Source organism: Streptomyces sp. Q2 (genome assembly GCF_056820935.1).
This window is the reverse complement of the sequence record NZ_JBXEJE010000019.1, coordinates 91,841-149,511: the sequence shown is the minus strand read 5'-3', so window position 1 is coordinate 149,511 and position 57,671 is coordinate 91,841. Positions and strand designations below refer to the sequence as shown.

Annotated in this window: 45 protein-coding genes and 2 pseudogenes; 17 read left to right on the top strand and 30 right to left on the bottom strand. The window is 72.1% G+C overall.

Features of this window, described 5'->3' with window-relative positions; translation table 11 throughout:
• Nucleotides 1-117 precede the first annotated feature (117 nt).
• From ACWBNA_RS22150 to ACWBNA_RS22130, 5 genes and pseudogenes are all read left to right on the top strand, one after another.
• Complete coding sequence (locus ACWBNA_RS22150) at nt 118-1,605, top strand: flavin monoamine oxidase family protein (protein WP_482706177.1); 1,488 nt, start codon at nt 118-120, stop codon at nt 1,603-1,605.
• Nucleotides 1,606-1,777: 172 nt separating this feature from the next.
• Nucleotides 1,778-3,295 (top strand): annotated as a pseudogene (locus ACWBNA_RS22145) (CoA-binding protein); the annotation flags it as partial.
• Between the two features lie 21 nt (nt 3,296-3,316).
• A pseudogene (locus ACWBNA_RS22140) lies at nt 3,317-4,132 on the top strand (acetate--CoA ligase family protein); the annotation flags it as partial.
• Nucleotides 4,133-4,199: 67 nt separating this feature from the next.
• Nucleotides 4,200-5,021, top strand: a complete 822-nt coding sequence (locus ACWBNA_RS22135; RefSeq protein ID WP_482706176.1) for an enoyl-CoA hydratase/isomerase family protein — start codon at nt 4,200-4,202, stop codon at nt 5,019-5,021.
• Nucleotides 5,022-5,085: 64 nt separating this feature from the next.
• Nucleotides 5,086-5,703: a flavin reductase family protein gene (locus tag ACWBNA_RS22130; RefSeq protein WP_482706175.1), complete on the top strand. Its 618-nt coding sequence runs from the start codon at nt 5,086-5,088 to the stop codon at nt 5,701-5,703.
• 220 nt (nt 5,704-5,923) lie between these two features.
• Here ACWBNA_RS22130 and ACWBNA_RS22125 read toward each other — a convergent pair whose 3' ends face one another.
• Nucleotides 5,924-7,228 (bottom strand): MFS transporter, encoded by a 1,305-nt coding sequence (locus tag ACWBNA_RS22125; RefSeq protein WP_482706174.1) that lies wholly within the window; start codon nt 7,226-7,228, stop codon nt 5,924-5,926.
• 71 nt (nt 7,229-7,299) lie between these two features.
• Between ACWBNA_RS22125 and ACWBNA_RS22120 the strand changes: the two genes are divergently transcribed.
• Nucleotides 7,300-8,352: a GlxA family transcriptional regulator gene (locus tag ACWBNA_RS22120; protein WP_482706173.1), complete on the top strand. Its 1,053-nt coding sequence runs from the start codon at nt 7,300-7,302 to the stop codon at nt 8,350-8,352.
• A 51-nt stretch (nt 8,353-8,403) separates the two neighbouring features.
• On the opposite strand, the gene ACWBNA_RS22115 is transcribed toward ACWBNA_RS22120, so the two are convergent.
• From ACWBNA_RS22115 to ACWBNA_RS22105, 3 genes are all read right to left on the bottom strand, one after another.
• Entirely contained in the window at nt 8,404-9,453 is a 1,050-nt protein-coding gene (locus ACWBNA_RS22115; RefSeq protein WP_482706172.1) for a Zn-dependent alcohol dehydrogenase, read from the bottom strand.
• A gap of 14 nt (nt 9,454-9,467) precedes the next feature.
• The gene (locus ACWBNA_RS22110; RefSeq protein WP_482706171.1) at nt 9,468-10,613 is read right to left on the bottom strand and encodes an acyl-CoA dehydrogenase family protein; all 1,146 of its coding nucleotides are present in this window, start codon (nt 10,611-10,613) and stop codon (nt 9,468-9,470) included.
• 106 nt (nt 10,614-10,719) lie between these two features.
• The gene (locus ACWBNA_RS22105; protein ID WP_482706170.1) at nt 10,720-11,634 is read right to left on the bottom strand and encodes an SDR family NAD(P)-dependent oxidoreductase; all 915 of its coding nucleotides are present in this window, start codon (nt 11,632-11,634) and stop codon (nt 10,720-10,722) included.
• An 82-nt stretch (nt 11,635-11,716) separates the two neighbouring features.
• Between ACWBNA_RS22105 and ACWBNA_RS22100 the strand changes: the two genes are divergently transcribed.
• On the top strand, nt 11,717-12,652 hold the full coding sequence (locus tag ACWBNA_RS22100; protein ID WP_482706169.1) for a cyclase family protein: 936 nt from the start codon (nt 11,717-11,719) through the stop codon (nt 12,650-12,652).
• A 410-nt stretch (nt 12,653-13,062) separates the two neighbouring features.
• Here the strand turns inward: ACWBNA_RS22100 and ACWBNA_RS22095 are convergent, their stop codons facing one another.
• The 3 genes from ACWBNA_RS22095 to ACWBNA_RS22085 all read right to left on the bottom strand — a co-directional run bounded on the left by ACWBNA_RS22095 (nt 13,063) and on the right by ACWBNA_RS22085 (nt 16,110).
• Nucleotides 13,063-13,524 (bottom strand): ATP-binding protein, encoded by a 462-nt coding sequence (locus ACWBNA_RS22095; RefSeq protein WP_482706227.1) that lies wholly within the window; start codon nt 13,522-13,524, stop codon nt 13,063-13,065.
• 518 nt (nt 13,525-14,042) lie between these two features.
• Complete coding sequence (locus ACWBNA_RS22090) at nt 14,043-14,954, bottom strand: acyl-CoA dehydrogenase family protein (protein WP_482706168.1); 912 nt, start codon at nt 14,952-14,954, stop codon at nt 14,043-14,045.
• A gap of 1 nt (nt 14,955) precedes the next feature.
• Nucleotides 14,956-16,110: an acyl-CoA dehydrogenase gene (locus ACWBNA_RS22085; protein ID WP_482706167.1), complete on the bottom strand. Its 1,155-nt coding sequence runs from the start codon at nt 16,108-16,110 to the stop codon at nt 14,956-14,958.
• Between the two features lie 143 nt (nt 16,111-16,253).
• Between ACWBNA_RS22085 and ACWBNA_RS22080 the strand changes: the two genes are divergently transcribed.
• Complete coding sequence (locus ACWBNA_RS22080; protein ID WP_482706166.1) at nt 16,254-17,774, top strand: class I adenylate-forming enzyme family protein; 1,521 nt, start codon at nt 16,254-16,256, stop codon at nt 17,772-17,774.
• Between the two features lie 14 nt (nt 17,775-17,788).
• Here ACWBNA_RS22080 and ACWBNA_RS22075 read toward each other — a convergent pair whose 3' ends face one another.
• Nucleotides 17,789-18,301 carry an EF-hand domain-containing protein gene (locus tag ACWBNA_RS22075; RefSeq protein ID WP_482706165.1) on the bottom strand — a complete coding sequence of 171 codons (513 nt, stop codon included), beginning with the start codon at nt 18,299-18,301 and terminating at the stop codon, nt 17,789-17,791.
• A gap of 162 nt (nt 18,302-18,463) precedes the next feature.
• Nucleotides 18,464-18,844: an STAS domain-containing protein gene (locus ACWBNA_RS22070; protein WP_482706164.1), complete on the bottom strand. Its 381-nt coding sequence runs from the start codon at nt 18,842-18,844 to the stop codon at nt 18,464-18,466.
• Between the two features lie 355 nt (nt 18,845-19,199).
• On the opposite strand from ACWBNA_RS22070, the gene ACWBNA_RS22065 reads away from it, so the two are divergent.
• The gene (locus ACWBNA_RS22065; RefSeq protein ID WP_482706163.1) at nt 19,200-19,781 is read left to right on the top strand and encodes a sigma-70 family RNA polymerase sigma factor; all 582 of its coding nucleotides are present in this window, start codon (nt 19,200-19,202) and stop codon (nt 19,779-19,781) included.
• A complete protein-coding gene (locus ACWBNA_RS22060) occupies nt 19,778-21,223 on the top strand; it encodes a zf-HC2 domain-containing protein (protein ID WP_482706162.1) in 1,446 nt (481 codons plus the stop codon). Before ACWBNA_RS22065 ends, ACWBNA_RS22060 begins: the two co-directional genes overlap by 4 nt.
• Before the next feature lie 94 nt (nt 21,224-21,317).
• On the opposite strand, the gene purU is transcribed toward ACWBNA_RS22060, so the two are convergent.
• Both purU and ACWBNA_RS22050 read right to left on the bottom strand, forming a co-directional pair.
• Nucleotides 21,318-22,199: a formyltetrahydrofolate deformylase gene (purU, locus tag ACWBNA_RS22055; RefSeq protein WP_482706161.1), complete on the bottom strand. Its 882-nt coding sequence runs from the start codon at nt 22,197-22,199 to the stop codon at nt 21,318-21,320.
• Nucleotides 22,200-22,245: 46 nt separating this feature from the next.
• Nucleotides 22,246-22,746, bottom strand: coding sequence for an SCO4402 family protein (locus ACWBNA_RS22050; protein ID WP_482706160.1), 501 nt, complete (start codon nt 22,744-22,746; stop codon nt 22,246-22,248).
• Between the two features lie 117 nt (nt 22,747-22,863).
• Here ACWBNA_RS22050 and ACWBNA_RS22045 point away from each other — a divergent pair, with 117 nt between their 5' ends.
• Nucleotides 22,864-24,171: an ABC transporter substrate-binding protein gene (locus tag ACWBNA_RS22045; protein ID WP_482706159.1), complete on the top strand. Its 1,308-nt coding sequence runs from the start codon at nt 22,864-22,866 to the stop codon at nt 24,169-24,171.
• 95 nt (nt 24,172-24,266) lie between these two features.
• Here the strand turns inward: ACWBNA_RS22045 and ACWBNA_RS22040 are convergent, their stop codons facing one another.
• Nucleotides 24,267-25,907 carry a hypothetical protein gene (locus ACWBNA_RS22040; RefSeq protein WP_482706226.1) on the bottom strand — a complete coding sequence of 547 codons (1,641 nt, stop codon included), beginning with the start codon at nt 25,905-25,907 and terminating at the stop codon, nt 24,267-24,269.
• Between the two features lie 749 nt (nt 25,908-26,656).
• A complete protein-coding gene (locus tag ACWBNA_RS22035) occupies nt 26,657-28,042 on the bottom strand; it encodes an NsdA family TPR-like regulatory protein (protein ID WP_482706158.1) in 1,386 nt (461 codons plus the stop codon).
• 284 nt (nt 28,043-28,326) lie between these two features.
• On the opposite strand from ACWBNA_RS22035, the gene ACWBNA_RS22030 reads away from it, so the two are divergent.
• The 3 genes from ACWBNA_RS22030 (at nt 28,327) to ACWBNA_RS22020 (ending at nt 31,488) form a co-directional block, all read left to right on the top strand.
• Nucleotides 28,327-28,989 carry a bifunctional DNA primase/polymerase gene (locus ACWBNA_RS22030; RefSeq protein WP_482706157.1) on the top strand — a complete coding sequence of 221 codons (663 nt, stop codon included), beginning with the start codon at nt 28,327-28,329 and terminating at the stop codon, nt 28,987-28,989.
• Between the two features lie 109 nt (nt 28,990-29,098).
• Entirely contained in the window at nt 29,099-29,893 is a 795-nt protein-coding gene (locus ACWBNA_RS22025) for an ABC transporter ATP-binding protein (protein ID WP_482706156.1), read from the top strand.
• On the top strand, nt 29,890-31,488 hold the full coding sequence (locus tag ACWBNA_RS22020) for a transporter (RefSeq protein WP_482706155.1): 1,599 nt from the start codon (nt 29,890-29,892) through the stop codon (nt 31,486-31,488). The genes ACWBNA_RS22025 and ACWBNA_RS22020 overlap by 4 nt, the downstream gene beginning before the upstream one ends.
• A gap of 201 nt (nt 31,489-31,689) precedes the next feature.
• Here the strand turns inward: ACWBNA_RS22020 and ACWBNA_RS22015 are convergent, their stop codons facing one another.
• Together ACWBNA_RS22015 and ACWBNA_RS22010 are read right to left on the bottom strand one after the other, a co-directional pair.
• Entirely contained in the window at nt 31,690-32,658 is a 969-nt protein-coding gene (locus ACWBNA_RS22015) for an alpha/beta fold hydrolase (protein WP_482706225.1), read from the bottom strand.
• Between the two features lie 615 nt (nt 32,659-33,273).
• Nucleotides 33,274-33,966: an iron-dependent transcriptional repressor DtxR gene (locus tag ACWBNA_RS22010; RefSeq protein ID WP_067020955.1), complete on the bottom strand. Its 693-nt coding sequence runs from the start codon at nt 33,964-33,966 to the stop codon at nt 33,274-33,276.
• Between the two features lie 252 nt (nt 33,967-34,218).
• On the opposite strand from ACWBNA_RS22010, the gene ACWBNA_RS22005 reads away from it, so the two are divergent.
• On the top strand, nt 34,219-34,974 hold the full coding sequence (locus ACWBNA_RS22005) for an SIS domain-containing protein (protein ID WP_482706154.1): 756 nt from the start codon (nt 34,219-34,221) through the stop codon (nt 34,972-34,974).
• Between the two features lie 23 nt (nt 34,975-34,997).
• On the opposite strand, the gene ACWBNA_RS22000 is transcribed toward ACWBNA_RS22005, so the two are convergent.
• From ACWBNA_RS22000 to ACWBNA_RS21990, 3 genes are all read right to left on the bottom strand, one after another.
• Nucleotides 34,998-36,410 carry a PAS domain-containing protein gene (locus ACWBNA_RS22000; RefSeq protein WP_482706153.1) on the bottom strand — a complete coding sequence of 471 codons (1,413 nt, stop codon included), beginning with the start codon at nt 36,408-36,410 and terminating at the stop codon, nt 34,998-35,000.
• Nucleotides 36,411-36,568: 158 nt separating this feature from the next.
• Entirely contained in the window at nt 36,569-37,030 is a 462-nt protein-coding gene (locus ACWBNA_RS21995; protein ID WP_482706152.1) for a GNAT family N-acetyltransferase, read from the bottom strand.
• Nucleotides 37,031-37,512: 482 nt separating this feature from the next.
• Nucleotides 37,513-38,613: a citrate synthase 2 gene (locus ACWBNA_RS21990; RefSeq protein ID WP_482706151.1), complete on the bottom strand. Its 1,101-nt coding sequence runs from the start codon at nt 38,611-38,613 to the stop codon at nt 37,513-37,515.
• A 378-nt stretch (nt 38,614-38,991) separates the two neighbouring features.
• Here ACWBNA_RS21990 and pdxH point away from each other — a divergent pair, with 378 nt between their 5' ends.
• Nucleotides 38,992-39,621: a pyridoxamine 5'-phosphate oxidase gene (pdxH, locus tag ACWBNA_RS21985; protein ID WP_482706224.1), complete on the top strand. Its 630-nt coding sequence runs from the start codon at nt 38,992-38,994 to the stop codon at nt 39,619-39,621.
• A 505-nt stretch (nt 39,622-40,126) separates the two neighbouring features.
• Here pdxH and ACWBNA_RS21980 read toward each other — a convergent pair.
• The 12 genes from ACWBNA_RS21980 to ACWBNA_RS21925 all read right to left on the bottom strand — a co-directional run bounded on the left by ACWBNA_RS21980 (nt 40,127) and on the right by ACWBNA_RS21925 (nt 56,384).
• Nucleotides 40,127-40,747 (bottom strand): TetR/AcrR family transcriptional regulator, encoded by a 621-nt coding sequence (locus ACWBNA_RS21980; protein ID WP_482706150.1) that lies wholly within the window; start codon nt 40,745-40,747, stop codon nt 40,127-40,129.
• Nucleotides 40,735-41,478 (bottom strand): enoyl-CoA hydratase family protein, encoded by a 744-nt coding sequence (locus tag ACWBNA_RS21975; protein ID WP_482706149.1) that lies wholly within the window; start codon nt 41,476-41,478, stop codon nt 40,735-40,737. Before ACWBNA_RS21975 ends, ACWBNA_RS21980 begins: the two co-directional genes overlap by 13 nt.
• On the bottom strand, nt 41,475-43,043 hold the full coding sequence (locus ACWBNA_RS21970) for a 4-coumarate--CoA ligase family protein (RefSeq protein WP_482706148.1): 1,569 nt from the start codon (nt 43,041-43,043) through the stop codon (nt 41,475-41,477). Before ACWBNA_RS21970 ends, ACWBNA_RS21975 begins: the two co-directional genes overlap by 4 nt.
• 27 nt (nt 43,044-43,070) lie before the next feature.
• On the bottom strand, nt 43,071-44,210 hold the full coding sequence (locus tag ACWBNA_RS21965; protein ID WP_482706147.1) for an acyl-CoA dehydrogenase family protein: 1,140 nt from the start codon (nt 44,208-44,210) through the stop codon (nt 43,071-43,073).
• Between the two features lie 106 nt (nt 44,211-44,316).
• The gene (locus ACWBNA_RS21960; RefSeq protein WP_482706146.1) at nt 44,317-46,158 is read right to left on the bottom strand and encodes an acetyl/propionyl/methylcrotonyl-CoA carboxylase subunit alpha; all 1,842 of its coding nucleotides are present in this window, start codon (nt 46,156-46,158) and stop codon (nt 44,317-44,319) included.
• A 5-nt stretch (nt 46,159-46,163) separates the two neighbouring features.
• Entirely contained in the window at nt 46,164-47,762 is a 1,599-nt protein-coding gene (locus ACWBNA_RS21955) for an acyl-CoA carboxylase subunit beta (RefSeq protein WP_482706145.1), read from the bottom strand.
• A complete protein-coding gene (locus tag ACWBNA_RS21950; protein ID WP_482706144.1) occupies nt 47,759-49,432 on the bottom strand; it encodes an acyclic terpene utilization AtuA family protein in 1,674 nt (557 codons plus the stop codon). The genes ACWBNA_RS21955 and ACWBNA_RS21950 overlap by 4 nt, the downstream gene beginning before the upstream one ends.
• A complete protein-coding gene (locus tag ACWBNA_RS21945; protein ID WP_482706143.1) occupies nt 49,429-50,223 on the bottom strand; it encodes a TIGR03084 family metal-binding protein in 795 nt (264 codons plus the stop codon). Before ACWBNA_RS21945 ends, ACWBNA_RS21950 begins: the two co-directional genes overlap by 4 nt.
• A gap of 197 nt (nt 50,224-50,420) precedes the next feature.
• Nucleotides 50,421-51,368, bottom strand: a complete 948-nt coding sequence (locus tag ACWBNA_RS21940) for an EamA family transporter (RefSeq protein WP_482706142.1) — start codon at nt 51,366-51,368, stop codon at nt 50,421-50,423.
• 151 nt (nt 51,369-51,519) lie between these two features.
• Nucleotides 51,520-52,641, bottom strand: coding sequence for a lipid II:glycine glycyltransferase FemX (locus ACWBNA_RS21935; RefSeq protein ID WP_482706141.1), 1,122 nt, complete (start codon nt 52,639-52,641; stop codon nt 51,520-51,522).
• 81 nt (nt 52,642-52,722) lie between these two features.
• Nucleotides 52,723-53,391 (bottom strand): HAD family hydrolase, encoded by a 669-nt coding sequence (locus ACWBNA_RS21930; protein WP_482706140.1) that lies wholly within the window; start codon nt 53,389-53,391, stop codon nt 52,723-52,725.
• A gap of 32 nt (nt 53,392-53,423) precedes the next feature.
• Entirely contained in the window at nt 53,424-56,384 is a 2,961-nt protein-coding gene (locus ACWBNA_RS21925; protein ID WP_482706139.1) for an FAD-binding and (Fe-S)-binding domain-containing protein, read from the bottom strand.
• 90 nt (nt 56,385-56,474) lie between these two features.
• Here ACWBNA_RS21925 and serC point away from each other — a divergent pair, with 90 nt between their 5' ends.
• Nucleotides 56,475-57,593: a phosphoserine transaminase gene (gene serC, locus ACWBNA_RS21920; RefSeq protein ID WP_482706138.1), complete on the top strand. Its 1,119-nt coding sequence runs from the start codon at nt 56,475-56,477 to the stop codon at nt 57,591-57,593.
• The last annotated feature ends 78 nt before the right edge of the window (nt 57,594-57,671 follow it).

Sequence of the window (57,671 nt, the reverse complement as noted above, 5' to 3'; positions counted from 1 at the left end):
GCCGCGCGTACGCGCGGGAAGGGCCCTTTCACGCCACGCACGCCACGCACGTGCCCAGAATGTGAGCCCTGCTCACTTTCCGGCTCCACCCACCTCTCGCTACGACGGAGGATGCCCGTGGCACGTGAAAGACAGCTCTCCCGACGCACCCTGCTCGGCGGCGCCGCCGCGACCGCCGGCGCCGTCACCCTCACCACCACCGCCGCCGGCACGGCGTCGGCCGCCACCCGTGACGTGGACGTCGCCGTCGTCGGCGGCGGCCTGGCCGGGCTCACCGCGGCCCGTGACCTGGTCGCGGCCGGACGGACGGTGACCGTCCTGGAGGCCCGTGACCGCGTCGGCGGCCGGGTGGTGAACCTGCCGTTGGGCAACGGCCGAGTCACCGAGGGCGGCGGCGAGTTCATCGGCCCCACCCAGGACCGCATCAAGGCGCTCGCCGACTCCCTGGGCGTGGCGACCTTCCCCACCTACAACACCGGCAAGAACCTCCTCTACAAGGACGGCAAGAAGACGGCCTACGCCACCGACGGACTGCTCGGCGCCGTCCCGCCCATCGACGTGGCCGGCCTGGCCAACGCGGCGATCGTGCAGGCCTCGCTGGACGACATGGCCAAACAGATCCCGGTCGACGCGCCCTGGACCGCCGCGAAGGCCGAGGAGTGGGACCGGCAGACCTTCGAGACCTGGCTCCGCGCCAACGCCGTCGTCCCGTCCGCCAAGTTCCTCCTCGACGTGGCCTGCACCTCGATCTTCTCGGCCGAACCCCGTGAGCTCTCACTTCTGTTCGTCGTCTCCTACATCGCCGCCGCCGGCAACGCGTCGAACCCCGGCACTCTGGAACGCCTCACCGAGACCGCGAACGGCGCCCAGGAACTGCGCTTCATCGGCGGCTCCCAGCTGGTGCCGGTCAGACTCGCCGCCACGCTGGGCGACCGAGTGGTGCTGCGGGCCCCGGTCCGCTCCGTCGTACGGTCCGGCAGCCGATACGTGGTGACCGCGGACGGTACGACGGTCACCGCCGACCGCGTCGTCGTCGCGGTGCCCCCGCCCCTCGCCTCCCGGATCTCCTACGAGCCCCTCCTCCCCGCCGGCCGCGACCAGCTCACCCAGCGCCTTCCGATGGCCTCGGTCGGCAAGGCGATCGCCGTCTACGACACCCCCTTCTGGCGCGCTGACGGCCTCAACGGCCAGGTCGTCAGCGACACCGGAGTGATCAGCTCCACCTTCGACAACTCCCCGCCCGACGCCTCCTACGGCGCGCTGATGGGGTTCATCGAGGCCGACGAGATGCGGGCGCTGGACGCGGCGAGCGAGGCCGAGGTGAGGGCGGCCGTGCTGAAGGACTACGTGACGTACTTCGGCGAGAAAGCCGCCTCCCCTTCCTCCTTCGTCCTGCAACGCTGGAACAACGAGGCCTTCACCCGCGGCGGCCCCGTCTCCATCGCCGCACCCGGCGTCCTGACCCGGTACGGCCCGGCTCTGCGCGAGCCCGTCGGCGGCATCCACTGGGCCGGGACGGAGACCGCCACCTACTGGATGGGCTTCATGGACGGAGCCGTACGGTCGGGCGAGCGGGTGGCGAGGGAGGTACTGGCGGCGTTGTAGGAGTCCGTCGGGACCGACCGTCGTCCCAGAGCCCCCGGGGGGCCTTCTCCAGGTACTCTCCGCCGGTCCGCCCGGCATCCTTTGCGTGCACGACCATTCCTGACGTTCCGTCAATTCTGTAATCTGACACAGCGTCAGTTGTTTGTGCTGTCACACAGGAGCGGGCGGACCGATGCTTGGATCAACCCACGGCACTCTCACCACCGACTCCCGCGGCGCCCGGGTCATCGCCTGTGGCGAGCAACCCGGGCCCGCCGTCCACGGCCGGCCCGCCGAGGTCGACGACCTCGACGTCAGCGGACGGCCGCTGTACTCCACGGTCCCCGATCTGGACCGCTTCTTCCACCCCACGTCCGTCGCGGTGATCGGCGCCTCGGACACGGAGGGCCGCCCGAACACCGGCGTGACCCGCCAACTGCTCGCCTGGTCCGAACGCGTCGGGGCGCGACTGCACCCCGTGCACCCCACCCGCCCGTCCGTCTTCGACATCCCCTGCTCCTCCTCCGTCGCCGACCTGCCCGAACAGGTCGATCTCGCCGTACTGCTGGTCGCCGACCCCCTGCCCGTGATCGAGGAACTCGCCGAGGCCAAGGTGAGGTTCGCGGTCGCCTTCGCCTCCGGCTTCGCGGAGACCGGCGAGGAGGGTGCCGCCGCGCAGGCCCGCCTCGCCGCCGCCGTGCGCCGGTCCGGGATACGGCTGTTGGGGCCCAACACCAACCTCAACGCCTTCGAGCACTTCCGGGACGACCTGGACGGTCCGGCGATCGCCCTGATCACCCAGTCCGGCCACCAGGGCCGCCCCGTCTTCGCCCTCCAGGAACTCGGCGTCCGCCTGTCCCACTGGGCGCCCACCGGCAACGAGGCCGACCTGGAGACCTCCGACTTCCTCTCCTACTTCGCCGAGCAGCCCGAGGTCGGCGCCATCGCCTGCTACGTCGAGGGGCTCAAGGACGGCCGCTCCTTCCTGCTCGCCGCCGACCGGGCCGCCCGGCGCGGGGTGCCGGTCGTGGCGGTCAAGGTGGGCCGCACCGAGACCGGCGCCCGCACGGCCGCCTCACACACCGGCAAGCTGACCGGCGCGGACACCGTGGTGGACGCGGCGATGCGGCAGTACGGGGTGATCCGGGTCGACGGCCTCGACGAACTCCAGGACACCGCGGCCCTGTTGGCCCGAGCCCGGCCGCCCCGCGCCGACGGGGTCGTCGTCTATTCGATCTCGGGCGGCACGGGCGCGCACGTCGCCGACCTGGCGACCGAGGCGGGACTGCGGCTGCCGGAGCTGTCCGACGCCCGGCAGACCGAACTGCACCAGTGGATACCCGAGTACCTGAACGTCTCCAACCCCGTCGACAACGGCGGGCACCCGGTCGGCGACGAACGGGGCCGGAAGATCATCGACGCGATCCTCGACGACCCGGAGGTCGGCGTTCTGATCTGCCCGATCACCGGGCCCTTCCCGCCCCTGAGCGACAAGCTCGTCCAGGACCTGGTGGACGCCGCCGAGCGGACGGACAAGCTGGTGTGCGTGGTGTGGGGGTCGCCGGTCGGCACCGAGCCGGCGTACCGCGAGGTGCTGCTCGGCTCGTCCCGGGTGGCTACCTTCCGCACGGTCGCGAACTGTCTCACCGCCGTCCGCGCCCACCTCGACCACCACCGCTTCGTGACCGGCTACCGTTCCCCCTTCGACTCGGCGCCGCGCACCCCCTCGCCGTCCTTNCGGGTGGCTACCTTCCGCACGGTCGCGAACTGTCTCACCGCCGTCCGCGCCCACCTCGACCACCACCGCTTCGTGACCGGCTACCGTTCCCCCTTCGACTCGGCGCCGCGCACCCCCTCGCCGTCCTTCCGCAAGGCGCGCGAGCTGATGCGCCCCGGCCAGCAGCTGAGCGAGCACGCGGCGAAGCAACTGCTGCGGGCGTACGGAATCCGCGTACCGCGCGAGCAGTTGGTGACCAGTGCGGCGGCGGCCGTGCGCGCGGCCGGCCTGGTGGGCTACCCGGTGGTGATGAAGGCGTCCGGCGCGCGGATCGCCCACAAGACCGAGCTCGGCCTGGTGAAGATCGGCCTGACCTCGGCCAGCCAGGTCCGGGACGCCTACCGGGAGCTGACCGACATCGCCCGCTACGAGGACGTGTCCCTGGACGGCGTCCTCGTCTGCCAGATGGTCGAGCGGGGCGTCGAGATGGTCGTCGGTGTCACGCATGACCAGCTCTTCGGGCCGACGGTGACGGTGGGGCTCGGCGGTGTCCTCGTCGAGGTACTGCGGGACGTGGCCGTACGCGTGCCGCCCTTCGGCGAGAGGCAGGCGCGCGACATGTGTGACGAACTCCGGGGGCGGGCCCTCCTCGACGGGGTCCGGGGGCGCCCCCCGGCGGACCTCGACGCGCTCGTCGAAGTCGTCCTGCGCGTGCAGCGCATGGCCCTGGAACTCGGGGACCATCTCGCGGAACTCGACATCAACCCGCTGATGGTGCTGCCGCGCGGGCAGGGGGCGGTGGCGCTCGACGCCCTGGTGATGTGCAGCTGAAAGCGACACGGCTGAAATGGACGGGGCCGAAACGGACGGGGCCGAAATGAATGCAGCTGAGATGAACATGTCCAATTCCCCCCAAGAGCCCCGAAAATCCCTTGAGTCATTGGTACAGCACGCCACTGACAATCAGGTCTGCCGCATCACGCTCAACCGCCCCGAAGCCCTCAATGCCCTCACCCCTGACCAGCGCGAACGCGTCATCCGGCTACTGTCGGAGGCCTCCGCCGACCCGGCCGTACGGGCGGTCGTCATCACCGGCACAGGGCGTGGCTTCTGCGCGGGCGCGGACCTGCGCGGCGGACCGCCGGCGGGCGACCGCGTCGCCGGTGACGTGGCCCGCACGATCCGCGTCGGCGCCCAGCGTCTCGTCGCCGCCGTCCTCGACTGCGAGAAGCCGGTCATCGCCGCCGTGAACGGCACGGCGGCCGGCCTCGGCGCCCATCTCGCGTTCGCCTGCGACCTCGTACTCGCCGCGGAGTCCGCCAGGTTCATCGAGGTGTTCACGCGACGCGGGCTCGTCCCCGACGGCGGCGGCGCGTATCTCCTGCCCCGCCTGATCGGCCCGCAGCGCGCGAAGGAGCTGATGTTCTTCGGCGACGCGCTGACCGCGCCGGACGCGGCACGGCTCGGCCTGGTCAACCGGGCCGTCCCGGACGGGGAGTTGGACAAGACGGCCCGCGAGTGGTCCGAACGCCTCGCCACCGGCCCCACTCGCGCCCTCGCGCTCACCAAACAACTGGTCAACGCCTCCCTGGACGCCGACCGCACGACCGCCTTCGCCGCGGAGGCCGCCGCGCAGGAGATCAACATGACGACGGCGGACGCGCGGGAGGGCGTGGCGAGTTTCGTGGAGCGCAGGAAGCCCGGCTTCCGCGGCCGGTGAGCGCCTTCCGCGCTCCCGCCCGCCCCTTCCTATCTGACACGCCGTCAGCTTCAATGGGGATGTGATGGGACACGCAGGAATGGCCGCCGCAGCCGTCCGCTACCTCAGGTCCGGGCCCCACCCGGAGCCCGTGGAGCCGTTGCCGCGCCCCGAGTTGCGCTGTGTCCGCGAGGACGAGCGGTTGCCGGTCGACCAGGGCGAGTTCCGGCGCGTGCTGGGGAGCTTCGCGACCGGCGTGACCGTGGTGACGGCACCCGTCACCGACGGCGAACCCGGTCCCGCCGGTTTCGCCTGCCAGTCCTTCAGCTCCCTCTCCCTCGACCCGCCCCTGGTCGCCTTCATGGTCGGCCGTACGTCCACGACCTGGCCCCGCATCGCCCGCGCCGGGGTCTTCTGCGTCAACGTCCTGAGCGCGGGCCAGGGCGACCTGTGCCGCGCCTTCGCGGTGAGCGGCACGGACAAGTTCGCGGGCGTCCGGCACGACCCGGCACCCGTCACCGGCTCCCCCCGCCTGACCGGCGCCCTGGCGTGGGTCGACTGCGCCATCCACGCGGTGCACACGGGCGGCGACCACCTGATCGTGGTGGGACGCGTGGCGGCGCTGGGCACCGGCGACGAGGACCAGGAGCCGCTGCTGTTCCACAGGGGCCGCTTCGGCCGCCTTCTTCAGGGCCTGGTCTGACCGGCGGACCATGCCGCGGACGCGGGGCCCGGCTCGCCGTTCCGCGGCGTTGTCACCGGTCGCCGACTCCCCAGGCTCGACAGCCTCGCGCGGGGAACTCCCGTCGCGTCGACGCCCCCTCCGCCTCGCTGCTCGACGCCCCAGACCCCGCCCACCCGCGTCGACGAGCCGCCGCGAGCCGCCGCCGATGTCCCGCGACCCGATCCGCCGGACCGCAGCCCTAGCCCGCGACCAGCACGGGAGCGGCCGGCCGTCGCCGGATCACCAGCGCCATCAGCGCCGCCGCCGCGCACAGCGCGCCCGACGCGTACCAGACCATGTCGTACCTGCCGAAGACGTCGCGGGCCACGCCCCCCAGGACGGCCACGATCGCGGCACCGACCTGGTGGGAGGCGAGGATCCAGCCGAAGACGATGGCGCTGTCCTCGCCGTAGTGCTCCCGGCACAGGGCCACGGTGGGCGGGACGGTGGCGACCCAGTCCAGGCCGTAGAAGACGATGAAGAAGAGCATCGGCGGATGGATCGACGGGGCCAGCAGCATCGGGAGGAAGAGCAGGGAGACGCCCCGCAGCGCGTAGTACACCGCCAGCAGCCGACGCGAGTCGAAGCGGTCGGTGAACCAGCCGGAGGCGATCGTGCCGACGACGTCGAACACGCCGATGACCGCGAGCAGCGAGGCCGCCGCCGGGACCGGCATGCCGTGGTCGTGGGCGGCGGGCACGAAGTGGGTCTGGACCAGGCCGTTCGTGGAGGCGCCGCAGATGGCGAAGGTGCCGGCCAGCAGCCAGAAGGGACCGGTGCGGGCGGCCTTGAAGAGGACGGCCACGGCCCGGCGCGCGGCTCCCGGCGCGGGGGCCGGCTTCGGTACGAACTCCCGCGCGCCGTACGGGTTCAGCCCGACGTCCGCCGGGTGGTCGCGCAGCAGCAGCCATACGAACGGGACCACCGCGAGGGCGGAGAGGGCGACCGTGACGACCGCCGGGCGCCAGTCGTGGTACTCGACCGTCAGGGACAGCACCGGCAGGAAGATCAGCTGGCCGGAGGCCGAGGCGGCGGTGAGGATGCCGGTGACCAGGCCGCGCCGCTCGGTGAACCAGCGGTTGGTGACCGTGGCGGCGAAGGCCAGCGCCATCGAGCCGGAGCCCAGGCCGACCAGCAGACCCCAGCACAGCAGCAGTTGCCAGGCAGCCGTCATCCACACGGTCAGACCGGACCCGATCGCGATCATCAGCAGGGCCGCGGCGACGACCCTGCGGATGCCGAAACGGTCCATCAGCGCTGCCGCGAAGGGCGCGGTGAGCCCGTACAGCGCGAGGTTGAGGGAGACCGCCGCGCCGATCGTGCCGCGCGACCAGCCGAACTCCTGGTGCAGCGGGTCGATGAGCAGCCCGGGCAGGGAACGGAAGGCGGCGGCACCGATGATCGTCACGAAGGTGACGGCGGCGACGAACCACGCCCGGTGGATGCGGGCCTGCTTCTTCCCGGCGGGGGGTGCCGCCACGGCGGCTCGGCTTGTCTGAGTCACGACATAGAGCTTTCCGTCCGCGGCACGCGTGATCGAGTGGCCCGAAAGACATCATTCGCTAGGATCGGGCCATGGAAACGGCCACCGGCTCCCCAGACTTCCGTCCGCACCGCGTCGCCGTCCTCGCCCTCGACGGAGCGCTCCCCTTCGAACTCGGCATCCCGCACCGTATCTTCGGCCGCCCCAAGGACGCCGAGGGACGACATCTGTACGAGGTGATCACCTGCTCGATCCGGCCACCGGGCCCGGTCGAGACCGACGCCGACTTCTCCGTTCACGTCCCGCACGGCCCACAGGCCCTGGCGACCGCCGACACCGTGATCATCCCGGCCTCGTACGAGCTCGGCCCGGTCTTCGAGCAGGGCGTGCTGACCGACGGGCTGGCCGCCGCGCTCGCGCACATCCGCCCCGGCACCCGGATCGCCTCGATCTGCACCGGCGTCTACGTCCTGGCCGCCGCGGGGCTCCTCGACGGCCGGCCCGCCACCACGCACTGGGCCGAGGCCGAGCACCTCCAGCGGCTCTTTCCTCGGGTCAAGGTCGACGCGGACGTCCTGTTCATCGACGACGGCGACATCCTGACCTCGGCGGGCGTCGCCGCCGGCATCGACCTGTGCCTGCACATGGTGCGCCGCGACCACGGCACGGCGATCGCCAACGAGGTGGCCCGCCGAACAGTCGTACCGCCGCATCGCGACGGCGGACAGGCGCAGTACATCCACCGGCCCGTGCCCGACCCGCAGCTGGCGAGCACGACCTCCGCGCGCGCCTGGGCGCTGGGCCGTCTGCACGAGCCGATCCAGCTGCGGGACATGGCCGAGCAGGAGGCCATGTCGGTGCGCACCTTCACGCGCCGCTTCCGCGAGGAGGTCGGCGTCAGCCCCGGCCAGTGGCTCACCCAGCAGCGGGTGGAGCGGGCCCGCCACCTGCTGGAGTCCACCGACCTGTCCGTCGACCAGGTGGCCCGGGACGCGGGCTTCGGCACCGCCCAGTCGATGCGGCAGCACCTGCAGGCGGCCCTCGGCGTCACCCCCACCGCGTATCGCCGCACCTTCCGCGCCGGGGGCGCCGGGCCGGCAGTCGGCGGCCTCGACGGCTACGGCGGTGTCGGCGCCCCGCGGTGACCGGCCGACGCGGCGCCGCTCGCCACGCGTCCCGACACGCCCCGGACCCGCTCAGAAGGTCAGCACCCCGCGCGCCACCCGCCCCGCCTCCGCGTCCGCCACCGCCTTCTCGAAGTCCTCCACCGGATACGTCTGCGTCACCAACTCGTCGAGCAGCAGCCGTCCTTCCCGGTACAGCTCGGCGTACAGCGGGATGTCGCGCTGCGGGCGGGAGGAGCCGTAGCGGCAGCCGAGGACCGACTTGTCCAGGAACAGCGACGAGACGAGGAAGGACGCCTCGGCCGTGGCCGACGGGACGCCGAGGAGGACCGCCTGGCCGTGCCGGTCCAGCAGGTCGATCGCCTGGCGGATCAGCTCCACGCGGCCGACGCACTCGAAGACGTGGTCCGCCCCCGTCGGCAGGATGTCCCGCACCCCGTCCGTGGAGGTCAGGAAGTGGGTCGCGCCGAACCGCCGTGCCACCGCCTCCTTCGCCGGGTTCGCGTCCACGGCGACGATCCGCAGCGCGCCCGCGATCCGCGCGCCCTGCAGGACGTTCAGCCCGACCCCGCCGGTGCCGATCACCAGCACGCTGTCCCCCCGGTCCACCGCGGCCCGGTTGAGTACGGCACCCACCCCGGTCAGCACCCCGCACCCGATGAGCGCCGCGGACGGCAACGGGATGTCCCCCGGGATGCGCACCGCCTGCACGGCCTTCACCACGGTCCGTTCAGCGAAGGCGGAGTTGGACGCGAACTGGAACACCGGCCGCCCGCCCCGCGTGAACGGCCGCCCCGGCCGCCCGATGGCCTTCCGGCACATCGTCGGCCGCCCCCGGTCGCACTCGGCGCACGCCCCGCAGTTGGCGAGCGTCGACAGGGCCACGTGATCCCCGGGCGCCACATGCGTGACACCGGCCCCGACGGCCTCCACCACCCCCGCTCCCTCATGGCCGAGCACCACAGGAACGGGGAAGGGTATGGTCCCGTCCACCACGGACAGATCGCTGTGGCACAGCCCCGCCGCCGAGATCGCGACCAGCACCTCCCCGGGCCCCGGATCCCGTACGTCGAGGTCGTCCACGACCTCGGTCCGCGTCCCGTCGAACACCACGCCTCGCATCACGCAGCCCCCTGTCAGCCCTTGGGTTCTCTCGGCAGACCGAGCACGCGCTCGGCGATGATCGTGCGTTGGATCTGGTCGGAGCCGCCGTAGATCGTGTCGGCCCGGGAGAACAGGAACAGGTGCTGGAGCGGGTCGAGTTCGTACGGGGCCGAGGCCGACCAGCTGGCCGGCCCGACCGCTCCCGCCGCGCCCCGCACCAGCATCGCCAGCTCCCCGAGCCGCTGGTGCCAGCCGCCCCACAGCAGCTTGGCGACACTGGGTGCGCCCGCGTCACCCGAACTCCCCAGCGTGCGCAGGGCGTTCCAGCGCATCACGCGCAGCTCGGCCCACTGCCGCACGAGCCGTTCCCGTAGGACGGGATCGTCCACCGCGCCGGAGTCGACGGCCGCCCGCACGACCCGCCCCAGCTCCTGTGCGAAGCCGATCTGCTGGGCAAGCGTCGAGACGCCCCGCTCGAACCCGAGCAGACTCATCGCGACCCGCCACCCGCCGCCCTCGCCTCCGACGACGTGCTCCACGCGCGCGCGTGCCCCGTCGAAGAAGACCTCGTTGAAGTCGCTCGTGCCCGTCAGCTGCCGAATGGGCCGTACCTCGATCCGGCCGGGCTGGTCCATGGGGACGAGCAGGAAGGTGAGCCCGTGGTGGCGCCTCGACCCCGGTTCCGTACGGGCGAGAACGAAGCACCAGTCCGCCTCGTGCGCGAGGGACGTCCAGATCTTCTGGCCGGTGATCCGGTACGTCCCGTCGGCGCCGCGTTCGGCCTTCGTCCGCACCCCGGCCAGGTCCGACCCCGCGCCGGGCTCGCTGTAGCCCTGGCACCAGAGTTCCTCCCCCGCCGCGACCGGGGGCAGGAACCGGGACCTCTGCTCGTCGGTGCCGTGGGCGAGGAGTGTGGGGGCGAGCAGGTTCTCGCCGATGTGCCCGGAGCGCGGCGGCGCGGCCGAGCGGGCGTACTCCTCGGCCCACGCGACCTGCCGGGTGAGCGTGGCGGTGCGGTTGCCGTACCCGCCCTCGGGCCAGCCGAGCCCGATCCAGCCTGCTTTGCCGAGGGTGCGCTCCCAGGTCCGGCGATCGAGGGACGTGTCGACATGCGTCGCGAGCCATTCCCTCGCCTCCGCCCGGAACGCCTCGTCCTCGCCACTGAATCCAAAGTCCACAGGGCTCTCCTCTCAACGCCGGACGAGTCCAACCTCGTGGGGGCGCGAGGAACTGCGCGACCAGCCGCACCAAACCCGCAGCCGCCCTGCGACCCGCACCCCAGGGCTACTGGGCGTTCGGCCGCGAACCATCCCGCGCCGCCCTCTCCATCCCCGCCACCTGCGACAGCATCGGCATCGGATCCACCCCGACCGACCCCGGCAGGAACTCCGCGATCCGCTCCGGCGTCCAGGACCCCTCCGCGTACGCGGCCCGCAACTCCCGGGGCTGAGCCCACACCGCGATCTTCGGCCCGGCGATCGTGTACACCTGCCCCGTGATCCGCTGCTCCCTCGCGCGGTCCGACAGCAGGTAGACCACGAGCGCGGCCACGTCCTCGGGTTCACCGATCTCGGTCAGCTCCACGGGAACGTTCGCCGACATCCGGGTACGGGCCACCGGCGCCACCGCGTTGGCGGTCACCCCGTACTTGTGCAGGCCGAGCGCGGCGCTCCGCACCAGCGAGATGACGCCGCCCTTCGCCGCGCTGTAGTTGGCCTGCGACACCGAGCCCTGGTGGTTGCCGCTGGTGAAGCCGATCAAGGTCCCCGCCCGCTGCTGCCGCATCACCGCCGACGCCGCCCGGAACACCGTGAACGTGCCCTTGAGATGCGTGGCGATCACCGGATCCCACTCCTGCTCGGACATGTTGAACAGCATCCGCTCGCGCAGGATCCCGGCGACGCACACGACCCCGTCGAGCCGTCCGTACGAGGTCAGGGCCGCGTCGACGACCCGCTGTCCGCCCGCCATCGTCGAGATGTCGTCGGCCACGGCGATGGCTTCGCCGCCCGCCGCCGTTATCTCCTTGACGACGGACTCGGCGATCTCACTGGTCGGGGAGCCGCCGTCCATGGAGACGCCGTAGTCGTTGACGACGACCCGCGCCCCCTCGGCCGCCGCGCCCAGCGCCACCGCCCGGCCGATGCCCCGCCCGGCGCCCGTCACCGCGATCGCCTTGCCTGCCAAGAAGTTCCCCACGCCGGCCCCTTCCCGCGGTTTCTGACGGACCGTTAGATTCTATGACCCGTCAGATGTGTGGACACAAGCCCCGGGAGCAGAGATGTCCTTGCCCGCACTCCATCCGGCGTTTCACGACATCGCCAAGCGCGTGAACAACTGGGGCCGTTGGGGGGACGACGACGAGATCGGCACCCTCAACCTGATCACCGACGAGGTGGTCCGCGAGGCCGCGACCTGCGTCCGGAGCGGGCTGCGGGTGCCCCTCGCGCTCCCTCTCCAACAGGACGGCGTCCAGACCGGGATGATGCCGGGCCGGGTCAACCCGCTGCACGCCATGGTGCAGATCAACCAGGAGATCTTCGGCCCGGGGACGGTGGCGTGCAGCGACGACGCCGTGACGATGGGCCTGCAGGCCGCCACCCACTGGGACGCGCTGACCCACGTCTCGCACTCGGGCCGGCTCTACAACGGCCGCCCGGCCGGCACCATCACCCCGCACGGCGGCGCCGAGTTCAGCGGCATCGACAAGGCCCGGCACATCGTCTCGCGCGGGGTGCTGCTCGACGTGGCACGCGCGCGCGGCGTGGACCGGCTCGACGGTGGCCACGCCGTCACTCCCGAGGACCTGGACGCCGCCGAGGAACTGGCCGGTACGCGCGTGCGTGCCGGTGACGTGGTGCTGGTACGGACCGGGCAGATCCAGGTGTACCTGGCGGGCGACAAGCCGGCGTACGGCCATCCGTCGCCCGGCCTGTCGATCCGCACCCCCGAGTGGTTCCACGCGCGCGATGTCGCCGCGGTCGCGAACGACACCCTCACCTTCGAGATCTTCCCGCCCGAGGTCGAGGATCTGTGGCTGCCCGTACACGCGCTCGACCTCGTCGAGATGGGCATGCTCCAGGGCCAGAACTGGAATCTCGAAAAGTTGTCCACAGCCTGTGGAGAAGCGGGCCGGTACGCGTTCCTGCTGTCGGCAATGCCCGAACCCTTCGTCGGCGCCACGGGAACCCCGGTGGCGCCGGTCGCGATCCTCTGAGCCCCCTGGGCCGTCGGGCGGCGGCGCGCGACTGCCCGCCCCGAGCACGGCATCGCGCGCCACCGACCGACTCCGGCGCACTGTCCCCCACCGGTTCCTCCTGGCCCTGAAAGAACCGACGCCGAATCACGACCCACACTCGTCGAGGGCTCCCGTCACCGGAACCCTCGGCGTCCCCTCGCGGCGAATCGCTGACCACCAGCGTGTTCAACCCGTCACGTGGCGTCAACACCTGTTCGGGGATTTACCACTTACGCCCTACTTGTCGTGGGCGCGCACAGAAGCACGTCCCGGCGCACGGATTCACCGCCGATCAAGGACGACAGCACTTTCTGCGGCCGTGCACCGGGTCGTCGGGCAGGCGACCAGGCCCGGTCCGCGAGGACCGCCTCGACGGCCGTGCGCGCCGGTCACACGGCTTCGAACGCCAGCCCCTCATACGCCGAAGCGCCGCCACCGTAGGTCGTGGTCCCCTCCTGGGGTGCGCCGCACCGGTCCAGTTCGCACCAGATGCGTTTGCCGGCGCCTTCGGGGCTCCAGCCCCAGCGGTCCGCGAGTCCGTCGACGAGGGCGAGTCCCCGGCCACCGGTCTCCTCGCCGTCGGCGCATCGCGGTACCGGGGCACGCTCGCTGCGGTCGGCCACCTCGAGGCGTACGGTGGCCGGTTCGGCCTCCAGCGGCGGCAGGGTGAGTCGCAGCACGGCCGGACAACCGGTGTGCACCACGGCGTTGGTGACCAGTTCGGAGACCAGCAGGATCAGGATCTCGGCCAGCGGCTCGTCGTCCCCTATGCCGAACCCGGCGAGGCGCGAGCGGGCCCACCTCCGGGCTCGCCCGACCTCAGAGGGGTCGGGCCGGATCTCCAGCTGCACTTGAAGCACCTGCACCGCTCACACCATCCGAACCGGCGGACACATAGCCTCGCGCCTCACGAGGGCCACGATCGTAGCCATTTTTTGCATGGCCAGAACAATGGCCAAAGCCGGGGTCACGGAACGTGAATCCCTTATGAGACAGCATGGTTGACGTACAGTCACCCCAACAAGCGCTTCGGGCATATTCCAGCGCGAAGGAGTACCCGTGCGCCATACTGTGCGACGCTCGTAGAGGGAAGTCGAACAAGCAGGGGACGACGGCCCTCCTGCCCTGCGAACAGCGGCGCGCACCGCCGGATCCGGAGCCGCCCCGAAGGCGACACCGGCATGGCTCGTGCTCGGAACCATTCGCATCTCACACAAGGTACCGGAGCGACCGACCGACTCCGGGACGTGACGAGTCACACTCAGGACACAACCCGATATCAACGCTCCGTGATTCCGGTATGCCACAATCCGCGACATCCGTCCCGGCCGCCGCGGCGACACCCCAGCCCACTCCGCCTCTTCGCCGCTCAGCCCACCAGATCGGCCGCGAGGACGTCCTCACTCTCCGTGTTCGCGCCGCCACGTTGAGCCCGCACCCAGGCCCGTTTCAGATGCAGGTGCACCTCGCTCTCCCAGGTGAACCCCATCCCGCCGTGCACCTGGAGACAGTCCCGGGTGCCGTGCACGGCGGCCTCGTCGGCGAGCAGCCGGGCCGCCGCGATGTCCACCGGGTCGGCGGTGACCGCCGCCGCGTACACGGCCGCCCGGGCCACCTCCGCCCGCACCAGCATCTCGGCGCACAGGTGCTTGACCGCCTGGAAGGCCCCGATCGGCCGCCCGAACTGCTCACGGGTCCGGGCGTGTTGCACGGCCAGCTCGCACGCGCGCGTGGCGGTGCCGAGCTGCTCGGCCGCGGTCAGGAGTACGGCGACGGGATCCGGGGAGCCCGGGGCGGTGACGGGGCCCCGGGAGCGCCCGACGGCGCCGGGTGAGCCCCCGGCGGTCACCCGGTGCAGCGGCGTCAGAGGATCCACCGACCGCATCGGTACCGCGCCGGCCGCCTCCCCCCGTACGAGGTCCGCCTCCGCCAGCCACTCCACCAGGCCCCCGTCGACGGCGGTCACGACCACCTCCCCCGTCGCCGCCCCCGGCACGCTCCCCGCCGCGAGATGCGTGGCCACCAGCGGCCCGGGCAGCAGTGTCCGCCCCGCCTCCTCGAAAACCAACACCGCTTCGGGCAGCCCGAGTCCGACCCCGCCCTCCGCCTCCGGCAGCCGCAGCGCGAAGAACCCGGCCGCGCCGAGCTCGCGCCACAGCGCGCGGTCCAGCCCCGGCGCCGCCACGGCCGCCCACAGCGCCTCGCGGTCGAAACGTCGCGCGAGCAGCTGCCGTACGCCGTCCCGCAGGGCTCGCTGGTCGTCCGTCAGCCGGAAACGCACGTCATCGTCCCTTCGGCAGCCCGAGGATCCGCTCGGCCACGATGTTCCGCTGGATCTGCGAGGTCCCGGCGGCGATGGTGTACGACAGCGACGACAGGCGGTCGAGCACCCACGGCCGGTCGAGGTCGAGACAGTCGGGGCCCAGGACGTCGGCGGCGGCGTCGTAGAGCCGCTGCCGGGCCTGCGAGTACCGCAGCTTGAAGACCGAGCCCCCCACACCCGGCACGCCGCCGCTCGCCTCGGCCTCGCTCACGTTCCACTGCGTGAGCCGCCACAGGGCGCGGAACTCGGCTTCCAGCCGGCCCAGCCGTCGCCGGAGCGCGGGATCGTCCCAGCGCCCGTTCCCGCGTGCGGTGCGGGCGAGTTCGCCGAGCACGCGCCGGCAGGCCACGACCTCGCCGACGAAGGCCGTGCCGCGTTCGAAGGACAGCGTCACCATGGTCACGCGCCAACCGTCGTTCTCGTCGCCGACCCGGTTCGCGACCGGCACCCGCACCTCGTCGAGGAACACCTCGGCGAACTCGGCCGACCCGGCGAGGGTCCTGAGCGGCCGTACGGTGATCCCCGGGGCGTCCATCGGCAGGGCGAGCCAGGTGATGCCCCGGTGCTTGGGGGCGTCCGGGTCGGTGCGCACCAACAGTTCGCACCAGTCGGCGACTTGGGCGTGCGAGGTCCAGATCTTGGAGCCGGTCACCACGTAGTCGTCGCCGTCCCGGCACGCGCGCGTGCGCAGCGCCGCGAGGTCGCTCCCGGCGTCCGGTTCGCTGAAGCCCTGGCACCAGACCTCCTCGCCGCGCAGCACGGGCGGCAGCCAGCGCGCCCGCTGCCCGGGTGTCCCCTCGGCGGCGATCGTCGGCCCCGCGTGCAGCAGTCCGACGAAGTTGGCGCCCACATAGGGCGCGCCGGCCCTCTCGGTCTCCTCCAGGAAGATCAGGTGCTGGGTCGGGGTGGCGCCCTGTCCGCCCGCGTCGACGGGCCAGTGCAGTCCGGCGTATCCGGCGTCGTGGAGCATGCGCTGCCAGCCGAGGTCGTAGGCGCGGCGCCCGGGCCAGTCGTCGGGCGACGGCTTCGGGGGCAGCGTGGGCAGCACCTTCGCCAGCCACTCCTTCAGCCGCGCCCGGAACTCCTCCTCTTCGGGCGAGTACGCGAGATCCACCAGCGGCCTCCCGGGAGAGTTACCTGACGCTCCATCAGATACGACTCCCGGGAAGGCTAGCCCCGCACCTCTGGACCGACAAGGCGGCGAGCCCTACGCTCTGCCCACCATCTGACTATCCGTCAGCTTCACAGGGGGCCGTTGTGAACGACACCGCCCACGCGCTCGGCGCGTCCCGCACCCTCTGGGACCTGGTCACCCGCCGCGCCGACCTCACCCCCGACCGCCCGGTCCTCCTCCAGGAGGAGCGCGCGCTGAGCTTCGGAGAGCTGCGCGACCGGTCCGAGCGGGTCGCGGCGGGCCTGTACGGCCGGGGCGTACGCCCCGGCACGGTCGTCGCCTGGCAGTTGCCCACCCGCATCGAGACGGCCCTGCTGTCCTTCGCGCTGGCCCGCCTGGGCGCCGTACAGAGCCCGGTCATCCCGTTCTACCGGGACCGCGAGGTCGCCTTCGCGCTGCGGGAGTCGAAGGCGGAGTACTTCGCGGTGCCGGGCGAGTGGCGCGGCTTCGACCACACGGAGATGGCGCGGCGACTCGGCGCGAAGGGGATCATCGAGGCGTACGACCGCCTGCCCGACGGCGACCCCTCCGCGCTGCCCGAGCCGCCCGCCGAGGGCACCTCGGTCCGCTGGATCTACTGGACCTCGGGCACCACCTCGTCCCCCAAGGGCGTCCTGCACACCGACCGTTCACTGATCGCGGGCGGCTCCTGCCTCGCCCACGCGCTGCGGCCCACCGCGTCCGACGTCGGTTCGATCGCCTTCCCGTACGCCCATATCGGCGGCCCCGACTACATGGTGATGCTGTTGCTGTACGGCTTCCCGGCGGTGATGTCCGAGCAGTTCGCGCTGCCGGACGCGCTGGAGGAATACCGCGGGCACGGGGTGACGATGGCGGGCGGGTCGACGGCGTTCTACTCGATGTTCCTGGCCGAGCAGCGCAAACAGCCGGGCGTCCCGGTCATTCCCTCCCTGCGACTGCTCGCGGGCGGCGGGGCGCCCAAGCCGCCGGAGGTGTACCACGCCGTCGTACGGGAGATGGGCGTGCAGCTGACCCACGGGTACGGCATGACCGAGGTGCCGATGATCACGATGGGGGCGCCGGACGACACCCCGGAGCTGCTGGCGACGACGGAGGGGCGGCCGCCCGAGGGGATGGAGATACGGATCGTGGACGGGGAGGTGCGGTTGCGGGGGGAGGCCGTCTGCCGGGGCTACCTGGATCCCTCCCAGAGCGCCGAGGCCTTCGACGAGGAGGGGTTCCTGCGCACCGGGGACCTCGGGCGGCTGACGGACGCCGGCCATCTGGTCCTCACCGGGCGGCTCAAGGACGTCATCATCCGCAAGGGCGAGAACATCTCGGCGAAGGAGATCGAGGACCTGCTGCACCGGCATCCGGGCATCGGTGACGTGGCCGTGATCGGGCTGCCGGACGCGGAGCGCGGGGAGCTGGTCTGTGCCGTGGTCGAGGCGGCGCAGCAGGCTTCGGCGGCCGAGGAGTTGACCCTGGACGCGGTGACGTCGTATCTGCGCGCCGAAGGGCTGTCGACGCACAAGCTGCCGGAGCGGCTGGAGGTGGTGGACGCCCTTCCGCGGGGCGAGACCCTGCGGAAGGTACTCAAGTACAAGCTCAGGGAGCGCTTTTCAGGTCGCGCGGGGACGTGAGGCCGCGGTCACGGTCACTCGGGGACGGTGAAGTACCGCGCGAAGGCCGTCACGATCTCGGTCTCGCCGACCTTGCCGTCGCCGTCCGCGTCGAGTGCCGTCGCGGCGGTCTGGGCGATGTCCTGGGGGACGCCCAGGATCCGGAGCACGCGCGCGGTGTCCTCGACGGTGGCCGCGCCGTCCCCGTCCGGGTCGGCGACGGCGAGCGCCGCGTGCAGGAAGGGCCGGGCGATCTCGGCGAAACCCTCGGAGTTGTCGCGCAGGCGCTTGACCGCGCCGCCCACGAACTCCTCGCGGGTGATGCGCTGGTCACCGTCCCGGTCCGCTATGCCGGCCATGCCCTGCCAGAACGCCTCGGCACCGAGGTACAGGGCCTGTCCCTTGTCGGAGCGGGCCGCCGTGCCGAACTCCGCGAGCAGCGCCTTGGCCGCCACGTTGAAGTCCCCGCGGTCGATGTAGCCGTTGCCGTCCTGGTCGAAGGTGGCGAACCGGGCGGCGATCCTGCGCTCGTACTCGCTGCTGACCATGTCTTCTCGTGCCGCCTTACGTGCTGACGTGGGAGTGCGAGGCCCTCCGCCTCGCCACGGAGCGTACGACGTGGAAGGCCCTCGGGGCGCGGGAAAGTGACCCTTGTGCCAAGACCGGGGGAATTTCGGGACAACGGTGTGGCACAGCCGTACGACCCGTCCTCACGCCGAGAGCGGATCGGCCTCGGTGCTCACGGCCGAGTCGAGGTCCGGATGGACGTCGAACAGCCGGCGGACGCCGAGCGCGCCCAGGACTCTGTTGACGTGGGAGCCGTCCTCCGCACCCCGGGCCGGGAGGATCAGGCGCAGTTGCCCCTGGCAGGAACGGATGAGGCGGCGCGAGGCGATGAGGACGCCGACGCCGCTGGAATCGCAGAAGAAGACCTCGGAGAGGTCGAGGACGATGCTGTGGCCGCCCTCGGCGATCACGTCGTGCACCCGCTGACGCAGCACGGGCGACGTCACCAGGTCCAGCTCGCCCGACACTTGGAGCACGGCCCACTCGCCGTGCCCACCTCCGGTCACATTGAACGCCACCACCATGCCCTTCGCTCGCCGGAAAGCAAACGGAAGCTGTCCCTACGCTTCCTTGCAGCGCGGCTGCCCAGCGGCCGTTCCCTGAAACACGGGCCCAGAAACGGTAGGAAGTCGAAAGAGGCTTGTTTCCGCCGTATTCGATCCTGTTCGATCAGGTCTGATCGGTCGTAGCGGGGGGTAAGCGCCGCCAAGGCTCCCGCCACAGTCCCCGCCAAGGTCCACTACCACCTCACGACCGCCGGGGGCGCGCATTGGAACAAAGGGGCGTGCACGGCCGGAAGTGCCGACTACATTCGAGGAGACAGTGGGCGCAGGCTTGACACAGACACAAGCCGGGACACAGGCAGGCCGAGGGGGCCGTATGGCGAAGAAGGACGCACCGCCCCGCTGGGACCGCAAGATGCAGCAGCGGCTCGCACGCGGTGAGGCGGCCGCCCTCGGCGAGCTCTACGACCGCTTCGCCTCCCTCGTGCACGGCCTCGCCCACCGCGTGCTCGGCGACGAACGCGCCGCCGACGGCATCACCCGCGAGGTCTTCACCCACGTCTGGGAACACCCCGACGCCTACGACCCCAAGCAGGGTCCCCTGCGCACCTGGGTGGCCACCCTGACCCACCGCCTCGCCGTGCAGCGGCTGCGCGCCACCGAGACCGCCGCCCTGACCCGGGACGGCCACGGCACCGCCGAGGACCTGGAGCGCAAGGTCCGCCACGCCTCGGTCGCCGCCCGCGCCGACTACATCGTCCAGTCCATGCCCGCGCCCCTGCGCGCCGCCCTGGAGCTCGCCTACTTCCAGCGCCGCGACTACCGCCAGACCGCCGCCGACCTCGGCGTCACCGAGGACGAGGCCCGCCGCCGGCTCCGCCTCGGCCTGCAACTCCTGTCCACCGCCCACGACGCCGGAGGACCCGGGGCACCTCCCGGATACGGGGGTGCGGCATGAGCGGAGCGGGCCGGTTCGAGGCGTACGACGAACACGACGACGAGGAAGCGGCAGGGCAGGAAGGCCGGGAGGGCGACGACGGCTCCCGCAAACCGGACGACGACAGGCCCGACGACAAACCCGACGACAAGGGCGCCGGCCAAGACGGCTCCGGTGGTGGCTCGGACGGTGGCTCAGGTGGACGGCACGGCCCCGGCGGCACCCCCGACCCCGGTCGGTCACCCCGCATACCCATGCCCCGTGCCTCCGTCGAGGACGGCGGCCGGCCGCTGCCCGCGCTGGAGGAACCGCCGCCCGTCCTGGAGCACCACGTCCTGAAGGCCCTCCTCGGAGCGTGGGCGCTGGCCGCCTGCTCGCCGGAGGAGACGATGGCCGTCGAGGAACACCTCGGCGACTGCGGAAGCTGCGCGGACGAGGCTCTGCGCCTGCGCGAGGCGGTCGGCCTGCTCCAGCGCCCCGAGAGCCTCGACCTCGACCCCGGCCTGCGCACCCGTGTCCTGGACGGCTGCCTCGACCGGCGCCCGCCCCGCATCCCGGTGCCCGTCTGGGCGACGCCGTACGACGCCGAGACCGCCCGCCTGGACGCCCTGCTCCAGGACATAGGCGACGCCGAGTGGCACACGCCCGTGCGGCTGCGCTGGTTCCGGGCCGACGAGGCGACGAGCCGTCGTACCACCGTCGCCGGGGTCATCGCGCACCTGCTCACCGTCGACGGGCTGGTCGCGCTCGCCCTCGGCCTCGACGACCCGCTCGGCGACGTCACCGCCGACGCGCCGACACCGGCCGCGCGGACCGAGGCGTACTGGCGGGCCTCGCACTTCCCGCCGACCCGGTCGGTGCGGCTGCCCTGGCGTGAGCAGAGCCACGACCTGGTCCGCACGGTGTCCTTCACCGGAGGCGACACCTCCCGCACGGCTGAAACCGAGCCCGGGGCGGGCGGCGGCAGGCTGGCCGTCCCGTACGGCGCCTTCGAACTGCCGCTGCACGACGCGATGCTGGACCGGGCCTTCGAGTGCTGGGTGCACGCGGAGGACATCGCCGAGGCGGTGGACTACCCCTACGGCCCGCCGTCCCCGCGCCACCTCAACCGCATGATCGACCTCGCGGCCCGCATGCTGCCCACCGCGCTGGCCGTACGCCGCCGGACCGGGCTGGCCGCCCCCGCCCCCGGCCGGCACCTCGTACCGGTCGGCGAGCCGGGCCGCAGCCTGCGCCTGGAGATCGAGGGACACGGCGGCGGCGAGTGGCTGATCCCCCTGGACTCCCCCGGCGCGGTGGGCTCCGCGGAGCACGAGGTCGCCCATGTCGCCCTGGACGGCGTGGAGTTCTGCCGACTGGCGGCCGGTCATGTGTCGCCTCAGGAGGCGGCTGCCGGACAGCTGGGAGACCGGGAGGCGATCAGGGATGTGCTGTTCGCGGCGGCGAGCTTGAGCCGGATGTAGGGGCGGGTTGCCGGTTCGCGGGCGGCTGCGGGTGCGTGGGGGCTGGTCGCCACGACCACCCGCAGCCGCCCGCGAGACAGAACCCCCCGAACTCCTAGGCGAACACGACCGTCCGGCGCCCGTTGAGCAGAATCCTGCGCTCCGCGTGCCACTTCACGGCCCGCGCCAGCGCCTGGCACTCCACGTCACGTCCGATCGCGACGAGCTGGTCCGGCGTCACGTCGTGGCCGACGCGCTCGACCTCCTGCTCGATGATCGGGCCCTCGTCGAGTTCGGCGGTCACGTAGTGCGCGGTGGCGCCGATCAGCTTCACACCGCGCGCGTGCGCCTGGTGGTACGGCTTCGCGCCCTTGAAGCTCGGCAGGAAGGAGTGGTGGATGTTGATGATCCGGCCGCTGAGCTGCTTGCACAGGTCGTCGGAGATGACCTGCATGTAGCGGGCGAGCACGACCAGCTCGACGTTCTCCTGCCGCACGAGTTCCAGCAGCTGCGCCTCGGCCTGCGCCTTCGTGTCCTTGGTCACCGGAATGTGGTGGAAGGGGATGTCGTACGACCCCACGAGCTCGGCGAAGTCGGTGTGGTTGGACACCACGGCGGCGATCTCCACCGGCAGAGCGCCGATGCGCGAGCGGAAGAGCAGGTCGTTCAGGCAGTGGCCGAACTTGCTGACCATCAGCACGATGCGCATCTTGTCGTCGGCCCGGTGGATCTGCCAGTCCATGTGGAAGGCGTCACCGATCGCCGCGAAGCTGGCCCGGAGCTTGTCCACGTTCACCGGCGCCTCCGCCGAGAAGTGGACCCTCATGAAGAACAGTCCCGTGTCGTGGTCACCGAACTGCTGACTGTCCTCGATGTTGCACCCGGTCATGAAGAGGTAGCTCGACACGGCGTGCACGATGCCCTGCTTGTCGGGGCAGGAGAGGGTGAGGACGTACTGGTCGGAAAGAGCGACGGTTCGGCCGGACTGCGCATTCATGCAGCACAGGGTCCCATATCCGCCCCGTGGCCGTCCCGCCGTCCCGCTACGCAGACCGGGTCAGGATCCGCAGCACCTCGAGCGTGCGCGGCGGCGTGTCCGGGTCCTCCCCGTCGGCCACCGCCATCCGGACGTGCGCGTCACGCGCCGCCCGGACCGCGTCCGGCCAGCCCTCGTGATCGACGTAGACGGAGACCGGGGCGTCCGGCCCGACCTGGTGCATGATCCGCAGCACCCGCAGGACGGCGGTGTCGACGAGGGCCGCCTCCTGGGAGTCCCGGAAGATCGTGCCGACGTACTTCTCGGCGGACCAGTTGTCCAGCCAGGTGTCCTCCACCAGGCGGTACACGGCGTCCGTGACGTCCCCGTACCCCTCGGTACCGGCCAGCCAGACGTTCTGCTGGAACGCCGGATCGGAGAGCATGTGCAGCGCCGAGCGCACATTGCTGCGCCAGCGCCACCAGGGCATGTCGTTCTGAGGCATGTCGCCCATGGTGGACGAGCGACGGCCGCGACGGGAAGAGTTCTCCGAACCTTGCACGGTCATCGATCGTACGTTCCTCGCCTCAGGGGCCTCACCTGCCCCCGTTGTTCACCCGTGCGTCACCCTTCCATAACCGAAGGTCACTTCCGGGTTAGTGATGTGAGGGAAGCGTGTGTGCCCATGACAGGCAGGCGACGTATCCGCAGCACCCTCCTCCCCACGTCCATCCGGCCCGGCAGAGCCACCGCCCTGGCCGCGGGGGCGCTGGTGGCCTGCGCGTCGCTGACGGCCGGTTGCGGGGTCGTCCCCGGTGCCACGGGGGGCTCCGGGGGCGACCCGATCAAGGTCATGACCTGGGCCCCGCAGGGCACCGAGGCGACCAACAAGCCCGGCATGCCCGCCTTCGCGCAGGCGTACGCCCGCTGGATCAACGCCCAGGGCGGCATCAACGGCCGCAAGCTCACGGTCCTGACCTGCAACGACCGCAACGACAGCGTGGCCGCGGCGAGGTGCGCCCGGCGCGCGGTCAAGGAGGACGTCGTCGCCGTCGTCGGCTCCTACAGCCAGCACAGCGACTCCTTCTTCCCGCCCCTGGAAGGCGAGGGCATCCCCTACGTCGGCGGCTACGGCGCCACCACCGACGAGTTCACCAGCCCCCTCTCCTACCCCGTGAACGGCGGCGCGCCCACCCTCCTGGCCGGCCTCGGCAAGGCCCTCGCCCCGAGCTGCGGGCCCGTGACCTTCGTACGGCCCGACACCATCGCCGGCGACGAACTGCCGGGCCTGCTCGACTCCGGCCTGAGGGCGGGCGGGCACGCGGTCGCCGAGGACCTGCGGGCGGCGGAGGACGCCACCCAGTACTCGGAGCAGTCGGAACGGGCCCTGCGCAGCTCCACCACCGATCCGGCGAAGAAGGGGTGCGTGGTCCCCGCGATCGGCGACCGCACCGGAACCTTCATGGACTCCTTCCGCCGCGCCCGCGACGAGTATCCGCAGGTGCGCACCGGCACGGTCCTCGGCAGCGTCGACCAGACGGTGATCGACGCCTCCGGCGGGCGGTCCGGGCCGTACGAGGGGTCGTACATCACCGGCTGGTACCCGGTGGAGACCGACGCCCGCTGGGACGCGATGAAGAAGGTCATCAGCGAGAAGGCCTTCGGCGACAACCGGATCGACCCCGCCGACGCCGGTGTGCAGACCACCTGGATCGCCTACACGGTGCTCAAGGCGGCCGTCGAGTCGCTCGGCGACGGGGAGGTGAGCGCCGACTCCGTGCGCAGGGCCCTGGACAACGGGCTCCAGGTCGACACGGGCGGGCTGACGCCGACGCTCCGCTGGGAGTTCCAGGCCCGACTCGCGTCCGTCGGCTTCCCGCGCCTGGTCAACACCGAGGTGACCTTGCAGGTCGTACGGTCCGGGCGGCTGGTGTCGGCGAAGAAGGGCTTCACCGACGTGACGGCCACGCTGAAGGACGCGCAGCTGAGCTGAGGGGCCGGGCTGAGGAGCCGGGCCGACGACTGGGCCGGCGGGCCGGGCTGAGGGGCCGGATCCCCTCAGCCGTGGCCCGCCGGCCGAGGCCCGGATCACAGCTGGGTCGGCTGGCGCTCCGTCAGGCCGTACTGCTTCGCGATGGTGTTCCACAGCCGGGCGGCCCTGGTCTTCTCGGTGCTGGCGGTGCCGCTCGCCTGGTTGCCGGCCTGGGTCTGGGCGGTGGTACGCGCCTGTCCCTTCTTGCAGCCCTTCTTGCCGGCCGCCTGGTCGGCCCACGCCGCGTAGTGGTTGTCGGCCGACGCGGACGCCTTCCACGCCTTGGTGAGGGCGTCGGTCAGCGCGGCGTTGTCGGGCAGCTTGTCGACCGTGACCCCCGAGAGCCGGGTGACCAGGTCGGTGCGCTGCTGTGCCGCGTCCCGCAGGTCCTTGGCCGCCTGGCCGAGGTTCTTGCAGGACTTCACGTTGGCCACCGCGTTGATCACGGCCGTACGGCTGTCACCGCTGTCCGCCAGCAACTTGTCCAGCGCGACGGCCTGTTCGCGGGCCGGGTCCGCCGACGGCGAGGCCGACCCGTCGGTCGCGGGGGCCGTCGCCGAGACGGTCTGCTTCTTGTCGGCGTTGTCGTCACTCCCGCCACCGGCGAGCAGCGCACCCGCGCCGATACCGAGGACGACGATGCCGATCCCGACGGCGGCGATCAGCGGCAGCCGCGAGCCGGAACGGCCGCCACGGCCGCCACCCCGGCCGTCGTCGTCGTACGTGGGGACCTCGGGCGGACCTGCGTACGACGGCTGCGCGGGCTGCTGGAAACGCGGCATCTGCTGGGTCGCCCCGGCCTGGGCCGCACCGGCCGGTCCACTGCGGAAGAGGTTGTCGAACTCGGCGGGCGGCTGCCGGTCCCCGCCCGTCTGCCCGGGCACGGGCGGGATGTACTGCGTGGCCTCGGCATCGGGACCGGACGCGGGCGGCATCGGACCGGCGGACGGCATCGGACCGGCGGTGGACCGGTGACCCGCTCCGGCACGGGGGCCGCCGCCCTGCGGGGCACGGCCGAGGAACTGCGTCGACTCCCCGGGCGACTCGGCGTGCACCTCGGGCGGCAACGCCCCGGGGCCCACCGGCGGTATGTACTGCGTCGCACCCTCGTCGGCGGCCTGCGCGGCCGTTGGCCCCGGATACTGCGGGCCCCCGCCCTCCCCGGCGGCCGGCACCGGCGGGAGGTACTGGGTGGCACCCTCGTCGGCGGGCGGCATCGGGGCGGCGTGCCCGCCACCGTGCACGACAGGCGGCGGGGAAGCGTGCGCGCCACCGTGCCCCGGCGCCGGAAGGGCGGCGTTCGCAGCACCGTGCCCTGCGGTCGGCTGGGACGCGCCACCGCCGGGAGAGCCGTACGGGTCGGCAGCGGGCGGCAGAGGCGCCCCGGCGCCGGGAGAGCCGTAACCGTCGGCGGACGGCAACGAAGCCCCCTGAGCGGACGGCTGAGCCGCCCCGGCACCAGGAGGACCATAGGCGTCGGCAGGCGGCAGGGAGGAACCCTGACCCGACGGCTGAGACGACCCCGCGCCAGGAGAGCCGTAAGCGTCGGCAGACGGCAAGGGGGACCCCTGGCCGCCGCCGTGGCCGGCGGTCGCAGCGCCGTAGGCGTCGGTACCGGGCGGGCCGTACTGGCCTGCGGGCGGCGGGGGAGAGCCGTACGAGTCGGCGCCGTACGCCTGTGTTCCTTGGGACGGCAGGGTGCCGGACGGCTGCTCCCAGGACTGGTCGGGTGAGCGCCACGACTGGTCGGGCGAGCTCGACCAGCCCTGACCCGGCGGCGGGGCCGGAGCCTGGTGCTGGTCGGGGCCCCACGGCGTGCCCCAGGCCTGACCGCCGGCCGGACCGGACATCGGGCCGGACGGCGAACCGGGCGAAGGCGCGTGGCCACCGGTGGTGCCGGTCTGCTGGCCGCCGTACTGGCCCTGACCGCCGTATTGACCCTGACCGCCGTATTGGCCTTGGCCGCCACTGCCACTGCCGCCGCCGTGTTCGCCTTGGCCGCCGTATTCGCGTGGCCGGCCGTAGGCGTCCTGGCGGCCGTTCTCGCCCTGGCCGCCGGGTGCGTTCTGGCCGCCGTAGCCGTTCTGGCCGCCGTAGCCGCTGTTTCCGCCGTATCCGCCCGTCATTCCCGGCAGCAGGGGTTCCCCGCCGTCGGAGGGCAGCACGATGCCTTCGCGCGCCTCACGCGGCGAGGGCTCCTCGCCCTGTCCACTCTGCGTCACCGGGACTCCTACGAATGGGGGACCTTCGGAATCGTCGGCTCACGCTACCGGGTCCCCTGAGCCGGGTGCCACGCAGCTCATGACGTGACCTGCGCGCCTGTGACGGCGGTAACAGATCACCATGCGCCCGGTGACAGAACCGGTCCCCCATCCGCTATATACAGGCCCCCTTCGCCTCCGGTGCCTTCGTTTCCCTGTTGTTCACGCTCCGGTACCTCGTGCTCTCACGCCGCCGCCTGAAGGTCCACCCGGGCCCCGAACTCCCTTACCACCGACTCGTCCCGGTACGGCTCCAGCCGCTGCTGGAAGTCGTCGAGATACTCGGCGCCCCGGTTGGAGCGGAGGGTCTCCAGCAACTCCACTGCTTTCATGCCGGTGTTGCATGCCTGCTCCACCTCCCGCTGCTGCACCTGCGCACTGGCCAGCAGGACGTAGCCGATGGCCCTGCGACGGGCCCGCGACTCCGGATGCCCGGCCAGCGACTCCCGCGCGCACCGCGCCGCCGCCTCGGCCTGTCCCAGGTCCCGGTGGCAGTGCGCCAACTCGTCGGCGAGGTAGGCCTCGTCGAAGTGCGCGATCCAGGCCGGGTCGTCCCCGGCGGACGGGTCCGCCTGCTCCAGCGCGCTCACCGCCCGCCCGGACGCCACCTGGGCCGCCCTCACGTCGCCCATCAACGCGTGCCCCCGGGCTTCCGCCGCGCAGAACATCGCCTCCGCGCGCGGAGTGACCTGCCCACGCGCCCCCTCCTGTGCCGCTCGCGCCAACTGAGCGATCTCCCGCGGGTTTCCGAGCTGCGCGGCGAGGTGGCTCATGGAGGCGGCGAGCACGTACCCGCCGTAGCCACGGTCGCCCGCCGCCTGCGCGAGCCGCAGGGCCTGGATGTAGTAGCGCTGGGCGAGGCCCGGCTGGCCGGTGTCGACGGCCATGTAGCCCGCGAGCTCGGTCAGTCGGGCGACCGCGGCGAAGAGGTCGCGGCCGACCGCCTCCCGGTAGGAGCCGGCCAGCAGGCCGGACACGACGCTGTTGAGGTAGTGCACGACGACCGGGCGCACGTGCCCGCTGCCGTACTGGTGGTCCAGGTCGCTCAGCGCCTGGGTCATCGCGCGGACCGCCGCCACGTCGGACTGCCCCACCCGCGGCCCCGCCGAACGCGCCACCTGCGAGTCGGGCGAGGAGATCAGCCAGTCGCGGCTCGGCTCCACCAGCGCGGACGCGGCGACGGAGGAACCGGACAGGAAGTCCCGGCGGCCCACGTCACTGCGCCACAGCTCGCACACCTGCTCGATGGCTCCCAGCACCGTCGGCGAGAACTGGAGGCCGACACCCGAGGCGAGGTTCTTGCCGTTGGCCATGCCGATCTCGTCGATCGTGACCGTACGGCCGAGTTTGCGGCCGAGCGCCTCCGCGATGATCGCCGGGGCGCGTCCGCGTGGCTGCTGTCCGCGCAGCCAGCGCGCCACGGACGTCTTGTCGTACCGCAGATCGAGACCGTGTTCGGCGCCGCACATGTTGACCCGGCGGGCGAGCCCCGCGTTGGAGCAGCCCGCTTCCTGGATGAGCGCCTGCAACCGTTCGTTCGGCTGCCGCGCGACGAGAGGCCTTGCGGCCATGGCGTACCCCCTGTGGCTGCGGTGCCTGCCCACGCACCGAGTTGACGTGTCTTCCACCGAAAATTTCCGGCCGTGAAGATCAGTGCCCCGCCGAGAGAGCGAAAATGCGAGGCATGCGAGGATTGCCGGGGTAAAGGCGGATGCCGCCCCCACACCTGGCTACCCAGCCCACGCCTCGCTTCCTCCTGCGCGCCCCCACACATGCATCCATGCGCCCCGGATGCGGAATCGATGCTCCTCCCCCGCGCGCGCTACGCCCGTAACCCGAGGTGGGCGCGGGAGTTGTGTTCAGCGTGGAAGAGACGATCGCGGGCACGCAAGCCGCTCAGATTCCGAAGCAGCGCGGGGAATCGCTGCTGGAGACAGCCGTACGCTACGCCGAGGAGCGCCACTGGGACGTCTTCCCCGGCACCTGGCTGGAAGCCGTCGAAGGGGTGCAGTGCTGCTCGTGCGGCGACGCCGCGTGCGCCGTACCCGGCGCGCATCCGGCGCGTGAGGACTGGGCGACGCAGGCGACCGGCAGTGCGACCGTCGCCCGGCGGATGTGGCAGAAGCAGCCGACGGCGTCCATCTTGTTGCCGACGGGGCGCACGTTCGACGCGATCTCCGTGCCGGAGACGGCGGGGTTTCTCGCGCTGGCGCGGATGGAGCGCATGGAGTTGACGCTGGGGCCGGTGACGTTGACGCCGGATCGTCGGATGCAGTTCTTCGTGCTGCCCGGGGCCTCGGTGAAGGTGCCGGATCTGGTGCGGAAGCTGGGCTGGTCGCCGTCGTCGCTCGACCTCGACGCGCTGGGTGAGGGTGACTACGTTGCCGGGCCGCCCACTCGGTTCGGGTCCCGGGGGGCCGTGCAGTGGGCCTGCAGGCCCACCCCGGCCAACCGCTGGCTTCCCGACGCGGAGGAGTTGATCTCACCGCTGGCCTACGCGTGCGGTAGGGATCGGTAGTTTCGCGGCCGCAGGTCGTTCACGGGGTGCTCGCGCCCACGCGGCGGAGCCGCACACCGGACACGGTCCCGCGCCCCTTGACGGCGTTGCTCCACCGTAGGGTTCGTGCATGACGTCGGGAGCAGTGACGGGTGCAGCGGCCGTGCGGGTGCGAGGGCTCTGGAAGCGGTTCGGGCAACAGGTCGCCGTGGCGGGGATCGATCTGGATCTGCCCGCCGGGAAGTTCATCGGGCTCGTCGGGCCCAACGGGGCCGGGAAGACCACCACGCTCTCCATGATCACCGGATTGCTGCGGCCCGACCACGGGTCGGTCGAGGTCGTCGGGCACGACGTGTGGCGGGACCCGGTCGAGGTGAAGGCACGGATCGGGGTGCTGCCGGAGGGCCTGCGGCTGTTCGAGCGACTGTCGGGGCGTGAACTGCTCGCCTACTCGGGGCGGTTGCGGGGGCTGCCCGGGGCCGAGGTCGACAAGCGGGTCACGCAGCTCCTCGACGTCCTCGACCTGGCCGGCGCGCAGCACAAGCTCGTCGTCGACTACTCGACCGGCATGCGCAAGAAGATCGGGCTCGCCGCCGCCCTCCTCCACAACCCCGAAGTCCTGTTCCTCGACGAGCCGTTCGAAGGCGTCGACCCGGTGTCCGCGCAGATCATCCGGGGTGTGCTGGAGCGCTACACCGCCTCCGGCGCCACCGTCGTCTTCTCCTCCCACGTCATGGAACTCGTCGAGTCGCTGTGCGACTGGGTCGCGGTGATGACCGCGGGCAGCATCCGCGCCCAGGGAACCCTCGCCGAGGTCCGCGGCGACGCGCCCACCCTGCAACGGGCGTTCCTCGAACTCGTCGGCGCAAACGGCCGCGACACCGGCTCCCACCTCGACTGGCTGGGCGGCGGGACGACCCGATGAGCGCCGTGACGACCTCCATCACCCCCGTCGTCGTCCGGCTGAAGCTGTCCCTGTTGCGCAACGGGCTTCGGCAGTCCAGTGGCCGGCGGGCCGCCTACGTGGCCTCGGTCGTCGCCGTCCTCCTCGTCTCCGTGGCACAGCTGATCGGCCTGATCGCGCTGCGCGGGCACGCGCACGCCGCGTCCGTGGTGGTGCTGCTGGTCGCGCTGCTGGCGGCCGGCTGGGCGGTGATGCCGCTGTTCTTCCCCGGCGGCGACGAGACCCTCGACCCCACCCGCCTGGTGATGCTGCCGCTGCGGCCCCGCCCGCTGGTGCGGGCGCTGCTCGTGTCCTCGCTGGTCGGCATCGGGCCGCTGTTCACGCTGTGCATGCTGGCCGGTTCCGTCGTGTCGGTCGCGCACGGCGGTGTGGCGTACGTCGTCGGGGTCGTCGGAATCATCCTCGCGCTCCTGGTCTGCGTGGCGCTCGCGCGGGCCGTCGCCGCGGCCAACCTCCGGCTGCTGACCAGCCGCAAGGGCCGGGATCTCGCGGTGCTGAGCGGACTGGTCATCGCGGTCGGGGCGCAGGTCGTCAACTTCGGCGCGCAGCGGCTGGGTTCCGGTGGCCTCGGCCAGCTGGACGGGCCGGCCGACGTGCTGAAGTGGGTGCCGCCCGCGTCCGCGATCGGGGCGGCGGACTCCGCGAGCGAGGGGTCGTACGGCGTCGCCGTCCTCCAACTCGCCCTGACCGCCGCCGCCCTGGTGGCCCTGCTCGCCCTGTGGTCGCGGCACCTGACCCGGCTGATGACCGCGCCGGACGGCTCCACGCTCCAGTCCGCCGACTCCGGCGCCAGCGAGCGGACCTCCACCGGCCTGTCCCGGCTGCTGCCCGCCGGGCGCACCGGCACGGTCATGGAGCGCAGCCTGCGCTATGTGTGGCGCGACCCCAAGACCAAGGCGGCCTGGGTGACGTCGCTGGCCATCGGTCTGATCGTGCCGGTGTTCAACGCCTTGCAGGGCACCGGCTCGATCTACTTCGCCTGCTTCGCCGCCGGGATGCTGGGCGTGCAGATGTACAACCAGTTCGGACAGGACACCTCCGCGTTCTGGATGGTTGCGCTGACGATCTCCTCGACCCGGGACGCCTACGTCGAACTGCGCGCCCGCGCGCTCGCCCTGCTGGTGATCACGCTGCCGTACGCCACCCTCGTGACCGTCCTGACGACGGCGCTGCTCGGCGACTGGCCGAAGCTGCCCGAGGTGCTCGGGCTGTCGTTCGCCCTGCTCGGCGCGATGCTGGCGACCGGCGCGTGGACCTCCGCCCGTTTCCCGTACTCCATCCCGCAGGAGGGCTACAAGAACGTGGCCCCCGGGCAGTCCGGGCTCGCCTTCATGGCCATCCTGGGCGGCATGGTCTCGGCGGCCCTGCTCTGCGCCCCCGTCATCGTCGGCACGATCTGGCTGAACGTCAGCGAGGGCGGCGCCGACTGGAGCTGGCTGCTGCTGCCGGTGGGCACGCTCTACGGGACGGCCATCACCGTGGCGGGCCTGCGACTGGCAGCCCCGCGCACGGCACGGCAGCTGCCGGAGATCCTTACGGCGGTCAGCAAGGGGTGACCGGGGCGGGGACAGGGTTTGGACGAGACCTTGGAACGGGGCCGTGCAGCCCGGCCCTTGGGCGGCGCCCCCAGGGGCGCGGGGAACTGCGCGACCAGCCACCGAACACCCGCACTCGGCACAGCGCACAGACCCCCACCCCCGTGGCCGCCGGCCCGCCGGGCCTTGCCGCCCGTTCCGGGCGAGCTCTGAGGGCCCGTGTCAGCCCGTGAGGTCGGTGAGGACCGTGTCCAGGAAGGGCTCGACCGCGCCCCGCCAGGCGTCCGGCTGGTCGTAGTGCACGAGGTGGCCGGCGTCGGCGACCTCCGCGTACTGGCCGCGGGGCAGTACGCGGACCATCTCCTGGGCCTCGGCGCGGCCCAGCTCGCCGTCGAGACCGCGGACGACGAGGGCGGGGCACTCCACCTGGGCGAGCTCCTCCCAGTGGGCGTCGTACACCCAAGTCTCGCGGGACTCGAGCATCTGCTCCGGGTCGAAGACGGGGCGCCAGCCGTCGGGGGACTCCTGCATGACCTCGGCGTAGAACTCGCCGCGGGCCGGGTTCGGGCGCTCCACCCAGGGGTCGTCCTCGCCGAACCACTTGCGGACGTCGGCGAGTGTGGCGAAGGGGACGGGCCAGGCCTTGAACCAGTCCTCCCACTCGCGCTGCGAGGCGGCGCCGAGTGCGGAGGCCCGCATGTCGCAGATGACCACCCCGCGGACCAGGTCGGGACGCTTGGCGGCGAGCTGCCAGGCGGTCAGGGCACCCATGGCGTGGCCGATGAGGACGGCCGGTCCGAGCCCGAGCTGTTCGAGGGCGGCCTCGGCGTCCTCGACGTACGCCACCCGCGTGTAGGACGCCCGTGGGGGCTTGTCGCTCCGGCCGTGGCCGCGCTGGTCGAGGGCGACGGCGCGATGCCGCTCGGAGAGCCAGCGGGCGGTGGACGCCCAGTGCGAGGCGCGGCCCATCAGACCGTGCAGTAACAGCACGCCGGGGGCCCGCTCGGCCTCCCCGGGGCCGGACTGCGGGGGCACCGTCCGCTCGGCCGCGGCCTGTTTCGGTACGTCGTGCTGCCGTAAGCCGTTCTGCTTCGGTACGTCCTTCGCGGGGTCGGTCTTGGGAGGGTCGCCGAACTCCCAGGCGGCGAGGCGTACGCCGCCCGCCCCGATCACGTCGATGCGTCGCGCCACTGGTCCTGGCACCCCCCTAGCTCCGCTCGGACCCGTTCGCTCCCGCTCCAGGCGGCGGGTCCTGTGAACCGCGTCCTGCCCTGCCGTGTCTGTCGTTCCTACCCCACACCTCTGAAGCGCAGGTTCCGCCTGGTGCGTCACCCGCAGAGCATCCAGCTTATCGAATACGTATTCGAAAATACGCCTCTGGCCGACAACACCCCTCGTTCGAGTGACCCCCCTCAAGGAATGATCGCCGTCGCCGAGGGGAGATCTTCAACGGGAGGCGGACCGCTCGGGGAAAACGGTCCGAAGGGGATGACCTTGAGAGCTCGGGGCTCCAGGTCAGCACAGGGGAGGACAGGCCCCGGCGCCACCAGGCGCCGGGGCCATCCACACGTCTGCGGCACATCTTCCCGCCCCCTCCCCGGCCGGACGCGGCATCGCTGCCGGACCACGGCCAAGAGCCCTCAGGTCATATGCCTCACGCGACAGCCTCGCACGGGAAGCCTCCGAGCGCTGCGATTCGGCACAGTGAATCTTGGATTCGACGAGATCGCCGGAAGACCACAACTACCCCGCCAGTCTCGGTAGTTGAGACGGCGGCCGTCGGGCCCGGTGGCATCGCCGAACCGCTCAGCGCTTGGCGACGAACACGTGCGACGCGACGTCCGCCTCCAGCTCCGCCGCCTCGCCACCACTGCCCACGAGCACACCGCCCGCCGACTCCGTCACACTCACCACCGAGCCGGGCTGCACGCCCGCCCGGCGCAGCGTGTACATCAGCTGCGCGTCCGTCTGGATCGGCTCCCCGATCCGGCGCACCACGACCGTCTTGCCCTCCAGACCCGGGTCGAGATCGGCGAGCGACACCATGCCCTCGTCCAGGAACGGGTCGGCGCCGTCCTTCTCACCCAGCTCCTCCAGGCCCGGGATCGGATTGCCGTACGGCGACTCGGTGGGGTGGCGCAGCAGCTCGAGGACGCGGCGCTCGACCGCCTCGCTCATCACGTGCTCCCAGCGACACGCCTCGGCGTGCACCTGCTCCCACTCCAGACCGATCACGTCGACGAGCAGACACTCCGCGAGCCGGTGCTTGCGCATCACGCGCGTGGCCAGCCGACGGCCCTCGTCGGTGAGCTCCAGGTGACGGTCGCTGGCGACGGACACCAGTCCGTCGCGCTCCATCCGCGCCACCGTCTGGCTGACCGTCGGCCCGCTCTGGTCGAGCCGCTCGGCGATCCGGGCGCGCATGGGGACCACACCTTCCTCCTCCAGCTCGAGGATGGTGCGGAGATACATCTCCGTGGTGTCGATCAGTCCGGACATACGTGCCCCTTGATGAGATCTGCCGGAAGCACGACAGCTTCCCGGCTTGTGCGCTGGCCCTGGCACCAATTCTGCCGGATACCACCGACAAGCGTGCCGCGCCGTTGAAACCGAGGGGTACGGGACGCTTCCCACGACCGTATTGACATCCCAGTGGTCCAGACCGCACCGTGATCCGCGACACAGACGCAGAGACGCGTACGCCGAGACACGTACGCCGAGACACACTCCCGATGCTCCGAAGGGGCCCGCATGAGCGACAGCAAGCCGGCCGGTCAGTTCTTCGACGCCGCGATCGGCCTGCTGCAACGCGTCCGGGACGAGGAAGCCCGCACCATCGAGGCGGCCGGCGAACTCCTCGCCGACACCGTCGCCTCCGGCGGCCGGCTCTTCGCCTTCGGCGCCGGACACTCCTCCCTCGCCGCCCAGGACGTCGTCTACCGCGCCGGCGGCCTCGCCCTGATGAACCTGCTGGCCGTCCCCGGTGTCGTCGGCGTCGACGTCATGCCGGCGACGCTCGGATCAGCCCTGGAACGCGTCGACGGCCTCGCCCGCGCCGTCCTCGACTGCTCCCCGGTCCGCGCAGGCGACGCCCTCGTGATCATCTCCCTCTCCGGACGCAACGCCCTCCCCGTCGAGATGGCCATGAGCGCCCGCGCCCTGGGCCTCAAGGTCATCGGCGTGACATCCGTGGCGTACGCCTCGGAGACGACGTCCCGGCACCTCTCCGGCACCTACCTCAAGGACCACTGCGACATCGTCCTCGACTCGAAGATCGCCGTCGGCGACGCGGAACTCACCCTCGACACCATCCCGGCCCCCTTCGCCCCCGCCTCCACGGTCGTCACCTCGGCCATCCTCCAGGCGGTCATGGCCACGGCGGCGAGCAGCCTGGCCGACCGGGGCATCGAACCCCCACTGCTGCGCTCGGGGAACGTGGACGGGGGCCACGCATGGAACGGACGAGTGTTCGAGAAGTACGCGGAACGGATCTTCTACCGGCGCTAGCCGCCGGCCCGCGGACAGCCGTACTAGCGCTGCTCCCGCCCCAGCACCTCGGCCAGATCCAGCGCCGAGCCGATCCGAACGGCCACATCCTCCGCGTACACCGCGTCCCCACGCTCGAACTGACTCCGCCCGGCCCCCCGCAGAAACGTCACGACCCCGAGCGTCCGCCCCCGGCTCCGCAGCACCGCGCACAACGCGTGCACCGCATCCGACGGCCACTGCCGAGTCTGCGCCCACTCCCGGGCCTTCTCCACCGACACGGCCCCCACACTCGCCCGCACCGACCCGGCCCGCTCCACGCACTGCAACGCCGGATGCCCCTCCGCGTACCGCACCGGCAAACCCGCCTGCCCCGTGAGCAGAGACGGCCCCGGCGCCCCGGACGGCGTCGCCGCGACCCGTACCAACCGCAGAGAAGCCGTCTCCGCCCCGTCCTCCAGCGCACCGCCCGACACCCGGTCGATCAGCGCATGATCGGCGAACCCGGCCAGCGCGAAATCCAGATGGACGGCGGCTGCCTCACGCGGGTCCTCACACTCGGCGGCGGCCCGGACAGCCCGGTGCAACTGGTTCGTACGGAACCGCAGCAGCGACGCCTCCTGATCACTCTGCTTGGACTCGGTCACGTCATGGAACAACCAGCCCACACCCAGCGGCACGGGCTCCTCGGCGAGCGGCGACGCCAACCGGACGAACCCACAGCGCCAGCAGCGCCGCTGCTCACCGTCCGGCGTACGCACGCTCACCCAGATCTCCGCCGGCGCGGGCGGCGCGCCCTCGGCCAGCACATGCGTGAGCGCGCTCTCCAACTCCTCCACGCCCTGGGCGAGCAGGTCCCCGAGCGGCCGCCCCAACGCCGACGTACGCCCGACACCCAGCGCCCGGGCGGCATGCGTGTTGACCACGGCGGGCCGCAGATCGGCGTCGACGAGCACGACACCCCAGCTCGCGTCCTCGAACAGCGCCTCGCTCAACGCGATGGACCGCTCCAGATCGATCTGCGCGTGCACCTCACTGAAAGCGCAGTACAACCCCGCCGGCTTGCCGTCCGGCCCACGCACCGACGCCGACTGCGTCCGCACGAGCACCCGCCCGCCGTCCTTGGTCAGCAGCGCGAACTCGTGCACCTGCCGCCCGAGAGCGTGCATGGCGGCCAGCAGCCGCCCCTCGATCTCCTCGGCGTCGGCACTGCGCACCGCCCACCCCGCGAACCCGTGCCGCCCCACGGCCTCGGCGGCGCTCCACCCGAGAATCCGCTCCGCCTCGCGGTTCCAGTGGGTCACCACCCCGTCCGCGTCGAAGGCGCACAGAGCCGCGTCCATCCCGTCGAGCAACGCGGCCAGCAGATCCGAGCCGTCCGAAACCTCCGGACCGTCCCGCTCGGGCTCGTCCGGCCCGATCTCGTCGGTGGTCCCACTACGCCGGGAAGCACTCACCTGGACCCCCTGCAGGCTGCCGCGTCCGCACGTACGGCACGTCGGTTCGCTCACTAACAATCATCTAACTGGAACGTGATGCAGCACACACCGGGTTCCCACAAGATTGAAGGAATCGTTGTGTGCCGGAAATTCGAGTACCCCGCCACACCGCCGGGCTAGGCCAGGGAAGACGCGAGCCTCAGATCCACCCACACCTCGGTCTCACCGTCCAGCACATACCGCTCCACCTCCACAAACCCCCGCGCCCCGGCGAACCGCAGCCCGTCCTCGTTCACCGCCAGCACACACGTCTCGATCACCCGAGCCCCCAGCTCATGCGCGCACCGGAGCCCCTTCTCATACAACGCCGCCCCAAACCCCCGCCCCCGGTACTCGGGCAGCACGCGCGCGATGACGGTCGCCACGGCCCCCTCCCCCTCGGGCGGCCGCACGGTCGAACACCCGACGAGCACCTCCCCGAGATAAGCGTTCTCCAGCCGGTACCGCCCACCGCGCTCCCGCACCTCGTCGATCCCCATGGCGGCGGGCGGCACGATCACGTTGTGCACATGCCGCCACTGCTCGAGCATGGCGTCTCCGTGGACCGGCTCGATCCGCAGGTCGGACACGACGACCATTCCCCTCCGAAACAGCTTCTCGGGCCCCGGACTACTGCCCGTTCGCCCCCGAGTCGACGCGCGTTTCCCGTAGCAGCGAGATCGGCCGGCGGGGCGACGGATACGGGTACAGCAGTCGCCCCGAACGAGCACGGTCAACATCCCGGAAAATGGGTTGATCCGTGCCCGACCGGTTCCTAGTGTGTGGCTCACGCCGAAAGGAGGTGATCGGGTAAATGAGTGAAACCCGGACGCGCGAGGTGGCTGCGGGCTAGCGGCCCGTCACCACACTGAGTGCGGTGCCGGACCAGCGTGTGCGACGTACACGCAGCCGGCCCAATCCACATGCAGTCACCCGACCCGCGAGCTCGCCGGTACGTCCGGCCGGCTTCTTCGCCGTCAGGCGGAGGGACCACGAGCTCGCGGGTCGTCTGCGTTCACGGGACCGGCCGAGTGGCACCACGCGGAGTTGTTCGGTCCCGCGTGATGCCCGGCGGCAGGGCTCAGTTCACGATGTCGCCGTAGCCCTCGATCTCGCGCGGGTCGCGGGAGCCGGGGCCGATGTAGCGGGCGGACGGGCGGACCAGGCGGCCGGTGCGCTTCTGTTCCAGGATGTGGGCCGACCAGCCGGCCGTGCGGGCGCAGGTGAACATCGAGGTGAACATGTGGGCCGGGACCTCGGCGAAGTCGAGGACGATGGCGGCCCAGAACTCGACGTTCGTGGCGAGGACCCGGTCGGGGCGGCGGGCGTGGAGTTCGGCCAGGGCCGCCTTCTCCAGGGCTTCGGCGATCTCGAAGCGGGGGGCGCCCAGTTCGCGGGCGGTGCGGCGCAGGACGCGGGCGCGGGGGTCTTCGGCACGGTAGACGCGGTGGCCGAAGCCCATCAGGCGTTCGCCCTTGTCGAGGGCCTGCTTGACGTAGGCGTCGGCGTCGCCGGTGCGTTCGATCTCCTCGATCATGCCGAGGACGCGGGAGGGGGCGCCGCCGTGCAGCGGGCCGGACATGGCTCCTACGGCGCCGGAGAGGGCGGCCGCGACGTCCGCGCCGGTCGAGGCGATGACGCGGGCGGTGAAGGTGGATGCGTTCATGCCGTGTTCGGCGGCGGAGGTCCAGTAGGCGTCCACGGCCGCCACGTGCTTGGGGTCGGGCTCGCCGCGCCAGCGGATCATGAAGCGTTCGACGACGGACTGCGCCTTGTCGATCTCCCGCTGCGGGACCATGGGCAGGCCCTGGCCGCGGGCGGACTGGGCGACGTAGGAGAGGGCCATCACGGCGGCTCGGGCGAGGTCCGCCCGGGCCTGGGCGGCGTCGATGTCCAGCAGCGGTTTCAGGCCCCAGACGGGGGCGAGCATGGCGAGTGCGGACTGGACGTCGACGCGAATGTCCCCGGAGTGCACGGGGATCGGGAACGGCTCGGCGGGCGGCAGGCCGGGGTTGAAGGCGCCGTCGACGAGCAGTCCCCAGACGTTGCCGAACGAGACGTGGCCGACCAGGTCCTCGATGTCGACGCCCCGGTACCGGAGTGCGCCGCCCTCCTTGTCGGGTTCGGCGATCTCCGTCTCGAACGCGACGACTCCTTCGAGTCCGGGTACGAAGTCGGACATCAGGCGGCTCCTCGTGATGTGTACGACGGATGGTGGGGTGTTCTGTTGTGCTGCGGCTGGTGTGATGGTGCGGGTGTTGTGGGGTGCGGGTGCGGGTGCGGCTGCCGCGTGGCAGGCGGCGGGTATGCGTCCGTCCGACGGCTCCGCGGTTCGTCTCCGAGAACTCGCGGTCCTGGGCGGTACCTCTGTGATGCCCCGTGCGGTCGGCGGTCATCCGACCGGAACGGCATCAGCACGATATCCCCGGGTGCCACCCTTGGGGAGGGATTGCGGCACTCAGTGCCACGCAGTGATGAAGACCACCATGGCGAACGTCGCCCGCTCATACGGCAGGATGACGGCGTGACCGACCGAGACGCCGCCCTCGATCCCGCCTCCATGCGTAAGCAGTACCGCGCCGAGGGGCTTGCCGAGGCCGACCTCGCCGCGACGCCCGTCGAGCAGTTCGCGCACTGGTTCAAGGAGGCCGCGATCGAGGGGCGGCTCTTCGAGCCGAACGCCATGGTCGTCGCCACGGCGGACGCCGAGGGCCGGCCCAGCGCGCGCACGGTGCTGCTGAAGCACTTCGACGAGCAGGGCTTCGTCTTCTACACCAACTACGACTCCCGAAAGGCCCGCGAGCTGGCGGAGAACCCTTTCGTCTCGCTGTTGTTCCCATGGCATCCGATGGCCCGCCAGGTCATCGTCACGGGCGTCGCGCGGCGCACCGGACGGGACGAGACCGCCGCGTACTTCCGCAGCCGCCCGCACGGCTCCCAGCTCGGTGCGTGGGCGAGCGCGCAGTCCTCGGTGGTCGCGGACCGGGCCGGCCTGGACGCGGCGTACGCGGAGCTGGCGGCCCGCTACCCGGAGGGCGAGCAGGTGCCGGTGCCGCCGAACTGGGGTGGCTTCCGGGTGGCCCCGCAGGCGGTGGAGTTCTGGCAGGGCCGCGAGAACCGGCTGCACGACCGGCTGCGGTACGTGGCGGAGGCGGACGGGAGCTGGCGCGTGGAACGGCTGAATCCGTGAGGCGCGGGCCGAATCCGTGAGGCGGGGCCTGAGCCCGTGAGGCGGAGGCTGAGCCCGTAAGGCGGAGGCTGAATCCGTGAGGCGGGGCTGCCCAGCCGTGAGGACGGGGACGATACCCAGTCCGTGAAGCCGCGGGGCCACCCAACCCGTGAGGCGGAGGCTGAATCGTGAGGCGCGGGCTGCCGGCCCGTGAGGCCGTAGGGAGGCCGCCCCACGCGATCAGGGGATCACGTGGGGCGGGCCCGGCCGGGCCGCCCAGCCGTGACGCGCGGGCTGCCCGGTCCGTGAAGCCACCCAACCCGTGAGGCGGAGGCTGAATCGTGAGGCGCGGGCTGCCGGCCCGTGAGGCCGCGGGGGTCTCCCAGCCGATGAGGCGGAGGCTGCGTCCGTGAGGCGCGGGCTGCCCAGTCCTTTAACCGCAGGGCCACCCAACCCGTGAGGCGCGGCCCTCGGGCGGGATGTCCGTCCGGTCGGGTGGGTTCCGGAGCGTTGCCGCGGGCCTCCGTCAGCCCAGTGCCTCGTCCAGCAGGCTCGCCCACTGGGTGACGACCCGGTCGCGGCGGGCGGCGTCGTCCGTGAGCAGGTTGGCCAGTCCCAGCCCCCGGGCCATGTCGAGCAGGCCCTGCACCGTCTCCCGTACGCCCGGCCGGGACTCGTCGGCGCCGAGCAGGTCCACGGCGATGCGGTGGGTTTCGCGGCCGACGCGGGCCTCGAGTTCCGTCACCCGCGGTCGCAGCTGGGCCTCGTTGGAGGCGGCGACCCACAGGTGGAGGGCGGCGCGGAAGAGGGGGCCGGTGTAGAGGTCGACGAGGGCGGAGACGACGGTCCTGCGGTCGTCCGTGGCCGCGCCCTGGGGAAAGAGGGCGCGCAGGGCGGTGGAGCGTTCTTCGGCGACGTATTCGACCGCGGCGGTGAAGAGGTCCTCGCGGGTCGGGAAGTGGTGCTGGGCGGCGCCGCGGGAGACGCCGGCGCGTTCGGCGACGACGGTGACCGTGGAGCCCGCCCAGCCGTGTTCGGCGAGGCAGGCCACGGCGGCTTCCAGGAGGCGTTGCCGGGTGGCGCGGCTGCGGTCCTGTTTGGGGACGCGGTCGCCGGGGGCGCGGTCGACCGCGTTCACAGCACCCATGCGGGATCCCGTCGTTCGAGGAAGGCTGTCATGCCCTCGCGGGCGTCGGCGGAGGCGAACAGGCGGGCCGAGAGTCTGGCCAGTTCGCCCGCGTCCAGGTCGAAGGCCTCCAGCACCTTAGCCGTGAGCAGGCGTTTCGTCTCGGCCAGGGCGCGTGGGGAGGCTCGTCGCAGTCCGTCGAGGACGGGGGCGAGGACCTCGTCGACGTCGGTGTGGTCGCCTGCCGCCGTGAGGAGTCCGATGCGGGCGGCCTCGGCCGCGTCGAAGGTCTCGCCGGTGAGGTAGTAGCGGGCGAGGGCGCGGGGGTCGACGCGGGGCAGCAGGGGGAGGGAGATCAGCGCGGGGGCCACTCCGATGCGGACCTCGGTGAAGGCGAAGGTGGCGGTGTCGGAGGCGGCCGCGATGTCGCAGGCGCCGAGCAGGCCGAGGCCGCCGGCCCGTACGTGGCCGGTGACCCGGGCCACGACGGGCTTGCGCAGCTTGACGATCTGCCGGAGCAGGGCGACGAGGGCCTTGGGCTGGGGTGGTTCGCGCAGGTCGGCGCCCGCGCTGAAGGTGGTGCCGGTGTGGGTGAGGACGACGGCGCGTACGTCGTCGTCCTTGCCGGACCGTTTCAGGGCGTCGGTGAGTTCGTGCACGAGGGCGGCGGACAGGGCGTTGCGGTTGTGCGGCGAGTCCAGGGTGAGGGTGGTGATGCCGCGTTCGTGTGTGGGGTGGATCAGGGCGGTCACGTCCGCTCCCTGAGGTGTCGGCGCAGGATCTTTCCGGAGGCGGCGCGGGGGACGCCTTCGATGAAGGTGACGTGGCGGACGCGCTTGTAGGGGGCGACGCGTTCGGCGACGTACATCATGACCTCTCCTTCGGACAGGCCGGTGGCGGTCGGCTGGCGGACCACGTAGGCGTGCGGGTTCTCGTTGCCGTCGTCGTCGTAGACGCCGATGACGGCCGCATCGGCGATGCCGGGGTGGGTGAGGAGCAGGGCTTCGAGTTCGGCGGGGGCGACCTGGAAGCCCTTGTACTTGATGAGTTCCTTGACGCGGTCCACGACGAACAGCCAGCCGTCGGCGTCGACGTGGCCGACGTCTCCGGTGTGCAGCCAGCCGTCGGGGTCGATCATCGCGGCGGTGGCGTCGGGGCGGCCCAGGTAGCCCTTCATGACCTGGGGACCGCGGATGAGTATCTCGCCGGACTCGTCGATGTCGAGGTCCTTGTCGGGGTCGTCGAGGGAGACGATCCGCATCTCGGTGCCGGCGATGAGTTTGCCGACGGTCCCGGCGGGGGCCTCGCTCATGGCGTCCAGGGGGACGACGTGGGTGCCCGGGGACAGTTCGGTCATGCCGTAGGCCTGGCCGACGGGGGGCAGGCCGAGCCGCTGGGAGCAGGCGGCGGCGAGTTTGGCGTCCAGGGGGGCCGCGGCGCTGACGATGTACTTCAGGGACGACAGGTCGTACTGCGCGACCGCGGGGTGCTTGGCGAGGGCGAGGACGATCGGCGGGGCGACGTAGAGGCCGGTGATGCGGTGGTTCTGGATGGCCGCGAGGAAGGTCTCCAGGTCGAAGCGGGGCAGGACGACGACGGTGGCGCCCATGCGCAGGGGGGCGTTCATGAGGGCTGTCAGACCGTAGATGTGGAAGAAGGGCAGTACGGCGAGGATGCGGTCGCCGGGGCCGGTTCCCATGGCGGGTTCGAGCTGGGCGAGGTTGGTGGCGATCTGGCGGTGTGTGAGCATCACGCCTTTGGGGACGCCGGTGGTGCCCGACGAGTACGGGAGGGCGGCCACGTCCTGCCCGGGGTCGAGGTCGATCCGGGGCTCGGGGGCCGCGGACACCAGCATGTCGATGAGTGAGCGGTGTCCGGGGGCGCTGTCGCAGACGAAGATCTCCCGGACGCCACCGGCGAGTTCGGCTGCCCTGCGGGCGGTCTGCAGGAGCGGTGAGACGGTGATGATCCAGCGGGCGCCGGAGTCGGTGAGCTGCTTGGCGAACTCCTCCGGTGTGGCGAGGGGGTGCACGGTGGTGACCGAGGCACCCGCGCGCGTGGCGGCGTAGAACGCGGTGGGGAAGGCGATCGTGTTGGGGCTGTGCAGGGCGAGGACGTCGCCCTTGGCGACGCCCGCCTCGGCGAGGGCGGCGGCGACCCGGCGGTGGAAGCGCTCCAGCTGCTCGTAGGTGAGTGTGGTGCCGTCGGTGCCGTCGATCAGGGCGGGCGCGTCGCCGAACTCGGCGGCCCGGCCGAGCACCGCCTCGTGGATGGGGAGTTCTACGGGCGGGACGTCTGCGTACTCGCTGCGGAACACGGTTCCTCCTCGCGCGGCACGTGCCGGTCAGTACGACTTGGGCAGGCCCAGGGTCTGGTGGGAGACGTAGTTGAGAATCATCTCCCGGCTCACCGGAGCAATACGAGCCACGCGCGCGGCCGTTATCAACGAGCCGAGCCCGAACTCGCGTGTGAGGCCGTTTCCGCCGAGTGTGTGCACCGCTTGGTCGACCGCCTTCACGCAGGCCTCCCCGGCCGCGTACTTGGCCATGTTGGCGGCCTCGCCCGCGCCGACGTCGTCCCCGGCGTCGTAGAGGTGGGCCGCCTTCTGCATCATCAGGCGGGCGAGTTCGAGGTCGATGTGTGCCTGGGCGAGGGGGTGCGCGATGGCCTGGTGGGCGCCGATGGGGGTGTTCCAGACGGTGCGCTCGCGGGCGTACGTGATCGCTTGGGCGAGGGCGTAGCGGCCCATGCCGATCGCGAAGGCGGCGGTCATGATGCGTTCGGGGTTGAGGCCGGCGAAGAGCTGGAGGAGGCCGGCGTCCTCGTCGCCCACGAGTGCGTCGGCGGGGAGCCGTACGTCGTCGAGTGTGAGTTCGAACTGCTTCTCCGCGGCGGTGAGTTCCATGTCGATGCGGTGGCGGGTGAAGCCGGGTGTGTCGCGGGGGACGATGAAGAGGCAGGGTTTGAGGCTGCCGGTGCGGGAGTCCTCGGTGCGGCCGACGACGAGGGTGGCGTCGGCGATGTCGACGCCGGAGATGAAGACCTTACGGCCGGTGAGGAGCCAGTCCCCGGTGTCGGGGTCGCGGCGGGCGGTGGTGGTGATGCGGTGGCTGTTGGAGCCGGCGTCGGGTTCGGTGATGCCGAAGGCCATGGTGCGGGTGCCGTCTGCCAGGCCGGGGAGCCAGTGTTGCTTTTGGGCGTCCGTGCCGAAGCGGGTGAGGACTGTGCCGCAGATGGCCGGTGAGACGACCATCATGAGCAGGGGGCAGCCTGCGGCGCCGAGTTCTTCGAGGACGATGGAGAGTTCGGCGATTCCGCCGCCACCGCCGCCGTGTGCCTCCGGCAGGTTGACGCCGAGGTAGCCGAGTTTGCCCGCCTCGGACCAGAGGGCTTCTCGGTCGTGGTTGCGGCCGTGGCGCCGGCCGAGGGCGGCTACGGCTGCTCGTAGGGCCTGGTGTTCCTCGGATTCGATGAGGGTGGTCATGGGGCTCCTCGGGGGAGGGGGGGCTCTGCCGTTCGGAGGGTGCGGGTCGTCTGTGGCTGGTCGCGCTCACGCGGCGGAGCCGCATATGTGATGCAGCCCCGCGCCCCTAGGGTGCTTTCACCACCGCCAGCAAAAGGCCCGGCTCCACCTGTTGACCGACTACGGCGTGGAGGGCGCTCAGCGTTCCTGTGACGGGTGCGGTGATCTTGTGTTCCATCTTCATCGCCTCCAGCCACAGAAGGGGCTCTCCGGCCTGGACGGCGGCTCCTACGACGGCCCCCTCGGCGATCCTGGCCACCGTGCCCGGCATGGGGGCGACCAGGGAGCCGGGTGCCAGTTGGGCCACCGGGTCGGGGAAGCGGGGCAGGGCGGTGAGCCGGGTGGTGTTGACGTGCACCTCGTCGTCGTACCGCGCCACCTCGAACCTGCGCTGTACGCCGTCCACTTCGAGGACGACGAGACGGGCGTCGGCGTGGACGACCCGCACCCCGTCCGCCTCCAGGCCCGCCCGGGTGTGCCGGTAGTGGACCTCGTGCTCCTCCCCCGCCGTCGCGTAGCGCTTGGCCTGCGGCTGGGAGGGGACGTTGCGCCAGCCGCCGAAGCGGGAGCGGCCGTGGGCGTCGGCGAGGGCGGCGGCCAGGGGGGCGTGGGGTTCGGGAGCGGGGGCGGTGAGTTCGGGCAGGTGGCGGTCGTAGAAGCCCGTGTCCATGCGGGCGGTGGTGAACTCCGGGTGCCGTAGTGACCGTACGAGCAGGTTCCGGTTGGTGACGGGGCCGTGGAGCGTGGCTCGCTCCAGGGCGCCGGCCAGTTTGCGCAGGGCCTCCGCGCGGGTGAGGGCGTGGGCGACGATTTTGGCGAGCATGGGGTCGTAGTGGACGCCGATGGAGTCGCCGTCCTCGTAGCCGGTGTCCAGGCGGACGCCTTCGGGGACGGCCAGGCGGTGCAGGGTGCCGGTCTGGGGGGACCAGTCGTTCGCCGGGTCCTCGGCGTAGAGGCGGGCCTCCACGGCGTGGCCACGCGCGCGTGGGGGGTCGTTTTCGAGGGGATGGCCTTCTGCGACGCGGATCTGGTGGGCGACCAGGTCGATGCCGAAGACGGCTTCGGTGACGGGGTGTTCGACCTGGAGGCGGGTGTTCATCTCCAGGAAGTGGGGTGTGCCGTCGGCGACCAGGAACTCGACCGTGCCGGCGCCCACGTAGTCGACGGCGCGGGCGGCGCGTACGGCCAGGGCGTGCAGTTCCTCGGCGAGCCCGTCGGGCAGGGCGGGTGCGGGCGCCTCCTCGATCACCTTCTGGTGGCGGCGCTGGAGGGAGCAGTCGCGGGTGCCGAGGGCCCACACCGTGCCGTGGGTGTCGGCGAGCACCTGGACCTCGACGTGGCGTCCGTTCTCCACGTACGGCTCGACGAACACCTCGCCGTCGCCGAAGGCGCTCGCGGCCTCGGCGCGCGCGGCCTCCAGCGCGGAGTCCAGGTCCTCCGGACGCCGCACGATCCGCATGCCGCGACCCCCGCCGCCCGCCGCCGCCTTCACCAGGACGGGCAGGTCGGTCTCGGTGACCTCGCGCAGGGGTTCGAGGCCCATCAGCTTCTTGGCGCGGGTCTTGGACGCCATCGCCTCGATCGCCTCCGGGGGCGGGCCGATCCAGACGAGGCCGGCGCCCAGGACGGCGCGCGCGAAGTCGGCGTTCTCGGAGAGGAAGCCGTAGCCGGGGTGGACGGCGTCCGCGCCGGCGGCGACGGCGGCCTTCACGATCAGGTCGCCGCGCAGGTAGGTGTCGGCGGGCGCCGCGCCCGGCAGTCGCACGGCCGTGTCGGCCACGCGCGCGTGGAGGGCCCTCTCGTCGGCGTCCGAGTGCACGGCGACCGTCCGGATGCCCAGCTCGCGGCAGGTGCGGAAGACGCGGCAGGCGATCTCGCCGCGGTTGGCGACCAGCAGTGTCGAAATCATGGGTCTCACATCCGGAAGACGCCGAAGCCGCCCCGCGCGCCCTCGTAGGGGGCCGTGTGGAGGGCGGACAGGCACAGGCCGAGGACGGCGCGGGTGTCGCGCGGGTCGATGACGCCGTCGTCGTACAGGCGCCCGGACAGGAACATGGGGAGCGACTCGGACTCGATCTGCTGCTCCACCATGGCGCGCAGGGCGGCGTCCGCGTCGTCGTCGTACGGCTGTCCCTTGGCGGCCGCGGACTGCCGGGCGACGATGGAGAGGACGCCGGCGAGCTGCTGGGGGCCCATGACGGCGGACTTGGCGCTGGGCCAGGCGAAGAGGAAGCGGGGGTCGTAGGCGCGGCCGCACATGCCGTAGTGGCCGGCGCCGTAGGACGCGCCCAGGAGGACCGACAGGTGCGGGACCTTCGAGTTGCTGACCGCGTTGATCATCATCGCGCCGTGCTTGATGATGCCGCCCTGCTCGTACTCCTTGCCGACCATGTAGCCGGTGGTGTTGTGGAGGAAGAGCAGCGGGATGTCGCGCTGGTTGGCGAGCTGGATGAACTGGGCGGCCTTCTGGGACTCCTCGCTGAAGAGGACCCCCTGGGCGTTGGCGAGGATGCCGACCGGGTAGCCGTGCAGGGTCGCCCAGCCGGTCGTCAGGCTCGTCCCGTACAGCGGCTTGAACTCGTCGAAGTCGGAGGCGTCGACGATGCGGGCGACGACCTCGCGGGGGTCGAAGGGGGTCCTCAGGTCGCCGGGGACGATCCCCAGGAGCTCGTCCTCGTCGTACTCGGGAGGGATGGCCGGGCCCGGGTCGGCGTAGGCCTTGCGGTGGTTGAGGCGGGCCACCACGCGCCGCGCCTGGCGCAGCGCGTCCGGCTCGTCGACGGCGAAGTAGTCGGCGAGGCCCGACACACGCGCGTGCATCTCCGCGCCGCCGAGTGACTCGTCGTCGCTCTCCTCGCCGGTGGCCATCTTCACGAGCGGCGGCCCGCCGAGGAACACCTTCGCGCGCTCCTTGACCATGATCACGTGGTCGGACATGCCGGGGATGTAGGCGCCTCCGGCGGTGGAGTTCCCGAAGACGACCGCGATGGTGGGGATCCCGGCGGCGGAGAGCCGGGTGAGGTCCCGGAAGATCGCGCCGCCGGGGATGAAGATCTCCTTCTGGGAGGGCAGGTCGGCGCCGCCGGACTCCACCAGGCTGATGCAGGGCAGCCGGTTGGCGAGCGCGATGTCGTTGGCGCGCAGGGCCTTCTTCAGGGACCAGGGGTTGCTCGCGCCCCCGCGCACGGTCGGGTCGTTGGCGGTGATCAGACACTCCACGCCCTCGACCACCCCGATGCCGGTGACGAGGGACGCGCCGACCGTGTAGTCGCTGCCCCAGGCGGCCAGCGGCGACAGTTCCAGGAAGGGCGTGTCGGGGTCCAGGAGCAGTTCGACGCGCTCACGGGCGAGGAGCTTGCCGCGCCGGCGGTGCCGCTCGACGTACTTCGGGCCGCCGCCCGCGATGGCCTTCGCGTGCTCGGCGTCCAGGTCGGTGAGCTTGGCGAGCATGGCCTCGCGGTTGGCCCGGTACTCGGGGCCGCCCGTGTCCAGGGCGGAGGCGATGACGGTCACAGGAGGGCCTCCGGGATGTCCACGTGACGGGAGCGCAGCCATTCGCCCAGCGCCTTGGCCTGCGGGTCGAAGCGGTGCTGGGCGGCGACGCCCTCGCCGAGGATCCCCTCGACGACGAAGTTCAGGGCGCGCAGGTTCGGCAGGACGTGCCGGGTGACGTTCAGCTGACGGCTCTCGGGGATCAGCTGCCGGAACCGGTCGACGGTCAGCTCGTGGGCGAGCCACCGCCAGGCCTCGTCGGTCCGGGCCCAGACCCCGACGTTGGCGTCCCCGCCCTTGTCCCCGCTGCGGGCGCCGGCGACCAGGCCGAGCGGGGCGCGTTTCACCGGCCCTTCGGGGAGCGGCCTGGGCAGCGGCGGCTCGGGAACGCCGTCGAGTACGAGGGTGTCGCGGGCCGGCGTGACGGGGATCCGGCGGCCGTCGTCGAGGACGGCCACATGGCCTGCGTCCTCGTGCGGGACGTACGCCGCCTCGAAGACTCCGTAGGGCGTGCCCTTCCCGGGGGGTGCCAGCATGTGGAAGCCGGGGTAGCTGGCGAGCGCCAGCTCGACGGCGGCGCCGCTCAGCACTCGTCCGACCTTCTCCTGGACGGGGTCGCGCACGACGAGCCGCAGCAGCGCGCTCGCGGTCTCCTCGGAGCCGGCGTCGGGCCGGTCGGTGCGCACGAGGTCCCAGCTGACCTGCGCGGGGCGGGAGGTGGCGAACGCGGCCCGCATCTGGCGGCGCACCAGGGCCGCCTTGGAATCGATCTCCAGCCCGGTGAGGACGAAGACGACCTCGTTGCGGAAGCCGCCGAGACGGTTGACGCCGACCTTGAGCGTCGGAGGCGGCGCCTCGCCCCGTACGCCGTCGACCCGCACCCGGTCGGGGCCCTCCTGGGTGAGCCGTACGGTGTCGAGGCGGGCGGTGACGTCCGGTCCCGGATAGCGGGCCCCGCCCGTCTCGTACAGCAGCTGGGCCGTCACCGTGCCGATGTCGACCAGGCCGCCGGTGCCGGGGTGCTTGGTGATGACACTGCTGCCGTCCTCGTGGAGTTCGGCGAGCGGGAAGCCCGGGCGGGTGGCGCCGCCCTCGCCGAAGAACGCGTAGTTGCCGCCGGTGGCCTGCGCCCCGCACTCCAGGACGTGCCCGGCGACGGCGGCCCCCGCGAGCCGGTCGTGGTCCGTCGGTGTCCAGCCGAAGTGGGCGGCGGCGGGCCCGGTGACGAGCGCCGCGTCCGTCACTCTCCCCGTGACCACGATGTCCGCGCCCTCCCGCAGACAGGCGGCGATCCCGAAGCCGCCGAGGTAGGCGTGGGCGGCGAGGCTGCCGGGGTGGGCGGCGGTGAGGTCGTCGCCCTCGACGTGCGCGACGCGTACGGGGATACCGAGCCGGTCGGCCAGGTTCCGCACGGCGTCGGCGAGTGCGGCCGGGTTCAGGCCACCGGCGTTGGTGACGATCCGCACGCCTCGCTCGTGGGCCAGCCCGAGGCACTCCTCCAGCTGCCGCAGGAACGTGCGGGCGTATCCGGCGCCGGGGTCCTTCAGCCGGTCGCGGCCCAGGATCAGCATGGTCAGCTCGGCGAGGTAGTCGCCGGTGAGGACGTCGAGTTCGCCGCCGGTGAGCATCTCGCGCATGGCGTCGAAGCGGTCGCCGTAGAAGCCGGAGGCGTTGCCGATTCGAAGGGTCACGGTGTGTCACCCTTCGCCGGGCGCCCTTCGCCCGGCGGTCCCGCGAAGGCCTGGGCGAGGTCGAGCCACCGGTCGGCGTCGGGGCCGTCGGCCTCGAGGGCGAGGTCGGCGCGGTGGGCGCGCCGGGTGACCAGGAGGCAGAAGTCGAGGGCGGGCCCGGTGACGCGCTGGGGTGCGGTTTCAGGGCCGTACGCCCACACGTCGCCGCCGGGACCGACGAGTTCGATGCGGAACTCCTGTGGTGGCGGGGTCAGTCCGCGCACGTTGAAGGCGTAGTCCCGTGCCCGCACACCGATGTGGGCCACATGCCTGAGCCGGTCGGTGGGTGGCCGCGCCACACCCAGGGTGTCTGCCACGTCCTGTCCGTGGGCCCACGTCTCCATGAGCCGCGCGGTGGCCATGGAGGCGGCCGACATGGGTGGGCCGTACCAGGGGAAACGGGCGCCGGGCGGGGCGGCGCGCAGTGCGTCGTCGAGGGCGGCTCGCCCCTGCCGCCATCGCGGCAGGAGTTCGGCGGGCGGGAGCTTGGCGCCCTCTTCCGCGCCCTCGTCGACGAAGGAGTCGGGGGCGGCCACGGCCTCCTCGACCAGCTTCTGGAACGCGTCCCGGTCGGTGACCGCCAGCAGGGCGGCCCGGTCGGTCCAGGCGAGGTGCGCGATCTGATGGGCGATGGTCCAGCGGGGGGCCGGGGTGGCGAGGGCCCACTGGTCAGGACTCAACTCGGCGACGAGGAGGTCGAGTTCGTCGCTTTCGGCACGCAGGTCGTCGAACAGGGGCGTCGGGTCGGCCATGGGGCGAGCATGGCAGCGGCCCCGGAAACAAGCAAGCATGCTTGCATGAATTGACGCGGTCGGAATGCTGTCGGGTGACGGCCCGGCCGGCCGGGATGCGGCTGCGTGAGCGGTGGGACGGGTGAACACGGCAGCCGTTCACGGACGCAAGCCGGCAGCACGTCCGCGTCCGGGAGAAGCCCGGCGGCTGACTCCCGTCAGACCTCCGGCACCGTCGCCTTCCCCCGCCCCATCTGGGTCCGCACGGCCCCCATGCTCGCCGCGATGACCAGGGCGATCGCGGCCGCCTCCGTGGTGCTCAGGGCCTGGTCGAGCAGAAGGAAGCCGGCGCCGGCGGCGATGGCCGGTTCCAGGCTCATGAGGATGGCGAAGGTGGAGGCGGGCAGGCGCCGGAGGGCGAGGAGCTCGAGGGTGTAGGGCAGGACGGAGGAGAGCAGGGCGACTGCCGAGCCGAGGGCGATCGTGGTCGGGTCGAGCAGCCTCGTGCCCGCCTCGGCGATGCCCAGGGGGAGGAACAGCAGGGCGGCCACCGCCATCGCCAGCGCGAGCCCGTCCGCCTTCGGGAAGCGGCGGCCCGTACGTGCGCTGAAGACGATGTACGCCGCCCACATGGCGCCCGCACCCAGGGCGAAGGCGACGCCTATGGGGTCGAGGTCGCTGAAGCCTCCGCCGCCGAGGAGGAAGACGCCGGCGAGGGCGAGACCGGCCCAGACCAGGTTGAGCGCGCGACGGGAGGACAGGACCGAGAGGGTGAGGGGGCCGAGTACCTCCAGGGTGACCGCGGCGCCCAGCGGGATGCGGTCGACGGCCTGGTAGAAGAGGCCGTTCATCGCGGCCAGGGTGAGGCCGAAGGCGACGACCGTGCCCCAGTCGGCGCGCGAGTGGCCGCGCAGCCGGGGCCGGCAGACCAGCAGCAGCACGACTGCCGCCGCCAGCAGCCGCAGGGTGACCACGCCGAGCGCGCCGGCCCTCGGCATCAGCGTCACGGCGAGGGCACCACCGAACTGCACCGAGACGCCTCCGGCGAACAACAGTCCCACCGGCCCGAGGGAGCCCCAGCGCTGCGGGGCGCCGTCCGGAGAGGGTACGGGACCGACCGGCGTGGGGGTGCTGGACGGGGTGGTGGCTGCGCTGCGGGTGCTCACGGTGCCTTCCGGGGCGGCTCGGGGTTTCGTACATCTCACTGCACGCTGAAGTCCACAGTAATGGACTGCGCCAGGTGTGTGAACCCTTTATGCAACTGTCCCACCTTTACGCGACTGTCCCACTCGGGGTGCCGCCGGGCCGGGCCCTCGGCTACCGACGGGACATGTACAGACCCAGCGCCTTGTGCAGCAGCCGGTTGATCGGGAAGTCCCACTCCCCCAGGTACTCGACGGCCTCACCGCCCGCGCCGGCCTTGAAGCGCAGGAGCCCCAGGAGGTGGTTGGACTCCTCCAGCGTGTCGGTGATGCCCCGGAAGTCGTAGACGGCGGCGCCGAGTTCATGGGCGTCGGTCATCATGCGCCACTGCATGGCGTTGTTGGGCTGGACCTCGCGCTTGCGGCCGGTGGAGGCGCCGTAGGAGTACCAGACGTGGTCACCGACGGTGAGCATGGTGGCCGCGGCGAGGACCTCGCCGTCGTGGTGGGCGAGGTAGAGCCGCATGCGGTCGGGGTGCTCGGCGGTGAGCGCGGTCCACATGCGCTGGAAGTAGGACAGCGGGCGCGGAAGGAAGCGGTCGCGCTCGGCGGTCTCGACGTACAGCTCGTAGAAGGCGGGCAGGTCCTCGTAGCCGCCGCGGACGACCTTCACGCCGGCCTTCTCCGCCTTCTTGATGTTGCGTCGCCACTGCTGGTTGAGGCCGCCGTGGATGTCCTCCAACGACCGGCCGGCGAACGGCACCTGGAAGACGTACCGGGGCTGCCCGGCCGCGAAGCCGCCCTCGCTCCCGGATCCGGTGCGCTGCCAGCCGGCCCGCAGCAGCCGGCCCGCCACGTCGACGGCACGCGGTTCGTACGACGTCGCCTCCGCGTCCCCCAGCCGTCGGGCCGCCGGATCGGCGATCGCCGCCTTCACCGCGTCGGCGCTCCATCGGCGTACGACGACGGGCGGGCCCATCCTGACCGAGAAGGCGCCCTGCCGCTTGAGGTGGGTGAGCATCGGGTCCAGCCAGCGGTCGAGGTCGCTCGCGTACCAGTCGATCAGCGGTCCCTCGGGCAGGTACGCGAGGTACCTCCTCAGCTTCGGCACCGGCCGGAACAGGGCGAGTCCCGCTCCCACCAGCCGCCCCTCCTCGTCGAACCATCCCAGGCTCTCCGCCCGCCAGTCCGGCTTCACCTCGCCCCAGGAGGGAACCTGCATGTGGCTGGCGGAGGGGCGGGTCGCGACGAAGGCGAGATGTTCGTCGCGGGAGATGGGCTGGACGCTGAGGGGCATACCGGGACTCCTTGACGGTGGCAGGACCCGCCAGCCTATGAACTGCGGCGGCCCGTGTCCGTGAGGCTCGAGTCCCCTCGGTCATCGCACCGCGGCCGGCCCCTCCGCACGGGCGAACGCGAGGATGTCCGGGACCGCTTCCCGCAGACTCCCGAAATGGCGGTGCGCGCCGGTCACGCCGCCCGGAGTGTTGACTGCCCACACCGTCATGCCGGCCCGCAGCCCCGACTCGACGCCGGACGGGGCGTCCTCGATCACCAGGCAGTCCTCGGGGCGGGCACCGAGGTGCCGGGCGGCCAGCAGGTAGGGCACGGGCGACGGCTTGCCCTCCTCGACCGCGGCCGCGTCCACGAGGACGTGCGGCACGGGCAGCCCCGTCCGGGCGAACCGGCCGCGCACCCGGTGCTCGTAGTTCGAGGTCACCAGCGCCCACGCGCCCGCCGGCAAGGCGTCCAGCAGCTGCGACGCGCCCTCGAAGGCCGTGTAGAGGCCGGAGCGGACGTCCTCGTCCTCCAGGTGGTGCAGCGCGGCCAGGCACTCCCCCGGATCCCGGTCCGGGGCCACCGCCGCGAAGGTCTCCTTCGGCCGGGTCCGCAACGCCACCCTGTAGACCTCGTCCGCGTCCAGCCCGTACCGGCCGGCCCACGACGCCCAGACCCGGTGCTGGTTGGCCACGGCGTCGATCAACGTGCCGTCGACGTCGAAGAGGACGTACTTCCTGGGGCGGGGCCGTACAGACTCACGGGTCACGCCGTGATCATGTCAGGGAGCCCGCGACCCGGTCATTCCCTTTCCCCACCTCGCTCCTCCTCCCCGTCTCGCTCCTCTTCCCCGTCTCGTTCCTCCAGCCCTTCCGATCCCTCCACCCCGTCCGCCCCTTCCAACCGATCCAGCCCCTCCGCCAACACCTCCGCCAAGTGCCGCCCCCGCACCCCCGCCAACTGCTCCAACTGCGTCCGGCACGAGAATCCGTCCGCCAGCACCACGGCCCCCTCGCCCTGTGCCGCTCGTGCCGCAGGCAGCAACCGCTCCTCCGCGCACGCGGCCGACACCTCGTAGTGGCCCTTCTCGAAGCCGAAGTTGCCCGCGAGTCCGCAGCAGCCGCCGGCCAGCTCGCCGGTGAGGCCGGCGGCCCGGCGCAGCCGGCGGTCGGGGGCGTCGCCGAGTACCGCGTGCTGGTGGCAGTGGGTCTGGCCGGTGGCCGGGCGGTCCAGCCGGGGTGGGGTCCAGTCGGGGGCGAGGCGCTCCAGGGTCTCGGCGAAGGTCAGGATCCGGGATGCCAGGAGGGCGGCCCGGGGGTCGTCGTGGAGGAGTTCCGGGAGGTCGGTGCGCAGGGCGGCGGCGCAGCTGGGTTCCAGGACGAGGACCGGGGTGTCCGTCTCCAGCACCGGGGCCATGAGGTCGAGGGTGCGGCGCAGCACCGTACGGGCCCGGTCCAGTTGGCCCGTGGAGACGTACGTCAGCCCGCAGCAGACCCGGGCACGCCCCCGGGCCGGCGACACGGGGTTCAGGACGCCCGACCTGCCGTCTCCCACCCGACCGCGCCCCCGCAGCGTCGGCGGCAGGGCCACCCGCAGGCCCGCCGCCTCCAGCACGCGGACGGCCGCCCGGCCCACGGACGGCGAGAGGTGTTCGGTGAAGGTGTCGGGCCACAGCACGACCAGCGCGCCCCGGCCGGAGGCGGACGGCCGTCGACGCCGCCACCACCTGCTGAACGTCTCCCCCGCCACCCGAGGGATCTGCCGCTCGCCCGCGATGCCGCCCAGCCGTTTCGCCACCCGGGCGAGCGGCCGTACCGAGGCGAGCGCGTTGACCACGGCACCGGCCCGCATCCGGGACACCCAGCGCAGCCACACCGGCAGCCACCCCATGCTGTAGTGCGCGAGCGGGCGTCGCCGCCCGGCGTAGTGGTGGTGGAGGAACTCCGCCTTGTACGTGGCCATGTCGACCCCGACCGGGCAGTCGGACCGGCAGCCCTTGCAGGACAGGCACAGGTCGAGGGCGTCCCGGACCTCCTTGGACCGCCAGCCGTCGGTGACCAGCTCACCCGCGAGCATCTCGTGCAGCAGCCGGGCACGCCCGCGTGTGGAGTGTTCCTCCTCGCCGGTCGCCCGGAAGGACGGGCACATGACAGCGGTCCCGGACGCCGAGGTCGTACGGCATTTCGCGACCCCGACGCACCGGCGCACGGCCGCCGAGAAGTCGCCGCCGTCCGCCGGGTAGCCGAAGGCCACGTCCACCGGTTCGCGCGGCAGCACGGAGAAGCGGAGATTCGAGTCGAGGGGGGCGGGGCGGACCAGCATGCCCGGGTTGAGCAGGTCGTCCGGGTCCCACAGCGCCTTCGCCCGCTCGAAGAGGCCCACCAGTTCCTCGCCGTACATACGGGGCAGCAGCTCGGCCCTCGCCTGCCCGTCCCCGTGCTCCCCGGACAGCGAACCGCCGTGGGCGACGACCAGCTCGGCCAGCTCCTGCGAGAAGTGCCGGAAGCGGGCGATGCCCGGCTCCGTCAGGAGGTCGAAGTCGATGCGGACGTGGATGCAGCCGTCCCCGAAGTGGCCGTACGGCGTACCGCGCAGCCCGTGCGCTCCCAGCAGGCCCCGGAAGTCCCGCAGGTAGGCGCCCAGCCGGGCCGGGGGCACCGCGCAGTCCTCCCAGCCGGGCCAGGCCTCGGAGCCGTCCGGCATCCGGGTCGCCGTACCGCTCGCGTCCTCGCGGACGCGCCACAGCGTCCGCTGCCCGGCGGGGTCCGTCACCACGAGCGCGTCGACGACGTCCGCCGCGCGCACGATCGCCTCCGCACGCGCGCGTGCCTGCGCCTGCGTGTCGCCGCCGGTCTCCACGAACAGCCAGGCCCCGCCCCGGGGCAGGTCGGCCGTGGAGCGGACGAGGTCCGCCGCCATGCCCTCCACGGTGAGCGGCCGGTGTGGCAGCAGCCCGGCCGCCGCTTCCGCCGCCGCGCTTTCGTCGGCGTACGCCAGCACGGCCAGGGCACGCGCGCGTGGCGCCCGCACCAGCCCTACGACGGCCTCCGTCAGGACGCCCAGCGTGCCCTCCGAGCCGCACAGGGAACGGGCGACATCGGCCCCGTTCTCGGGCAGCAGCGCGTCCAGGGCGTAGCCGGAGATACGGCGGGGCAGCTCGGGGAAGCCGGTGCGCAGCATCGACAGTTCCCCGTCCACCAGCTCCCGCAGGCCCGTCGGGGCGCCCGCCCACCCCTGTCCGGGGCGCAGCCGCTCACCGCGCGCGGTGAGCACGGACAGCTCCCGCACGCTGTCCGCGGTCGTGCCCCAGGCCACCGAGTGCGAGCCGCAGGAGTTGTTGCCGATCATCCCGCCGAGCGTGCAGCGGCTGTGGGTGGAGGGGTCCGGGCCGAAGCGCAGCCCGTGCGGGGCGGCGGCCTCCTGGAGGCGGTCCAGGACAAGCCCCGGCTGCACGACCGCGGTGCCCGCCTCCGCGTCGAGGGACAGCAGGCGGTTCATGTGCCGGGTGAAGTCCAGTACGACGCCCGTGCCCGTCGCCTGACCGGCGATCGACGTCCCGCCGCCGCGGGCCACGACCGGCACGCCGTGTTCCCGGCACACGGCGAGCACCGCCGCCACGTCGTCGGCGTCCCGTGGGGCCACCACGCCGAGCGGGACGCGCCGGTAGTTGGACGCGTCCATGGTGACCAACGCCCGGGAGGTGACGTCGAAACCGACCTCGCCCCGGACGGTCTTGCGCAGCGCGGCCTCAAGATCCGTCATGCCTCCAGGAAACCAGCCCGCCGACACCGAGGCGTCTCACCCGACGGACTACGTTTCGACCAGGTTTCCCCCAGCGGCTAGGCTCCCTTCGTGGCTGAGATCCAGATTCCTTCTGACATCAAGCCCGCGGACGGACGTTTCGGCGCGGGACCCTCCAAGGTGCGGACGGAGGCGCTGGACGCACTCGCCTCCACCGGTACGTCCCTCATGGGCACCTCACACCGTCAGGCCCCGGTCAAGAACCTGGTCGGCAAGGTTCGCGAGGGCATCTCCGAGCTGTTCCAGCTCCCCGAGGGCTACGAGGTGGTCCTCGGCAACGGCGGCTCCACCGCCTTCTGGGACGTCGCGACCCACGGCCTCATCGACGACAAGTCGCAGCACCTCAGCTTCGGCGAGTTCAGCTCCAAGTTCGCCAAGGCCGCCAAGCTCGCCCCGTGGCTCGCCGAGCCGACCGTCATCTCCTCCGACCCGGGCACCCACCCGGAGCCGCAGGCGGAGGCGGGCGTCGACGTGTACGCCTTCACGCACAACGAGACGTCCACCGGTGTGGCCGCGCCCGTCAAGCGGGTCCAGGGCGCCGACGCGGGCTCCCTCGTCCTCGTGGACGCCACCTCCGGCGCCGGCGGCCTCCCGGTCGACATCGCCGAGACCGACGTCTACTACTTCGCCCCGCAGAAGTCCTTCGCCTCCGACGGCGGCCTGTGGATCGCGATCTTCTCGCCGGCCGCGATCGAGCGCGCCGAGCGCATCCACGCGTCCGGCCGCCACGTCCCGGAGTTCTTCTCGCTCCCGACGGCGATCGACAACTCGCGCAAGAACCAGACGTACAACACCCCGGCGCTGGCCACCCTCTTCCTCCTCAACGAGCAGCTGGAGTGGTTCAACGGCCAGGGCGGCCTCGCCTGGTCCACGGGCCGCACGAAGGACTCCTCGACCCGCCTGTACGGCTGGGCGGACGAGTCCAAGTACGCGACCCCGTTCGTCACCGACCCGGCCAAGCGCTCCCAGGTCATCGGCACGATCGACTTCGCCGACGAGATCGACGCCGCCGCCGTGGCCAAGGTCCTGCGCGCCAACGGCGTCGTCGACACCGAGCCCTACCGCAAGCTCGGCCGCAACCAGCTCCGCGTCGCCATGTTCCCGGCGATCGACCCGGCCGACGTCGAGGCGCTCACCAAGTGCGTCGACTACGTGATCGAGAAGCTCTAGCTGTAGCCGTCTCGCGCGATACGACGGAGAAGGGCGCCCGGTGATCACCGGGCGCCCTTCTCCGTCGTATCGCGCGAG

What these genes read in the sequence shown, in the direction of transcription:
- ACWBNA_RS22135 (WP_482706176.1), top strand. Translation starts at nt 4,200, where the DNA reads ATGTCCAATTCCCCCCAAGAGCCCCGAAAATCCCTTGAGTCATTGGTA.
- ACWBNA_RS22130 (WP_482706175.1), top strand. Translation starts at nt 5,086, where the DNA reads ATGGGACACGCAGGAATGGCCGCCGCAGCCGTCCGCTACCTCAGGTCC.
- ACWBNA_RS22120 (WP_482706173.1), top strand. Translation starts at nt 7,300, where the DNA reads ATGGAAACGGCCACCGGCTCCCCAGACTTCCGTCCGCACCGCGTCGCC.
- ACWBNA_RS22115 (WP_482706172.1), bottom strand. Translation starts at nt 9,453, where the DNA reads ATGCGAGGCGTGGTGTTCGACGGGACGCGGACCGAGGTCGTGGACGAC.
- ACWBNA_RS22100 (WP_482706169.1), top strand. Translation starts at nt 11,717, where the DNA reads ATGTCCTTGCCCGCACTCCATCCGGCGTTTCACGACATCGCCAAGCGC.
- ACWBNA_RS22075 (WP_482706165.1), bottom strand. Translation starts at nt 18,301, where the DNA reads ATGGTCAGCAGCGAGTACGAGCGCAGGATCGCCGCCCGGTTCGCCACC.
- ACWBNA_RS22070 (WP_482706164.1), bottom strand. Translation starts at nt 18,844, where the DNA reads ATGGTGGTGGCGTTCAATGTGACCGGAGGTGGGCACGGCGAGTGGGCC.
- ACWBNA_RS22065 (WP_482706163.1), top strand. Translation starts at nt 19,200, where the DNA reads ATGGCGAAGAAGGACGCACCGCCCCGCTGGGACCGCAAGATGCAGCAG.
- ACWBNA_RS22060 (WP_482706162.1), top strand. Translation starts at nt 19,778, where the DNA reads ATGAGCGGAGCGGGCCGGTTCGAGGCGTACGACGAACACGACGACGAG.
- purU (WP_482706161.1), bottom strand. Translation starts at nt 22,199, where the DNA reads ATGAATGCGCAGTCCGGCCGAACCGTCGCTCTTTCCGACCAGTACGTC.
- ACWBNA_RS22050 (WP_482706160.1), bottom strand. Translation starts at nt 22,746, where the DNA reads ATGACCGTGCAAGGTTCGGAGAACTCTTCCCGTCGCGGCCGTCGCTCG.
- ACWBNA_RS22045 (WP_482706159.1), top strand. Translation starts at nt 22,864, where the DNA reads ATGACAGGCAGGCGACGTATCCGCAGCACCCTCCTCCCCACGTCCATC.
- ACWBNA_RS22035 (WP_482706158.1), bottom strand. Translation starts at nt 28,042, where the DNA reads ATGGCCGCAAGGCCTCTCGTCGCGCGGCAGCCGAACGAACGGTTGCAG.
- ACWBNA_RS22025 (WP_482706156.1), top strand. Translation starts at nt 29,099, where the DNA reads ATGACGTCGGGAGCAGTGACGGGTGCAGCGGCCGTGCGGGTGCGAGGG.
- ACWBNA_RS22020 (WP_482706155.1), top strand. Translation starts at nt 29,890, where the DNA reads ATGAGCGCCGTGACGACCTCCATCACCCCCGTCGTCGTCCGGCTGAAG.
- ACWBNA_RS22010 (WP_067020955.1), bottom strand. Translation starts at nt 33,966, where the DNA reads ATGTCCGGACTGATCGACACCACGGAGATGTATCTCCGCACCATCCTC.
- ACWBNA_RS22005 (WP_482706154.1), top strand. Translation starts at nt 34,219, where the DNA reads ATGAGCGACAGCAAGCCGGCCGGTCAGTTCTTCGACGCCGCGATCGGC.
- ACWBNA_RS21995 (WP_482706152.1), bottom strand. Translation starts at nt 37,030, where the DNA reads ATGGTCGTCGTGTCCGACCTGCGGATCGAGCCGGTCCACGGAGACGCC.
- ACWBNA_RS21990 (WP_482706151.1), bottom strand. Translation starts at nt 38,613, where the DNA reads ATGTCCGACTTCGTACCCGGACTCGAAGGAGTCGTCGCGTTCGAGACG.
- pdxH (WP_482706224.1), top strand. Translation starts at nt 38,992, where the DNA reads ATGCGTAAGCAGTACCGCGCCGAGGGGCTTGCCGAGGCCGACCTCGCC.
- ACWBNA_RS21980 (WP_482706150.1), bottom strand. Translation starts at nt 40,747, where the DNA reads ATGGGTGCTGTGAACGCGGTCGACCGCGCCCCCGGCGACCGCGTCCCC.
- ACWBNA_RS21965 (WP_482706147.1), bottom strand. Translation starts at nt 44,210, where the DNA reads ATGACCACCCTCATCGAATCCGAGGAACACCAGGCCCTACGAGCAGCC.
- ACWBNA_RS21960 (WP_482706146.1), bottom strand. Translation starts at nt 46,158, where the DNA reads ATGATTTCGACACTGCTGGTCGCCAACCGCGGCGAGATCGCCTGCCGC.
- ACWBNA_RS21945 (WP_482706143.1), bottom strand. Translation starts at nt 50,223, where the DNA reads ATGGCCGACCCGACGCCCCTGTTCGACGACCTGCGTGCCGAAAGCGAC.
- ACWBNA_RS21935 (WP_482706141.1), bottom strand. Translation starts at nt 52,641, where the DNA reads ATGCCCCTCAGCGTCCAGCCCATCTCCCGCGACGAACATCTCGCCTTC.
- ACWBNA_RS21925 (WP_482706139.1), bottom strand. Translation starts at nt 56,384, where the DNA reads ATGACGGATCTTGAGGCCGCGCTGCGCAAGACCGTCCGGGGCGAGGTC.